Origin of the sequence: Pseudomonas sp. 18175 (assembly GCF_050432925.1) — a bacterium.
In the GTDB taxonomy this organism is placed as follows: Bacteria; Pseudomonadota; Gammaproteobacteria; order Pseudomonadales; family Pseudomonadaceae; genus Aquipseudomonas.
Map to the genome: position 1 here is coordinate 1 of NZ_JBKFTO010000038.1, position 46,715 is coordinate 46,715.

At 61.7% G+C, this 46,715-nt stretch carries 43 protein-coding genes and 1 riboswitch; of the genes, 15 read left to right on the forward strand and 28 right to left on the reverse strand.

The window, feature by feature from the left end; genetic code table 11:
* Positions 1-103: 103 nt before the first annotated feature.
* The 8 genes from ACLD1Y_RS30385 to ACLD1Y_RS30420 all read right to left on the reverse strand — a co-directional run bounded on the left by ACLD1Y_RS30385 (position 104) and on the right by ACLD1Y_RS30420 (position 7,630).
* Positions 104-1,348 (reverse strand): OprD family porin, encoded by a 1,245-nt coding sequence (locus ACLD1Y_RS30385; RefSeq protein ID WP_429481342.1) that lies wholly within the window; start codon positions 1,346-1,348, stop codon positions 104-106.
* 80 nt (positions 1,349-1,428) lie between these two features.
* Entirely contained in the window at positions 1,429-2,814 is a 1,386-nt protein-coding gene (locus ACLD1Y_RS30390) for a tripartite tricarboxylate transporter permease (RefSeq protein ID WP_185710719.1), read from the reverse strand.
* Positions 2,814-3,299 (reverse strand): hypothetical protein, encoded by a 486-nt coding sequence (locus ACLD1Y_RS30395; protein WP_429481343.1) that lies wholly within the window; start codon positions 3,297-3,299, stop codon positions 2,814-2,816. The genes ACLD1Y_RS30390 and ACLD1Y_RS30395 overlap by 1 nt, the downstream gene beginning before the upstream one ends.
* A 51-nt stretch (positions 3,300-3,350) precedes the next feature.
* Positions 3,351-3,746 (reverse strand): hypothetical protein, encoded by a 396-nt coding sequence (locus ACLD1Y_RS30400; RefSeq protein WP_429481344.1) that lies wholly within the window; start codon positions 3,744-3,746, stop codon positions 3,351-3,353.
* Positions 3,747-3,748: 2 nt separating this feature from the next.
* Entirely contained in the window at positions 3,749-4,204 is a 456-nt protein-coding gene (locus ACLD1Y_RS30405) for an FAS1-like dehydratase domain-containing protein (RefSeq protein ID WP_429481345.1), read from the reverse strand.
* A complete protein-coding gene (locus ACLD1Y_RS30410; RefSeq protein WP_429481346.1) occupies positions 4,201-5,427 on the reverse strand; it encodes a CaiB/BaiF CoA transferase family protein in 1,227 nt (408 codons plus the stop codon). The genes ACLD1Y_RS30405 and ACLD1Y_RS30410 overlap by 4 nt, the downstream gene beginning before the upstream one ends.
* 17 nt (positions 5,428-5,444) lie before the next feature.
* A complete protein-coding gene (locus ACLD1Y_RS30415) occupies positions 5,445-6,341 on the reverse strand; it encodes a hydroxymethylglutaryl-CoA lyase (RefSeq protein ID WP_429481347.1) in 897 nt (298 codons plus the stop codon).
* Between the two features lie 2 nt (positions 6,342-6,343).
* Complete coding sequence (locus tag ACLD1Y_RS30420; RefSeq protein WP_429481348.1) at positions 6,344-7,630, reverse strand: hydroxymethylglutaryl-CoA reductase, degradative; 1,287 nt, start codon at positions 7,628-7,630, stop codon at positions 6,344-6,346.
* A gap of 134 nt (positions 7,631-7,764) precedes the next feature.
* Here ACLD1Y_RS30420 and ACLD1Y_RS30425 point away from each other — a divergent pair, with 134 nt between their 5' ends.
* Positions 7,765-9,141 (forward strand): PLP-dependent aminotransferase family protein, encoded by a 1,377-nt coding sequence (locus ACLD1Y_RS30425; RefSeq protein ID WP_429481349.1) that lies wholly within the window; start codon positions 7,765-7,767, stop codon positions 9,139-9,141.
* 39 nt (positions 9,142-9,180) lie between these two features.
* Positions 9,181-9,352: riboswitch (yybP-ykoY riboswitch) on the forward strand.
* Positions 9,353-9,362: 10 nt separating this feature from the next.
* Positions 9,363-9,926, forward strand: coding sequence for a manganese efflux pump MntP (gene mntP / locus ACLD1Y_RS30430; protein WP_429481350.1), 564 nt, complete (start codon positions 9,363-9,365; stop codon positions 9,924-9,926).
* A gap of 147 nt (positions 9,927-10,073) precedes the next feature.
* Here the strand turns inward: mntP and ACLD1Y_RS30435 are convergent, their stop codons facing one another.
* Positions 10,074-11,141 carry an NAD(P)-dependent alcohol dehydrogenase gene (locus ACLD1Y_RS30435; RefSeq protein WP_429481351.1) on the reverse strand — a complete coding sequence of 356 codons (1,068 nt, stop codon included), beginning with the start codon at positions 11,139-11,141 and terminating at the stop codon, positions 10,074-10,076.
* 148 nt (positions 11,142-11,289) lie between these two features.
* On the opposite strand from ACLD1Y_RS30435, the gene ACLD1Y_RS30440 reads away from it, so the two are divergent.
* Positions 11,290-12,108 carry an alpha/beta fold hydrolase gene (locus tag ACLD1Y_RS30440; protein ID WP_429481352.1) on the forward strand — a complete coding sequence of 273 codons (819 nt, stop codon included), beginning with the start codon at positions 11,290-11,292 and terminating at the stop codon, positions 12,106-12,108.
* Between the two features lie 184 nt (positions 12,109-12,292).
* Here the strand turns inward: ACLD1Y_RS30440 and ACLD1Y_RS30445 are convergent, their stop codons facing one another.
* Both ACLD1Y_RS30445 and ACLD1Y_RS30450 read right to left on the reverse strand, forming a co-directional pair.
* A complete protein-coding gene (locus tag ACLD1Y_RS30445) occupies positions 12,293-12,673 on the reverse strand; it encodes a DoxX family protein (protein ID WP_429481353.1) in 381 nt (126 codons plus the stop codon).
* 82 nt (positions 12,674-12,755) lie between these two features.
* On the reverse strand, positions 12,756-13,631 hold the full coding sequence (locus ACLD1Y_RS30450) for a LysR family transcriptional regulator (RefSeq protein ID WP_429481354.1): 876 nt from the start codon (positions 13,629-13,631) through the stop codon (positions 12,756-12,758).
* A gap of 112 nt (positions 13,632-13,743) precedes the next feature.
* Here ACLD1Y_RS30450 and ACLD1Y_RS30455 point away from each other — a divergent pair, with 112 nt between their 5' ends.
* Together ACLD1Y_RS30455 and ACLD1Y_RS30460 are read left to right on the forward strand one after the other, a co-directional pair.
* Positions 13,744-14,976 carry a YbfB/YjiJ family MFS transporter gene (locus ACLD1Y_RS30455; RefSeq protein ID WP_429481355.1) on the forward strand — a complete coding sequence of 411 codons (1,233 nt, stop codon included), beginning with the start codon at positions 13,744-13,746 and terminating at the stop codon, positions 14,974-14,976.
* Positions 14,973-15,959 carry an NAD(P)H-quinone oxidoreductase gene (locus ACLD1Y_RS30460; protein ID WP_429481356.1) on the forward strand — a complete coding sequence of 329 codons (987 nt, stop codon included), beginning with the start codon at positions 14,973-14,975 and terminating at the stop codon, positions 15,957-15,959. The genes ACLD1Y_RS30455 and ACLD1Y_RS30460 overlap by 4 nt, the downstream gene beginning before the upstream one ends.
* A 749-nt stretch (positions 15,960-16,708) precedes the next feature.
* On the opposite strand, the gene ACLD1Y_RS30465 is transcribed toward ACLD1Y_RS30460, so the two are convergent.
* The 4 genes from ACLD1Y_RS30465 to ACLD1Y_RS30480 form a co-directional block, all read right to left on the reverse strand.
* Positions 16,709-18,391: a ShlB/FhaC/HecB family hemolysin secretion/activation protein gene (locus ACLD1Y_RS30465; protein WP_429481357.1), complete on the reverse strand. Its 1,683-nt coding sequence runs from the start codon at positions 18,389-18,391 to the stop codon at positions 16,709-16,711.
* Positions 18,392-18,576: 185 nt separating this feature from the next.
* Positions 18,577-20,064, reverse strand: a complete 1,488-nt coding sequence (locus tag ACLD1Y_RS30470; protein ID WP_429481358.1) for a collagen-like triple helix repeat-containing protein — start codon at positions 20,062-20,064, stop codon at positions 18,577-18,579.
* A gap of 302 nt (positions 20,065-20,366) precedes the next feature.
* Complete coding sequence (locus tag ACLD1Y_RS30475) at positions 20,367-21,215, reverse strand: MaoC family dehydratase (protein ID WP_429481359.1); 849 nt, start codon at positions 21,213-21,215, stop codon at positions 20,367-20,369.
* Between the two features lie 2 nt (positions 21,216-21,217).
* The gene (locus tag ACLD1Y_RS30480) at positions 21,218-22,561 is read right to left on the reverse strand and encodes a 3-oxoacyl-ACP reductase (protein WP_429481360.1); all 1,344 of its coding nucleotides are present in this window, start codon (positions 22,559-22,561) and stop codon (positions 21,218-21,220) included.
* A gap of 113 nt (positions 22,562-22,674) precedes the next feature.
* Between ACLD1Y_RS30480 and ACLD1Y_RS30485 the strand changes: the two genes are divergently transcribed.
* On the forward strand, positions 22,675-23,952 hold the full coding sequence (locus tag ACLD1Y_RS30485) for an acetyl-CoA C-acetyltransferase (protein WP_429481361.1): 1,278 nt from the start codon (positions 22,675-22,677) through the stop codon (positions 23,950-23,952).
* Positions 23,953-24,076: 124 nt separating this feature from the next.
* Entirely contained in the window at positions 24,077-24,976 is a 900-nt protein-coding gene (locus ACLD1Y_RS30490) for a PA4780 family RIO1-like protein kinase (RefSeq protein WP_017735277.1), read from the forward strand.
* Positions 24,977-25,205: 229 nt separating this feature from the next.
* Here the strand turns inward: ACLD1Y_RS30490 and cueR are convergent, their stop codons facing one another.
* The 3 genes from cueR to ACLD1Y_RS30505 form a co-directional block, all read right to left on the reverse strand.
* Positions 25,206-25,607 carry a Cu(I)-responsive transcriptional regulator gene (cueR, locus tag ACLD1Y_RS30495; protein WP_429481362.1) on the reverse strand — a complete coding sequence of 134 codons (402 nt, stop codon included), beginning with the start codon at positions 25,605-25,607 and terminating at the stop codon, positions 25,206-25,208.
* A complete protein-coding gene (locus ACLD1Y_RS30500; RefSeq protein ID WP_429481363.1) occupies positions 25,604-27,805 on the reverse strand; it encodes a heavy metal translocating P-type ATPase in 2,202 nt (733 codons plus the stop codon). Before ACLD1Y_RS30500 ends, cueR begins: the two co-directional genes overlap by 4 nt.
* 66 nt (positions 27,806-27,871) lie before the next feature.
* On the reverse strand, positions 27,872-28,252 hold the full coding sequence (locus ACLD1Y_RS30505; RefSeq protein WP_429481364.1) for a hypothetical protein: 381 nt from the start codon (positions 28,250-28,252) through the stop codon (positions 27,872-27,874).
* 147 nt (positions 28,253-28,399) lie between these two features.
* Here ACLD1Y_RS30505 and ACLD1Y_RS30510 point away from each other — a divergent pair, with 147 nt between their 5' ends.
* Positions 28,400-28,591: a heavy-metal-associated domain-containing protein gene (locus ACLD1Y_RS30510; RefSeq protein WP_429481365.1), complete on the forward strand. Its 192-nt coding sequence runs from the start codon at positions 28,400-28,402 to the stop codon at positions 28,589-28,591.
* Positions 28,592-28,676: 85 nt separating this feature from the next.
* A complete protein-coding gene (locus ACLD1Y_RS30515) occupies positions 28,677-29,870 on the forward strand; it encodes a multidrug effflux MFS transporter (RefSeq protein ID WP_429481366.1) in 1,194 nt (397 codons plus the stop codon).
* Between the two features lie 9 nt (positions 29,871-29,879).
* Here ACLD1Y_RS30515 and ACLD1Y_RS30520 read toward each other — a convergent pair whose 3' ends face one another.
* The 3 genes from ACLD1Y_RS30520 to ACLD1Y_RS30530 all read right to left on the reverse strand — a co-directional run bounded on the left by ACLD1Y_RS30520 (position 29,880) and on the right by ACLD1Y_RS30530 (position 31,531).
* Positions 29,880-30,053, reverse strand: coding sequence for a hypothetical protein (locus ACLD1Y_RS30520; protein WP_429481367.1), 174 nt, complete (start codon positions 30,051-30,053; stop codon positions 29,880-29,882).
* A 145-nt stretch (positions 30,054-30,198) separates the two neighbouring features.
* On the reverse strand, positions 30,199-31,212 hold the full coding sequence (locus ACLD1Y_RS30525) for a zinc-binding alcohol dehydrogenase family protein (protein ID WP_429481368.1): 1,014 nt from the start codon (positions 31,210-31,212) through the stop codon (positions 30,199-30,201).
* Positions 31,213-31,237: 25 nt separating this feature from the next.
* Positions 31,238-31,531 (reverse strand): putative quinol monooxygenase, encoded by a 294-nt coding sequence (locus tag ACLD1Y_RS30530; protein ID WP_429481369.1) that lies wholly within the window; start codon positions 31,529-31,531, stop codon positions 31,238-31,240.
* Between the two features lie 118 nt (positions 31,532-31,649).
* On the opposite strand from ACLD1Y_RS30530, the gene ACLD1Y_RS30535 reads away from it, so the two are divergent.
* From ACLD1Y_RS30535 to ACLD1Y_RS30545, 3 genes are all read left to right on the forward strand, one after another.
* A complete protein-coding gene (locus ACLD1Y_RS30535; RefSeq protein ID WP_429481370.1) occupies positions 31,650-32,576 on the forward strand; it encodes a LysR family transcriptional regulator in 927 nt (308 codons plus the stop codon).
* A gap of 137 nt (positions 32,577-32,713) precedes the next feature.
* Positions 32,714-33,409 carry an ArsR/SmtB family transcription factor gene (locus ACLD1Y_RS30540; RefSeq protein ID WP_429481371.1) on the forward strand — a complete coding sequence of 232 codons (696 nt, stop codon included), beginning with the start codon at positions 32,714-32,716 and terminating at the stop codon, positions 33,407-33,409.
* 105 nt (positions 33,410-33,514) lie between these two features.
* The gene (locus tag ACLD1Y_RS30545; protein WP_429481372.1) at positions 33,515-34,897 is read left to right on the forward strand and encodes an MFS transporter; all 1,383 of its coding nucleotides are present in this window, start codon (positions 33,515-33,517) and stop codon (positions 34,895-34,897) included.
* Between the two features lie 140 nt (positions 34,898-35,037).
* Here ACLD1Y_RS30545 and ACLD1Y_RS30550 read toward each other — a convergent pair whose 3' ends face one another.
* Complete coding sequence (locus ACLD1Y_RS30550; RefSeq protein WP_021493192.1) at positions 35,038-35,991, reverse strand: adenosine deaminase; 954 nt, start codon at positions 35,989-35,991, stop codon at positions 35,038-35,040.
* Positions 35,992-36,187: 196 nt separating this feature from the next.
* Between ACLD1Y_RS30550 and ACLD1Y_RS30555 the strand changes: the two genes are divergently transcribed.
* Positions 36,188-37,279: a calcium:proton antiporter gene (locus ACLD1Y_RS30555; RefSeq protein ID WP_429481373.1), complete on the forward strand. Its 1,092-nt coding sequence runs from the start codon at positions 36,188-36,190 to the stop codon at positions 37,277-37,279.
* Between the two features lie 137 nt (positions 37,280-37,416).
* On the opposite strand, the gene ACLD1Y_RS30560 is transcribed toward ACLD1Y_RS30555, so the two are convergent.
* The 6 genes from ACLD1Y_RS30560 to ACLD1Y_RS30585 all read right to left on the reverse strand — a co-directional run bounded on the left by ACLD1Y_RS30560 (position 37,417) and on the right by ACLD1Y_RS30585 (position 43,520).
* On the reverse strand, positions 37,417-38,907 hold the full coding sequence (locus ACLD1Y_RS30560) for an 8-oxoguanine deaminase (RefSeq protein WP_429481374.1): 1,491 nt from the start codon (positions 38,905-38,907) through the stop codon (positions 37,417-37,419).
* A gap of 156 nt (positions 38,908-39,063) precedes the next feature.
* Entirely contained in the window at positions 39,064-39,750 is a 687-nt protein-coding gene (locus ACLD1Y_RS30565; protein WP_429481375.1) for an SDR family oxidoreductase, read from the reverse strand.
* Positions 39,751-39,784: 34 nt separating this feature from the next.
* Entirely contained in the window at positions 39,785-40,366 is a 582-nt protein-coding gene (locus ACLD1Y_RS30570) for an IMPACT family protein (protein WP_429481376.1), read from the reverse strand.
* Between the two features lie 12 nt (positions 40,367-40,378).
* On the reverse strand, positions 40,379-41,038 hold the full coding sequence (locus tag ACLD1Y_RS30575) for a TetR/AcrR family transcriptional regulator (RefSeq protein ID WP_429481377.1): 660 nt from the start codon (positions 41,036-41,038) through the stop codon (positions 40,379-40,381).
* 87 nt (positions 41,039-41,125) lie between these two features.
* Complete coding sequence (locus tag ACLD1Y_RS30580; RefSeq protein WP_429481380.1) at positions 41,126-42,520, reverse strand: uracil-xanthine permease family protein; 1,395 nt, start codon at positions 42,518-42,520, stop codon at positions 41,126-41,128.
* 79 nt (positions 42,521-42,599) lie between these two features.
* The gene (locus ACLD1Y_RS30585; protein WP_429481378.1) at positions 42,600-43,520 is read right to left on the reverse strand and encodes a LysR family transcriptional regulator; all 921 of its coding nucleotides are present in this window, start codon (positions 43,518-43,520) and stop codon (positions 42,600-42,602) included.
* Positions 43,521-43,645: 125 nt separating this feature from the next.
* On the opposite strand from ACLD1Y_RS30585, the gene ACLD1Y_RS30590 reads away from it, so the two are divergent.
* Positions 43,646-44,995, forward strand: coding sequence for an aspartate aminotransferase family protein (locus tag ACLD1Y_RS30590; RefSeq protein WP_016977052.1), 1,350 nt, complete (start codon positions 43,646-43,648; stop codon positions 44,993-44,995).
* A 39-nt stretch (positions 44,996-45,034) separates the two neighbouring features.
* Positions 45,035-46,528, forward strand: a complete 1,494-nt coding sequence (locus ACLD1Y_RS30595) for a CoA-acylating methylmalonate-semialdehyde dehydrogenase (protein ID WP_429481379.1) — start codon at positions 45,035-45,037, stop codon at positions 46,526-46,528.
* The last annotated feature ends 187 nt before the right edge of the window (positions 46,529-46,715 follow it).

The following is a 46,715-nucleotide window of genomic DNA, read 5'->3' on the forward strand; positions in this document are numbered from 1 at the left end:
TCAGTCAGCTTATATGCGACTGACACACCGCATTCGCGAGCAAGCCCGCTCCCACATTTTGCACAGTGTTCGACACAAAAAAGAGGCAGCCCCAAGGCTGCGGTTACAGCAGCGACAACGGGTAGCTGATGATCAACCGGTTCTCATCAAACTCGTTGGTGCTGAAGTCGCGGCGTAACGTGGAGTTGCGCCAGCGCACGTTGAAGTTCTTGGCCGGCCCGCTCTGTATCACGTAGGCCAACTCCGACTCGCGGCCCCATTCCTCGCCATCGGTGATCGCCCCGACATGGGCATTGCTGCCGCGGATATAGCGGGTCATCAGCGTTAAACCCGGCAGGCCCTGGGCGGCAAAGTCGTAGTCGTAGCGCAGTTGCCACGAGCGCTCCCTGGCCGCGTCGTAGCTGGAGTTGTAGCTGTCGTTGGCCAGGCTGGTGCCGGCGGTGCCGTTGACGCGCATCCAGCCGTTGGCGCCGGACAGGCGTTGTAGCCCCACATAGAAGGTGTGCGCGCCGGTCCTGGCCGAGAGCATGGCCGACAGCGCCCGGTTTTCCAGGCTGCCGGCGCGGGCGCTGCCGTTTTCTTCGCCGGAAAAGTAGCCGAGGTTGGCGCCCAATACCCAACTGCCCAGTGGCTGGCTGTGGGTCAGGTTGAAATAGCGTTGCTGGTAGATGTCCGCCAGCACCGAATACCAGGCGCCGACTTGGGTTTTTTTGTCGTTGAACTGGTACTCAGCGCCGCCGAAGTTGAAGCGGTCGGAGGTGGCATCCGGGCGGCCGCCCATGAACATGTCCTCCATGCTCGCGTCGTTGCGCGGGCTGTTGGCGCGGAACTGGCCGCCGTACAGGGTCAGGCCGCTGATTTCCTTCGAGGTGACTTGGGCGCCGCGAAAGGTCTGGGTCAACGAACGGCCGTCGTCCGAGCGCAGTACCGGCAACGCCGGCGCCCACTCCCCGGCCTTGAGTTCGGTGTTCGACAGCTTGGCTTTGAGCGCAACGCCCAGGCGGCCAAAATCGTCCGCTGGGCGGCCGTCGTCGTGCACCGGCAACAGTTGGGTGTTGGCGGTGCCCTTGCCTCCGTCGAGTTTGACCGAATACAGCCCCAGCACGTCCACGCCAAAGCCCACCAGGCCCTCGGTGTAACCCGTGCGGGCATCGAGGATAAAACTCTGGGTCCACTCCTCGGCCTTGGCCTGGGGGTAGTTGCCATTGACGAAGTTGCGGTTCAGGTAAAAGTTGCGCAGGTTCAGCGAGGCCTTGCTGTCGTCCAAAAAGCCCTCGGCCTGGCTGCTGCCGGCGGTGAGGGCCAGGCACGTGAGTACCACTGGGTTGGAGCGCAAAAGGATCTTCATTTTTATTATTCCTTTTTGGGAGGCGAACGCCTCCCGTCGCAGATAACGGGTATCTGCTGGCGGGTGGAGGGTTAAGGGGTTTAGTTGCCGGTCAACGCAATGATCGCGGGCACCGTGAGGACCGCCGTGTAATAGCCCATGAACTGCACGCCGATGTTGAAGCCCAGGAAGCGCGCCAGGAACCCGCCGAGCAAGCCTATGGTGACAATCACCATCAACCCCAGCAGCCCGCCTTCCCAGATGCCGATCACCAGCACCAGGCCGATAAAAGTCGCGATCACGGCTTCATGGCTGATCTTGCGCACCACGAAGGCCGCTGCGCCGTGGGCGAAGTTCATGGTGAACGGGTACGCCACCAGGATCGCCACAATCACCGCGAGCATGCCGTAGCCGAGGAACTCCCAGGTGTTGAGCAGGTTGTGCAGGTTGTTGATCTCACCCGTGGCGTTATCGACGAAAAACCGTGGCGGTGCGTTGAACAACGGCGCAGCCGGGCCGGCAGCCACCGGGCTCAACGGCAAACCAAAGGCCATCAGCGGGATCAGGGTTTCAGCGATATAGGTGGATTCGGTCACGCCGTTACGGGCTGTGATCACCGTGGTCAGGCGGTCGTAGGCATGCTTGATCCGCGAGCCGATCACCTCGCCCATGATCACCGTCATCGCCACCGGGCTGAACACGAATGTTGCGCTGGAGACGCTGGCGGCCATGGCCGTGACGCGCACCTGGCGTGGGTTGATGACCTTGAACGGGTTGGGGAAATAACCGCTCCAGCCTTTCACATCCGGTGCCAGGGAAAACACCCGGTATTGGTCACGGCGCATGCGCTGGCGCTCGCCGGGGGCCAACAGGGAAAACAGCGAGGCAATCAGCGGCGCCACGGCGATGCCGAGGAAGTAACTCACCGACAACTTGACCCCGTATTGCCCGGTCAACGCCTGCAACGCCACGATCACCACCACGAACGGCACCAGGGCCAGCACCGCCGCCCAACGCCCTGCAGAGAAGTAGGCGATGGTGAACGCGGCGCACAGAAATACCCACGGCGCGAACTGCTTGATCACCGCGCCGAACGGCGCCAGCAACACCGCGAACAGCACCGACAACGGCACCGCGATCAACGCCGCCACCGCACCACCGGAGATCATCTTGCGCAAGGCAATATGCGGTACGCCGAGCTTGCGCAGGTAGTTGGCATCCGCCAGCAGCGCCGTGGCCGATGTATCACCGGGAATCCCCAGCAAGGCCGTGGGCACCGCATGGGTCATGTGCTTGGCCACCGCGCCCGCCAGGAAGAACGTCAACACCCCCGCAGGTGGCGCACCCAACAGCACCACCAACATGGTGAGCGGCGCCAGGGTGGTGGTTTCGTCAGTACCGGACACCAGGCCGATGGCGGCAAACACCACCGCGCCCAGCAACCCAAGGGCAAAGGCCATCATGATTTCGTGCAATAACACTTCCATCACCCGCGCCCTCCACTGAGGCTGGCGGTGAGTGGGGTTGCCGGCGTTTCGCGCAGCACTTGCTCACGTGCCTGGGCCTCGCGAAACAGCTCGTACAGCTCCAGTTCGCGCAGTTCGGCAATCACCTCAGGGGCCAAGTCTTCCAGGCGCCCGAGGCTGCCGTACTCCTTGAGCAGGTCGGCCACCACTTGTTCGCGAAAGCCCTGGTCGGCGAGGTTCTCTTGCACGTCGCGCTTGGGCGGGAACAGTTTGGCGCTGATCGCACCGCCTGCCAGGCAGCCGAGGATGCCGATCAACATCGCATAGGCGCGGGCCATCTGCGTCGATTCCACCACATAGTGCAGCAGGTGCTGCGCGGCAAAATAGGCGCCCAGGCTGACCACGGCGCCGATGCCGATGGACATCGCCAGGTGGCGGCCATCGATGGTGTCGCCCCACACCTCATACAGGTGTTGCTTGTCCGGCGGTAAAAGAGGTTGTTGCATGGTGCCCTCCGGCCCTTTCGGGCTTGTTGTTTTTATAGGGGGGTGAAGCCTTCAGGCACGGCGGACAGTGGCCCGTCCCACCGTGGTCGCCTGGCCGTGCTGGTTGACGATGCGCAAGGTGAAAGTGATATCCGCGTGCTCAACCGCCTCGACCTCAGCGCACGCGGTGAGTACATCCCCGAGGTAGGCCGCACGCCGGTTGCTGTACTCGAACGCCAGCAATTGATCGTCGGCGCCCATCCAGTCATAGAGCAGTTGGGTCAACCAATCACCCTGCAACGGCCCGTCCACCAGCAGCCCCGGATGCCCCTCGCCGTCCTGGGCGTAAAGCAGGTCGTAGTGGATGCGGTGGGCGTTCCAGATCGCGGCGTTGTACAGGAACAACTGCACGGTGCCCGGGGTGTATTGGCGCTCAGGCAGGGCCTGGCCGACTTCAGGAGTGGCCATGTTTACCTCGCTATCCGGGTCAGGTGTTCGATCACCAGCGGTTCGCCCGCTTCGTTCTCGAAACGGTTTTCGAACACCAGGAAAATCAATGGGCCTTCCGCGCCCTGTTTTTCGTGGATGTCCACCAGGCTTTGGCGGCACATCAGCACGTCGCCGGGATAGATACGCCCGTGCACCTGGTAGCGGCTACCGCCGGCCAGGATGCGCTTGAGCGGCAGTTCCGGCAGCAGCGGGTTGTCGGGGCAATGGCCGTCTTCGCGCAGTTGGTCCAGGGGCAGCACCGGCATCAGCACGCTGAACAGGAACATCAACGGTGCTTCATCACCGGCCAGAAACCGCGCCTGGCGTTGGCCGGTGGCCACGGCGTATTTGCGAATGTCGTTGCGGCTGACCTCAAAACGCACCGGCGGCAAGGCCAGGCCGATGCAGCCTTTGATCTGTTCGGTGAGCAGGCTCAAATCACACCTCGAGCGACCAGTTCGTCGTATTGGGATTGATCCAGGCCCAGCCACTCGCGGTAAACCTGCTGGTTGTGCTGGCCGACACCAGGCGCACTGGCGCCCTTCTCCAGGGTGCCGCCGGAGAGCTTGACCGGGTTGCCGAACACCTCGAAATGCGCGCCCTGGCATTCGACGCTGACCACCATGTCGCGCTCGCGCACGTGAGGGTCTGCGACCACTTCGTCCATGCTTTTGATCGGCGACAACGGGAAGCGGTCGCCGGTCAGGGCTTCCAGCTCAGCCTTGGTGTAAGCCGCACACCAGCCTTCGACGATGGGCTTGACCCGGCGCAGGTAGGTCGCCTGGTTGAAACGCTTGGCCATGGTGTCCAGTTCCGGGTCGCTGGCCAATTCAGGCGTACCGAACGCCTGGCAGGCCTCGCGCCAGAACTTGTCGGTGTAGGCGCCGAAAAACACAAAACCGTCCTTGCATGCATAACGGCCGTAAGGTTTGACGAAGGGATGACCGTTGCCGGTGGGGCCCACCACGTCGCCGGTTTCGGTATAGGTGACCAGGGCATTTTCGGTCAGGGAAATAATCGAGTCCTGCTGGGACACGTCCACCAGTTGCCCCTGGCCGCTGCGCTCGGCCTCACGCAGGGCGCCGAGGGTGCCAATGGCCGCATACAAAGCCGCCGACAAGTCGCCCAAAACCGTGCCGACGCGCATCGGCTCCTCCACGGTGCCATTCATCGACCATAGCCCGCCGGATGCCTGGGCACTGCTGTCGAACGCCGGTCGCGACGAGTTGGGCCCGTGCTGGCCAAAGCCACTGATGGCGGTGAACACCAGCGCCGGGTTGACGGCCTTGAGCACCTTGTAGCCCAGCCCGAGCTTGTCCATGGTGCCGGGGCGGAAGTTTTCGATAACGATGTCGGCCTTGGCCACCATCTGCAGGAACGTGGCCTTGCCGTCCGGGTGTTTGAGGTCCAGGCACACCGCCTGTTTGTTGCGGTTGAACTGGGCGAAGAAGCCACTGACTGGCGTGTCGCTGCTGCGGCTCATGGGCGGGAATTCACGGGTCAGGTCCGGGTCGTTGGGGTGCTCGATCTTGATCACGTGGGCGCCCATGTCCGCCAGCAGCATGGCGCAATAGGGGCCTGCGACGACGCGGGTCAGGTCAAGGATGGTCACGCCCTTGAGCGGGCCGAAACCGGCCAGGGTGGTTGCAAGAGGGTTCATGGGGGCTCCACTTATTGTTATTGGATGCGTGCGCGCAATGCCTTGGCGACCCGCGATTCACCGCTGCGTTGCAGCTGGCTATCAATAAAGACGCCTACCTCGATCAATTTTGCAAGGTCGACCCCGGTGGCGACGCCCTGCCCTTCAAACAGATACACCAGTTCCTCGGTGGCCACGTTGCCGGTGGCCCCCGGTGAATACGGGCAACCGCCCAAGCCCGACACCGAGCTGTCGAACACCCGCACCCCGGCCTGCCAGGCGGCCTGCACGTTGGCCACGGCCATGCCGTAGGTGTCATGGAAATGCCCGGCCAGGGCGCTGAGGGGAACCGCGTCGGCGCAGGCCTCGATCAACTGCCGCGTCGCCCCCGGCGTGCCGGTGCCAATGGTGTCGCCCAAACTGATTTCGTAGCAGCCCATGGCATACAGCGCCTGGGTGACCGCCACCACCTGAGCGACGGGGACCGCGCCGGTAAACGGGCAGCCGAGCACGCAGGACACATAGCCACGCACCGCAACGCCCGCCTCCCGGGCCTTGGCCAACACCGGCTCGAAGCGCTCCAGGCTCTGGGCAATCGAGCAATTGATGTTCTTTTGCGAGAACGCCTCGGACGCCGCCGCGAACACCGCCACCTCTCGGCAACCGGCGGCCAGGGCCATGTCCAGGCCTTGCAGGTTGGGCACCAGCGCGGTGTAGGTCACGCCCGGGCGCGGCGCCAATCGGCGCAGCACGTCGTCGGAACCGGCCATCTGCGGCACCCAGCGCGGCGACACGAATGCACCGGCTTCAATCGTGCGCAAACCGCAATCGGCCAAGCGTTGCACCAAGGCAACTCGGGTATCGACGGGCAGGCAACGGGCTTCGTTCTGCAACCCGTCCCGCGCGCCCACTTCCACCAGCCTGACGGCGTCCATGTTCACTGGCCGCGCTTATCAAGCAACAATGCGCGCGCACTGTCGGCCCGCACGTCATGGGTCGCGACCATGCGTTCCACCAGCCACTGCACTTCATCTCCACGGGCACCGGCCGACAGCGCCACATTGCGCGCATGCAAGGCCATATGCCCACGCTGGATGCCTTCGGTGGCCAGGGCACGCAACGCACCGAGGTTCTGCGCCAGGCCCACGGCCACGGCGATTTCACCCAGCTCCTGGGCGCTCTTGACCCCCAGGATGCGCAACGACAATTGCGCCAGCGGATGGGTCTTGGTGGCACCGCCGACCAGCCCCAGCGGCATCGGCATTTCCAGGGTGCCGACCAAGTGGCCCTCGCGGTCTTTTTCCCACGTGGTCAGCGAGCCGTAGTGGCCGCTGCGGCAGGCGTAGGCATGGGCACCGGCTTCCACGGCGCGCCAGTCGTTGCCGGTGGCGACCACCAGCGGGTCGATGCCGTTCATGATGCCTTTGTTGTGGGTGGCGGCACGGTACGGGTCGATGGCGGCGAAGGTGTAGGCGTCGATCACCCCTTCGATCACCTCTTCGCCGCTGTACTCGGCGGTGGCCAGGTGTTCCGGGGCAATGCGCAATTGGGCGCGGCACAGGCGCAAGTCCGCCAGGTTGGACAGGATGCGCAGGCGCACCTTACCACCGGTGAGACGCTCCATCAGCGGTGCCACGGCTTCGGCCATGGTGTTGACGGTGTTGGCACCCATGGCGTCGCGCACGTCGACGATCAGGTGCGCCACCAGCATCGGCCCGCGTGGGCTGTCAGCGAAAGTGTGCACCTCGATGTCACGGCAACCGCCGCCAAGGGTGTTCAACAACTGATCCTTGCTATTGGCCAGGGCGATGATTTCGTCCTTGTTGCGCAGCAGGCTCAAGCGCGCATTGAACGGGTCGCTGATGCCGATGATCTGCACCTGGGCGCGCATCAGCGGTGCGCTGCTGGAGGTCTGGAAGCCACCGGCCGGGCGGGTCAGCTTGGCCATGAACGATGCCGCGGCGACCACCGACGGTTCTTCCACCACCAACGGGATCACCACGTCGCGACCGTTGATGCGGAAGTTGCTGGCCACGGCGTAAGGCAGTTCGAATTTGCCGATGACGTTTTCGATCATGCCGTCGGCGATTTCCAGCGGCAACGCACCGGCGTCACGCAGCAGCGCCAGGTCTTCGTCACTCAAGCCAAGCAAGGGTTGCAGGTGTTCAAGACGCTGGCGGGGGGACAGGCTGCGGAAGTTGGGCAAGCGGGAATCAATCGACATTCAGGGGCTCCTCAAGGAGTCATTTGTTATTGGATGCCGTCAAATTGCCCCATCTGTAGCCTTGAAAGAAGGTACAGTTTTGCCGGACAGTTCGCCGACTGTACCCATAACAAGAACCCACGAGGAATTGCAGCATGTCGCGCCCTACCCTCGCGCAACAGGTGGCCAGCGCCATCGCCCAGCAGATTACCGATGGCGCGCTCAAGGCAGGCGAGAAGCTGCCGTCGCTGCGCGAATACATGCGCCTGCATGGCCATTCGAAGAACACGGTGATCACTGCCTACGAGCACTTGGCCGCCGATGGGCTGGTGGAGGCACGCCATGGCCAAGGCTTTTTTGTGATCAAGCGCGTGGCCCACACCAGCGAAGAGGAAGACAGCCTGCCGTACAACCGTGCCCTGGACACCATCTGGATGATGCGCCAGCAGTTTGTACGCGACCCGGGCCATTCGCACCTTGGCGAAGGCTTCCCGCCGGTGGAATGGCTGATGGACATGCGCCTGGACAAGTTCCACCGCCAAGTGGTGCGCGCCGGGGTCACCACACTGTTTCGCTATGGCACGCGCTTGGGCAACGCCGGGTTACGCGCACGGCTGGTGCAGAAGCTCGCCGGTTACGCGCTGCCGGTGTCACCTCGGCAATTGGTGACGACCCTGGGCGCCAACCACGCCATGGACCTGATCATCCGCCGCTACCTCAACCCCGGCGACCCGGTGCTGGTGGAAGACCCCGGTTATTATCCGCTGTTCGGCAAACTGCAACTGCAGGGCGCACGCATGTTCGGCGTGCCTCGCGAGCCCGACGGCCCGGATTTGCATGCACTGGAACAGCTGATCAAAGCCCATCGCCCGCGCCTGTTCTTTTTGCAGTCCATCGGCCACAACCCTACCGGCTCCGACCTGTCCCCGGCCAAGGCTCACCAACTGCTGCGCATCGCTGAAACCTATGACCTGCTGCTGGTGGAGAACGATGCAATGGCCGACTTCAAGCCCAGTTCGGCGATCAAGTTGTCAGCATTGGACCAGCTTAACCGCACCTTGTACGTGGGCAGCTTTGCCAAATCGGTCTCGGCCGCGCTGCGCGTGGGCTTTATCGCCGGCAGCAAGCAGCGGGTCGAAGAACTGGCGGATATCAAGATGATCCTGCACAACAGCGGCGCCGAGTACAGCGAGCGCACCATTGATGTGATCCTGGGTGAAGGGCAGTTCCTGCGGCACCTGTCGCGCCTGCAAGACCGCTTGCGCCACGCCACCGCGCGCGGCCTGGACCTGCTCGACGAACTCGGCGCCGAGGTGTTCTGCCGCCCGGAACAAAGCCTGTACCTGTGGGCGCGCTTCCCGCACATCGAGGACGCCAACGCCCTCACCCGCCACTGCCTGGCCCAAGGGGTGATGTTGGCGCCGGGTTCGATCTTTTCGACCCAGCCGAAAAACACCTCGCCTTGGACCCGATTGAACGTGGCCTACCTGGACGACCCGGTGTTCTGCCGGATCATCCGCGAATTGCGATAGCAGATTTAACGAAATTTTCATGTTTGCCCGCCTATGATCGCCCACCTCGTTGGGGAGTAACCGGCTTCTGACCCTGTTGGAAGCGTTCGTATCAACATATTCGGCAACCTGCCGTGGTACGAACACCGTTTTGCGGTTGGTGAGACCAGCGACATTTCCATGCCTAAAGTCGGGCGCGTGGGGGTGTCGTTGCGTCCCATAGCCCGACTGGAAGCCTGACCGTGAACCCCATTTCCCTGATCCTCCTGGCCCTGGCCATGTCTACCGACGCCTTCGCGGCGGCCATCGGCAAAGGCTCCAGCCTGCACAGACCCCGCCTCACCCAAGCCCTGCGCGCCGGCCTGATCTTTGGTGTGATCGAAGCCATTACGCCGATGATCGGCTGGGCCATCGGCCATGCCGCCACCCGCTGGGTGGAAGACTGGGACCACTGGATCGCCTTTACCCTGCTCGTCGCGTTGGGCCTGCACATGATCTACAACGGGCTCAAGACCGAGGATGAAGAAGCCGAGAAACCGGCCCAGCATTCCTTCATGATTCTTGCCGTGACGGCCTTCGCCACCAGCATTGATGCACTGGCGGTGGGCGTGGGGCTGGCATTTGTCGATGTAAACATCCTGGTGGCCGCAGCGGCGATTGGCCTGGCGACCATGACCATGGTGACCATCGGCATGATGCTCGGGCGCGTGCTGGGGACCCTCGTGGGCAAGCGTGCCGAGATCATCGGTGGGGTGGTGTTGATGCTGGTGGGCGCGACTATTCTGTATGAGCACCTGTCTGCTTAAACCGAACACATAACCCGCGTGGGAGCGGGCTTGTGTGGGAGCGGGCTTGCTCGCGAAAGCGGTGTATCAGTCACAGATGTGGCAGCTGACACACCGCTTTCGCGAGCAAGCCCGCTCCCACAAAAAAGCAGTGCCCACTTACTCAGATCAAGCGGCGCTGCTTTCTTTTTTCAAGCTCTGCATATCAATCACAAACCGATACTTCACATCCCCCTTGAGCATTCGCTCATACGCCTCGTTGATGCCCTGGATATCAATCATCTCGATGTCAGAGACAATCTTGTGCTTGGCGCAAAAGTCCAGCATGTCCTGGGTCTCCTGGATCCCCCCAATCAACGACCCCGCGATGCTGCGGCGCTTGAAGATCAGGTTGAACACCGCAGGCGACGGGTGCGGGCTGTCGGGGGCGCCGACCAGGGTCATGGTGCCGTCACGCTTGAGCAGGCTGATAAAGGCATCAAGGTTGTGCGGCGCAGCCACGGTGTTGAGGATGAAGTCCAGGCTGTTGGCAACCTTGGCCATCTCGTCGGCATTTTTCGACACCACCACTTGGTCAGCGCCCAGGCGCAAACCGTCTTCGCGTTTGTTGGGTGAGGTGGTGAACAACGTCACGTGGGCGCCCATGGCATGGGCGATCTTCACGGCCATGTGCCCCAGCCCACCGAGGCCCACCACGCCGACCTTCTTGCCAGGGCCGACCTTCCAGTGATGCAGCGGCGAGTAAGTGGTGATGCCGGCACAGAGCAACGGCGCAACGGCCGCCAGGTTGGCGTCGCCATGGGAGATGCGCAGCACGAACTTCTCCTTGACCACGATGCTGTCCGAATACCCGCCGTAGGTGTTCTCGCCGCCGAACATCGGCCCGTTGTAGGTGCCGGTAAAGCCGTTCTCGCAGTATTGCTCCTCGCCCTCGGCACAGGAGGCGCAGTGCTGGCAGCTGTCGACCATGCAGCCAACCCCGGCCAGGTCGCCGACCTTGAAGTTGCGCACATTGGCGCCCACCGCCGTGACGCGGCCGACGATCTCGTGGCCAGGCACCGAGGGGTACAGGGTGTTCTGCCATTCATTACGCACGGTGTGCAGGTCGGAGTGGCAGACCCCACAGAACAGAATGTCGATCTGTACGTCATCGGCCCCCGGCGTGCGGCGCTCGAAGGTAAAGGGCTTGAGCGAATCCTTGGCGTTCTGGGCGGCGTAGCTGTAAGTCTTGGCCATTTCGTTCACCTGTGTGATCTGACGGGTTGAAGTCAGTGGACCAGCATAGACGCTGAACCGTTCAACCGAGCACACCCGTACAAGCCCTTCGTCCGGTTTGTCGTAATAGTGAGCTAACGTTCTCTGTCCACTCACGCAGGAGATTTCCATGAGCACATTCGTTGCCAAAGACGGTACCCAGATCTACTTCAAGGACTGGGGCAGCGGTAAACCCGTGCTGTTCAGCCACGGCTGGCCGCTGGATGCGGACATGTGGGAATACCAGATGGAATACCTGAGCAGCCGTGGCTTTCGCACCATAGCGTTCGACCGTCGTGGCTTCGGGCGCTCGGACCAACCGTGGACCGGCAACGACTACAACACCTTCGCCGACGACATCGCCCAACTGATCGAACACCTGGACCTCAAGGACGTGACCCTGGTGGGCTTCTCCATGGGCGGCGGCGACGTATCGCGCTACATCGCGCGCCATGGCAGCGCCCGTGTGGCCGGCCTGGTGTTGTTGGGTGCGGTGACGCCGATTTTCGGCCAGACCGCCGACTATCCTGAAGGCGTACCTGCTGAAGTGTTCGAAGGCATCAAGGCCGGGCTGCTGAAAGACCGTGCGCAGTTCATCTCCGACTTCAACACCCCATTCTTCGGCATCAACAAGGGCCAGGTCGTCTCCGAAGGCGTGCTGACCCAGACCCTGCAAATCGCCCTGCAAGCCTCGCTCAAGTCGACGGTGGATTGCGTCACCGCCTTCGCCGACACCGACTTCCGCCCGGACATGGCCAAGATCGACGTGCCGACCCTGGTCATCCACGGTGATGGCGACCAGATCGTACCGTTCGAGACCACCGGTAAAGTCGCCGCCCAGCTGATCAAGGGCGCTGAACTGAAAGTCTACAAGGACGCGCCACACGGCTTCGCGGCCACTCACACCCAGGCGTTGAACGAAGACCTGCTGGCGTTCCTGAACCGCTGATTGACCCTCTCCTTATTTTGGCCGGGCTTGCCCGGCCTTTTTTTGGGTTGTGGTGAGCGGGCTTGTCCCGCGCTGGGGTGCGAAGCAGCCCTAATCCAACCGCCACGTTCTTTCAGGCAGAGCTCAGTTGTCTGGTTTTGGGGCGGCTTCGCCACCCAGCGCGGGGCAAGCCCGCTCACTACAATTAAGGGCGGCTCAGCGTCAGGCGCCCCGGCCCGCTGATCAACAGCGTGGTGAAAATGATCAGCAGCAACCAGCCAAACTGCGCTTCAAACAGCGTCCATTCCGGGTGCACCACCAGCAGTGCAATCAGCAGCACGCTCAAGATCGGCAGGCACGCCAGGCGCACCAGCACCCCGGCGATGATCAGCAGCGGGCACAGCACCTCAGCGAAAATCGCCAGCAGCAGAGTAATATTCGCCCCGAGGTGAAACGGGTCTTCGATCAGCTTCAATTGCTCGCTGTAGTTAAGCAATTTGGGCAAGCCATGCACCCACAACAGGAACAGCGCCCCGCTGACCCGCAGGAACAGCAGCCCAAGGTCCGGATATTTCGATTCGTTCATACGCACTCCCAGTGAATTGACCTGCTACCGGGGCCCATTCTGGCGTTGCGAGCCAGCGCACGCTTGCAACCCTGTGCTGACCTCACTCCCCCGTGCCGGCAAACGCCGCGACGATCTCGTCGATCACCACGCGTACGCGGGCGGTGTGGCGCAGGTCGGCGTGGGTCACCAGCCACACGTCGTAGGGCGTGGGGCGGTCGCGTTCCGGCCATAGCCGTACCAACCCATCACGCTCGCCGGTGTACACCGGGATTTCACCGATGCCGATACCGGCGGCAATCGAGCGACGTACCAACAGGCTGGAGCTCAGGGCCGCGACTATACGGCCTCGGACGATGGGTTCTGACACCAAGGTCATGTCCTTCTGGCTTTGCAGATAGGGTTGGTAGACCACCAGGTCGTGGCCTTCGAACAGGCTGCCGGGCTCAGGCATGCCATGGCGGTCGATATAGGACTGCGCGGCAAACAACCCCACCGGCCAACGTGCGATACGCCGGGCGATCAGGTCGGGGTTGTCCGGGCGCTGGTTGCGCACGGCGATATCGGCTTCGCGCTTGGCCAGGCTGAGGATCTGCGTAGAGGCGTCCAGTTGCACGCGCACGTCGGGGTGCTTGTCGTGCAATTGCGCGATGGCTGGGATCAGGAAGTCGATAGCCAGGGAGTCGGTGGTGCTGACCCGCACAGTGCCGGTCAGGCGGTCATCCAGGCCCTGGATCTGACGTTGCAGGTCGAGGGCCGAGCGCTCCATTTTCTCCACCGACAGCAACGCAGCCTCGCCCACAGCAGTGAGCGCGTAGCCCTCGGAGGTGCGCAGGAACAAGGTTGCGCTGAGGTTTTTTTCCAGGGCGTTGATACGCCGGCCCACGGTGGCCTGGTCCACGCCCAAGACCCGTGCGGCACCGCGTAATGTGGATTCGCGGCACACCGCGAGAAATACCCGTGCGTCGTCCCAGTTCATCGTCTGCTCCAGTGCTGCGTATATGCATCAGCGTGACGCCAATTCGCAGCATTATTGCATCACAAAACCTGGATATGCTGGCCGCCAGAGAAAAATACCCAGGACAGCCATCATGCAAGGCACTCACGTTTCACCGCGCAGCCCGATCTGGCTGCCCATTTTCGCCGGCCTGTGCGCCAGCCTGGTCAGCATTGGCCTGGCGCGGTTCGCCTATACGCCCTTGATCCCAAGCTTGATCCAGGCCCAGTGGTTTTCCGCCAATGATGTGGTGTACCTCGGCGCCGCCAACCTGGTGGGTTACCTGATCGGCGCGCTGATCGGGCGTCCCATTGCCCAACGCACCTCCAATACCACCGCCCTGCGCCTGATGATGGTGGCGGTAACCCTCGCGTTCTTCGCCTGTGGCTTCCCTCTGTCAGTGGTCTGGTTCTTTGCCTGGCGCTTGCTGTCGGGCATTGCCGGTGGCGCAATCATGGTGCTGGTCGCCGCGACCGTGCTGCCCCATGTACCGGCTGAGCGCCGGGGCCTGGCCAGTGGTGCGATCTTCTTGGGCATCGGCCTGGGCATCGCCGGTTCCGGCACCCTCGTGCCGCCACTGCTGAGCCTGGGCTTGCAGCAGACCTGGTTCGGCCTCGGGCTGCTGGCGCTGGTGTTGACCGCCGCGAGCTGGTTCGCCTGGCCGGCCGGCACGCAGCATGAAGCACCGGCCCCAACGGCTGCGGCAACACCCACACCCAACGGCGTGTACCTGCTGTTTGCGCAGTACGCCTTTATGGCGGCGGGCCTGGTACCGGCCATGGTGTTCCTGGTGGACTACGTGGCCCGTGGCTTGGGTGACGGGGCGCATGTCGGCGCGATGATCTGGGTGATGTACGGGCTGGGGTCGATTGTCGGCCCGGTCACCTACGGCTTCCTGGCGGACAAACTCGGTGCCCGCATGAGCATTCGCGTGGTGCTAGTGGTACAGGCGATTGCGGTCGGCCTGTTGCCGTTTGCCAGCTCGTTCACAGCACTCGCGATACTCGCCGTGATCCTCGGTTCCTTCCCGCCAGGCATCGTGCCGCTGGCACTGGCGCGGGTGCATGAATTGTTGCCCAACCACCACCAGCAACAAGTGGCCTGGAGCCGCGCCACGGTGTCTTTCGCTTCGTTCCAAGCGCTGTCGGGCTTTGCCTACTCGGCATTGTTCAACAGCAGCGGCGGGCAACATGGGCTGTTGTTCATGATTGCCGCCGGCGCGATTGTGGTCGCACTACTGCTGGAACTGGGCATGTTTGTGCTGAACCGCCGACCGTCCGATACAGTCCCACTCCATACGTTCACCGTTACAGGAATTGCAAAATGACCCTGCCAACCGAAATGACCCTGATTGAAATCACCACGCCCGGCGGTCCCGAAGTGCTCAAGCCACGCCAGGTACCCGTGCCTTCCCCGGCGGCTGGCGAGATCCTGATCCGCGTGCACGCCGCCGGGGTCAACCGCCCCGACGCCCTGCAACGGGCCGGTAAATACCCGATGAAACCCGGCATGAGCCCCTACCCTGGCCTGGAAGTGGCCGGTGAAGTGGTGGCGCTGGGCGAAGGCGTCAGTGAATACGCCGTCGGCGACAAGGTGTGTGCCCTGACCAATGGCGGTGGCTACGCCCAATATTGCGCGGTGCCTGCTGGCCAGGCGCTGCCGGTGCCCGAGGGGATGGAGTGGATTCAAGCAGCAGCCATCCCGGAAACCTTCTTCACCGTGTGGGCCAACCTGTTCGGCATCGGCGGCGCCCACAAAGGCCAGCGCGTGCTGATCCACGGCGGCACCAGCGGTATCGGCACCACCGCGTTGATGCTGTGCCGCGAGTTCGGCATCCAGGCATTCGCCACCGCTGGCAGCGACGATAAATGCGCGGCCATCCGCGCACTGGGCGCCGAGGCGATCAATTATCGCGAGCAGGATTTCGTCGACGTCATCGGCAGCCAGGGCGTGAATGTGATCCTCGACATCATGGGTGGCTCCTACCTCAACAACAACCTCAAGGCCCTGGCCATGGACGGCCGCCTGGTGATGCTGGGCTTCCTCGGCGGCGCCAAGGCCAATGAGGTGGACTTGCTGACCATCCTCGGCAAACGCGCCATCGTCACCGGCTCGCTGTTGCGCGCCCGGACCAAGGATGAAAAGGCAGACATCGCCGCGCAGCTGCGCGAGCACGTGTGGCCGGTGCTGTCCGCCGGGCGCTGCCTGCCGATGATCGACCAGGTGTTTGACTACACCGAAGCAGACAAGGCCCATGCACGCATGGAGGGTGGGGAGCATATCGGCAAGATTGTGTTGCGGGTCAGCTGATCTGCACCCACCCCACATTAACTGTGGGAGGGGCTTGCCCTACCACTTAAGCCCAGCATGGCCTCTGTGGCGAGCGGGCTTGTCCCGCGCTGGGCTGCGAAGCGGCCCTAATTCGGCAGACGCATTCTTCCAGGAAGAACCGAGTTGCCTGGTTTTGGGGCCGCTTCGCAGCCCAGCGCGGGACAAGCCCGCTCACCACAACAGTGTGGCCGCCTTTCTTCCCTTAAGTGGCTGGCACCTGACCAACCCCGAAGCTCTGGCTCTGGCTCTGGTTCTAGCTCTGGCTCTGGCTCTAGCTTTTGATTTGGCTTTTGATCTTAGGCGCCCCGTTAAACCACGCTGGCCGAACGCAGGCTTGAATCCGTGGGTAACCCGGCAGGACGCCGGGTTAGCCGCCCCGCGCCATGGATGGCGCGTGGCGGCGGCCCACGGATTCAAGCCGGAGTGAGGGCACACCGAGCCTAGGCGAGGTGCCGAGTGGTGGGGCGAAGCGTTTTTGGTTACTTTTGGCGCTCTTCCAAAAGTGACCCGCCGTAAGGGCGGAACCCATAGCCGCCGTTACCCAAATAACGGATATGTACTCTGAAAAAGGCCATCGCAGGCAAGCCACACCTGAGAGCGATGTACACCCAATAAAACTCAGTCGCCTGACAGGCCGCCTTCGCGAGCAAGCCCGCTCCCACATTTGAACCGCAGACACCCGATAGATTTTTGGTGGCCGAGTTCACATTCGGCCAGTGTTGCCCGCTCTACAGCTGGTAGCTGAAACTCAGCGAATACCGCGGCCGCCGATCGAAGTTATCCAACGCCACATCCGACATCGGCTTGGCCGCCTCAAGCGCGATGTTGTAGTACTTCGCGTCGCCAAAGCGCAGGCCCACCGCCGCCGAGGACATGTTGTTGCCTTTGATGGGGGCGTCGTTGTACCAGGTTTTGGCACGGTCTAAGACCACGTACGGCTGCAGGACTCTCACCCAGTCGCCAGCGCGGTTGTAGCTGTAGTTGACCTCGTAAGCCACGCCCCAGCCCTTGTCGCCGGTGCCTTGGTCGTCGGGGTAGCCACGGCCGAAGTTCTGCCCGCCGAAGGTGGCGTGCTCGCTGTCGGGCAAGTTGTCATTGCTCCAGTACAACGCGCCGGACAGCACGCCTTGCCAGTTGTCGAACAGCTTGTTGCTTTGCACGCCGGAGAGGCGCACCCGGAAGAAGTCCAGGTCGGGCTTGGCCCCGCCAAAATCGTTGTGAGTCTTGGCGCCCAGGCCATTGATGCCTTGGTAAATCCCTGCGCTGAGAATGCGCAGTTGGGTCGTATCGGCCTTGCGCCAGTCGCTTTCGACCGCGAGGGCGCGCAGGTTGGTTTCCAGTTCTAAGCGTTGCGGGAGGCCTTCGAGTTTGTAGCGGTTGGTCTGGTCGACGGCGTAGAGGCGCGAACCCAGGGTCAACGACTCGTTGGGCGAGGCGATGATGGGGTGGGTGACGCCGACGGAATATCGGTCGATGGATTGATGTTGCTTGAGCTCCAAACCATCGCCCAGTTGCAGGCTGGCGCTGGGGTCGGCGCGGTAGCGTTCGCCCGAAAGCACCAACTGCGTGCCCTCGGTATTGATGAATTGGCTGTAGGCCGCGCGGTAGTAATGCTCTTTGTCATCCCCCGGCGGGAACAGGCCGCTGACGCTCAATTGCTCGCCCATGGAGGTCTGTGAATTGCTGGTGGCGGTGAGCAGCGCCTGGGTGCTGCCTCGGCTGGATTCGGTCAGGCTCATGCTGGTGGTGAACGGCTTGCGGCTGGCGGTGATCTGCATGTGGGTGCCACCATCGGTGGTGCCGGGTGGCGGCACTTGGGCTTGCAGGGTTACGCCGGGAATTGCGCTCATCAAGGTGGTGTAGCGCTCGAAGGTCTTGCGGGTGAGCGGGCGTTCGGCCTTGAGTTTTTCCGCCAGTTTATCGACGTAGGACGAGACCGAGCCGATGTCGCCTTGCAGTTGGTAGTCGCGGATATAACCCTCCACCAGCACCACGTGCACCAGGCCGCCTTCGAACGTTTGTTCCGGCAGGAAGGCATAGGACAGCAGGTAGCCGTCCTCTTGGTAGCGCCGCGTGATGCTGCGGGTGGCTTCGATCAATTGCGCCAGGTTGGTTTCATGACCAATCAACGGTTCGAAGGCCTTGGCCATTTCCTTGAGCGGGTAGATCGTGCCGCCGTCGATTTGCAGTTTGCGGATGGTGACCTTGGTGTCCATCAGCAAGGGTTGGGCCTCGGTGGCCGCAGGTGTTGGCAGTTGGGTTTGCGGGGCGACCGGGCGATAGGCATCGGCGGGCAGGTTGGGCACCGGCAAGGTGCGGATGGTGTCGTTGCTATTGAGGAAGCTGGGTAGGGTGTCGGCGTAAACGTAGGTACTGAGGGTGAGTAATAACAACGGCGTCAAAGCGCGCATAGGACACTCCATGGTCAAAACTGCAGCAGCGTTTCGCAGATGCCCGCCGGGCTCTGGGGGCGCGGTTCGGGGGTTTTGCTGGGCGTTTCATTCGCCCATAAAAAAGACGAGAGGCTTATTAGGTCTCTCGTCTCAACCAAGCGTAGGCGCTGTAGGTGAGGCCGTCTAATCGGCCAGGTGCAATTCTATTTTTTCAGGCCGCCGAGCAGACCGCCCAGCAGGCCCCCGTTGGCAGTGGCGCCAGCACCGGCGGAGGCAGATGCGCTACCTCCCAGGCTCAGGCCACCACCGAGCAAACCGCCACCGGTGCTGGTGCCGCCGGTGACCAGGCCACCGATGGACGCTACGGTACCGCCGACTGCGCTCACGGTGCCGCCCAAAGCGTTGGTGACTGGGTTGGCATTGGTGCCGCTGATGGCACCGCCGAGGTTGCTCACAGCGCCGCCTACTTTAGTCACTAGGCCGTTGACCGGGGCGCCCAGGCCGGTGGTGTTACCGACGTTTTGGGTCAGGCTGGCGACGCCGCTGGTTACAGGGTTAAGGGCGTTGCCGAGGACGCTGGTCACTTGGCCGACGGGTGCACCCGCTGCCGTGTTGGGTGTACCGCTACCACCCAGCAGGGTGCCGAGGGAGGCCACGGTGTTGCCCGCGTTAGCGCCAGTGACGCCAGTGGCGCTGACCACACCGTTGGTGCTGCCGGCATCCAGGCCGTTGCTGGCACCGGCGATCACACCGCCGATCAGTTCAGCCAGGCCCAGTTGATTGGTGTTTCCGCCCGAACCGCTGCCGCTGCCGCCATTGCCGCCACTGCCGTCTGCCGATGGGTCGACATAACCGCTGGCCTTGCCAACGACGGTGCCTACACCGTTGAGCACGCCACCCACGGCGCCGGTCACAGGGTTGTTGGCGCCACCTGCGCTGGCGACTTTGTCACCCAGGCCGTCAACGGTAGTGCCGACTTTTTCCAGCAGGCCACCGACCGGGCTGTCCAGGCCGGTTGCAGTGCCGACTTTACCGGTGGTGTTCTCGACCAGGGATACAACCGGCACCAACACTTTCGCGCCAACGGTGTTGGTGACCGAACCCAACGGGCCGGTGGTGCTGGCGGTGCTGAGGGTGTCGCCGAGCATGGTCACCACGTTGCCGACTTTGCCTACCACTTGGCCTACGGCGGGTGCTGCGGTGCCGACAACAGGTACTTTGCCGAGCAGGGTGGCCACGTTCGAGCCGGTGACGGTCACACCATCACCCAGGTCGGAAACACCATTGGCCACGCCCGCAACGGTTTTGCCCAAGGCATTGCTGTCGGTACCCAGCGTGCCCAAGCCCTCCGACAGGCCGGTGCCGATACTGCCCACTGCGTTGCCGGTCGCGGTCACCAGGCCGCCAGCGGTGGCGCCAACAATGGGCAGGCTGCCGAGCGTGGTGCCCAGGCTGCGCACGGTGGTGCTGAGGGTGCTCACGGTGTCGCCAGCCGTGTCGACCACGGCGGCAGTGACGAGAGGGGTGCTGGTGGTGCCAGGGTCGGTACCGCCGTCGGTAGTACCGCTGCCAGAAGAAGACGAACCACCACTGTGATGCCCGCCGCCGCCGCTGCTGCAGCCGCCGAGGGTCAATGCTACTGCGAGGGCCAATGCGCTACTTGCTTTCCAAAACACGAATTGAGTTTTCATGATGTGAATTCCTTGCACCTGTACAACCTGAGTTGTCTTCAAACACTCACTGCTTCTGGGGGCAGCGATGTGTTTGTCCGTGAGGTCATAAGAATCCCGGGTGCTGTTAATCACCATTCTCAACTTGGTATTAACGATTTATATATTGGCGGTGCAGGTGGGCTTTACGACTAATACCAAGGGTGTAAGGGAAGGATGTATCAAGATATATATTATTTTAAATTCAATAGCTTGCATAAAAAAGCGGACGTTAAAACGTCCGCTATTACTTAGGGTGTATATATACAATTAACCAGTTTATTTCAGGCGATTGGCTGCCACTTGCCTACCATATGTTCAATATCGCCGCTGCCTTTGAGGGCTAACTCGCCACTGGAGCCGGCCGCGCTGGCCAATAACCTGACTTCACTGGGCAGGCGCACGGGCTTGCGAAACTCAACCGCTATTTCGATATTGGCGGCGGGCAGGTGTTCGCCCAGGGCGGCAAGGGTATGGGCCTTGTTCCACAACCCATGGGCGATGGCCTGGGGGAAGCCGAACAGCTTGGCGGTGAGGGCGCTGAGGTGGATGGGGTTGTAGTCGCCAGAAACCCGGGCGTACCGGCGGCCGATATCGGCAGGGGCTGGCCAGCGGGTCAGTTCGTTGACGTGGATGGGGGTTGGCTGCGCGTCATCCGTGGGCTCACCTTCGAGCTTCACGCCACGGCAGAGCATGCGGCTCTCGGCTTCCCACAGCAGGCCGAGGGCATCTTCGGCGGTGGTTACCAGGTCGAAGGTCGCGCCTTTGGGGTGGGGCTTGAGGTTTTGTGTGTGCACGCCGAGGGTCAGCTCGCTCACACCACCCAGTGGGCGATGAATACGGATGCAGTTACTCAGGTGGATCAACCCCAGCAAGGGGAAGGGGAAGCGTTTGTCGGTGAGCAGCTGCATCTGCAAACCGAACGCCAAGATGTGGGGATAAGTCGCGGGCAGGATCGGGCTGTCGGCAAACCCACAGACCTTGCGATACGCCGCCACGTTTGCAGGGTTGATGGGGACCCGGCAGCGCAAACCGTGATCGGGCAAGGTAGCGCCGGTGATCTTGCGCTTGAGGGCCGCACGCCAATACAGCGGCGGCAACGACGGCGTGCTGCTTAACGTTTGCCAATCCATGCTTACGCTCCCAAAAGACTTTGCCCACACACCCGCAGCGCTTGCCCGCTGACCGCGCCGCTGCCCGGCTGGCCGAGCCAGGCCACGGCTTCGGCGACGTCTTGCGGCAAGCCGCCCTGGCCCAGGGAACTCATGCGGCGCCCGGCCTCACGCAAGGCAAAGGGAATATGCGCGGTCATCTGGGTCTCGATAAACCCAGGCGCCACGGCGTTGATGGTGATGCCACGCTCTTTGAGCACGGGCGCCCAGGCTTGCGCGAGGCCAATCAAGCCGGCCTTGCTTGCGGCGTAGTTGGTTTGCCCACGGTTGCCGGCGATACCGCTGATGGACGCCAGCAACACCACGCGAGCGTTGTCGTGCAGGGTGGCGCTGTCGAGCAACGCTTTGGTCAGCACCTGCGGGGCATTCAGGTTTACCGCCAGTACCGCGTCCCAGTATTCCGGGGTCAGGTTGGCCAGGGTTTTGTCGCGGGTGATACCGGCGTTGTGCACCAGGATGTCCAGGCCATCGGGCAGGTGTTCGATCAATTGGCGGGCGGCGTCTTCGGCGCAGATATCCAGCGCCACGGTGCGCGCGCCCAGGCGGGCGGCGAGGGCTTCGAGGTCGGCCTTGGCTTGGGGCACATCCAGCAGGATCACCTCGGCGCCGTCGCGGGCCAGGGTTTCGGCGATGGACGCGCCAATGCCGCGTGCGGCGCCAGTGACCAGGGCCTTGCGCCCGGACAGCGGGCGGGTCCAGTCCTCTACCGGGGTGGCACAGGCTTCGAGGCGAATCACCTGGCCCGAGATGTAGGCACTTTTGGGCGAAAGGAAGAACCGCAGCGCGCCTTCCAGCTGGTCTTCGGCGCCATCGCCGACATACAGCAATTGCAGCACGCCACCGTTGCGCAGCTCTTTGGCCAGTGAGCGGCTGAAACCTTCCAGGGCGCGCTGGGCGCTGGCGGCGAAGGGATCACTGAGACTTTCCGGTGCACGCCCGAGGATCACCAGGTGCGCGCTGTTATCGAGGTTTTTCAGCAGTGGCTGGAAGAACTCGCGCAGTTGCTTGAGTTGGTCCGTGTGCGGCAGCTCGCTGGCGTCGAACACCACTGCCTTGAGTTTGGGCCCGTGGCCGGGAATCCACGTGGATGTTTCACCGCCGTAGGTGTAGGTCGCGTCTGTCAGCTTGTGGGCGAACGCTTGCACCTTGGCGGCCAGCGCACCACCGCCCAGCAGCAACGCGCCTTCTACCGGGCGTAGTCGCCCGGCTTGCCAGCGTTCCAGGCGTACCGGTGACGGCAGGCCAATGGCGGCGACCAAGCGATGGCCGAGGCTTGAGTTGGCGAAGTCGATATAACGGTCAGACATGGAACGCTCTCCGAAGGCTGGGGTTCAAAGGGTTGACCACCCCGGGGCGGTAGTCGTTCGATCAGCCTAGGCTAGGCTCAGCTATCTAGCCCACAACCGACAGGGAGCTTTCCATGACTCAATTGCGCCGCGTAGCGATCATCGGCGGTAACCGCATTCCGTTCGCCCGTTCCAATGGCCCCTACGCCACGGCGAGCAACCAGGCGATGCTGACAGCGGCGCTGGAAGGCTTGATTGAACGCTACAACCTGCATGGCCTGCGCATCGGTGAGGTGGCTGCGGGTGCGGTGCTCAAGCATTCGCGCGATTTCAACCTGACCCGTGAATGCGTGCTGGGCTCGCGCCTGTCGCCGCAAACCCCGGCCTACGACATTCAACAGGCGTGTGGCACCGGGCTGGAAGCGGCGTTGCTGGTGGCCAACAAGATCGCCTTGGGCCAGATTGAATGCGGAATTGCGGGTGGGGTCGACACCACCTCCGATGCGCCGATCGGCGTGAATGAAGGGCTGCGCAAGATCCTGCTGCAAGCCAACCGCAGCAAATCGATGGCGGATAAGTTGAAGGTCTTGTTACAACTTCGTCCCCATCATCTCAAGCCGGAACTGCCGCGCAACGGTGAGCCACGTACTGGGTTGTCCATGGGCCAGCATTGCGAGTTGATGGCGCAAACCTGGCACATCCCTCGCGCCGAGCAGGACCAGTTGGCCCTGGAGAGCCACCAAAAAATGGCCGCTGCCTACGCCGAAGGCTGGCACAACGATTTGCTCACACCGTTCCTGGGTCTGACCCGTGACAACAACCTGCGCCCGGACCTGACCCTGGAAAAACTTGCCGCCCTCAAACCCGCCTTTGAACGCAGCGAAAAGGGCACGCTGACCGCCGGCAACTCCACGCCGCTCACCGATGGTGCATCGCTGGTATTGCTGGGCAGTGAAGAATGGGCCAAGGCGCGTGGCCTGCCGATCCTTGCTTACCTGCGTGACGGTGAAGCGGCAGCGGTGGATTTCGTCAACGGCGCCGAAGGCCTGTTGATGGCGCCGGTGTATGCGGTGCCACGTTTGCTGGCCAGGAATGGTCTGACGCTGCAAGACTTTGATTACTACGAGATCCACGAAGCCTTCGCTGCCCAAGTGCTGTGCACGCTCAAGGCCTGGGAGGACGCAGACTACTGCAAGACCCGCCTCGGCCTGGATGCGCCGTTGGGTGCCATCGACCGCAGCCGCTTGAATGTGAAGGGCAGCTCCCTGGCCGCCGGGCATCCGTTCGCGGCCACCGGCGGGCGTATCGTCGCCAACCTGGCCAAATTGCTGGATGCGGCAGGCAAGGGGCGCGGGTTGATTTCCATCTGCGCAGCCGGTGGGCAGGGGGTGACGGCGATCATTGAACGCTGAAACTGGCATATTGGATGCATTCTTAAGTGATCAACGGTCGGTAGCCCCTCCCACCGGCGAGCCGATTGCCGTATAACGAGTGCCATACGCGTATTTGGTAATAAAGGACCCACAATAAAAGCTGATGAAGACTCCTAAACGCATTGAACCCCTGATCGAAGACGGTCTGGTCGACGAAGTGCTGCGCCCACTCATGAGTGGTAAAGAAGCAGCTGTTTATGTGGTGCGCTGCGGCAATGAATTGCGTTGCGCCAAGGTTTACAAGGAGGCGAATAAACGAAGTTTTCGTCAGGCGTCCGAATACCAGGAAGGCCGGAAGGTGCGTAACAGCCGTCAGGCCCGGGCCATGGCCAAGGGTTCCAAGTTCGGCAAGAAAGAAACCGAAGATGCCTGGCAGAACGCCGAAGTGGCGGCGTTGTTCCGCCTGGCCGGTGCGGGCGTTCGCGTGCCACAGCCGTTCGACTTCCTGGAAGGCGTGTTGCTGATGGAACTGGTGGCCGACGAGTACGGCGATGCGGCGCCGCGTCTTAACGACGTTGTGTTGGAGCCGGACCAGGCGCGCGAATACCACGCCTTCCTGATTTCCCAGATCGTGCTGATGCTGTGTACCGGTCTGGTGCACGGTGACTTGTCCGAGTTCAACGTACTGCTCACGCCAACCGGGCCTGTGATCATCGACCTGCCCCAGGCGGTGGATGCGGCGGGTAACAACCACGCGTTCAGCATGCTGGAGCGGGATGTGGGCAACATGGCTTCCTACTTCGGGCGCTTTGCCCCGGAGTTGAAGAAGACCAAGTACGCCAAGGAAATGTGGGCACTGTACGAAGCCGGCACCTTGCACCCAGCCAGCGTATTGACCGGCGAGTTCGATGAGCCGGAAGAACTGGCGGACGTGGGCGGCGTGATTCGCGAGATCGAAGCGGCGCGGTTGGATGAAGAGCGTCGCCAGGCGATTCGGGCGGCGGATGATGCACCGCAGAGCAAAGTGCCGGATGAGCCACCGCCGCCGCCGTGGATGCAGTGATCTTTGGTAGATGAAGATCAAAAAATGTGGGAGCGGGGGGGGGGGGGGGGGGGGGGGGGGGGGGGGGGGGGGGGGGGGGGGGGGGGGGGGGGGGGGGGGGGGGGGGGGGGGGGGGGGGGGGGGGGGGGGGGGNACGGTAGATCACTCAGTACATGTATCGACTGACACTCCGCCTTCGCGAGCAAGCCCGCTCCCACATTTGGTTTTGCATGTATTCAGATAGATTCCATCAGGCGCAGCAACCGCCCGACGCCAACTCCTTGAGAATCGGACAATCCGGCCGATGATCACCCTGGCAGTGTTCCACCAGGTCCTGCAACGTATCGCGCAATTGCCCCAGTTCCAGGATCTTCTGGTTCAACTCATCGATATGCTGGCGCGCCAAGGCTTTTACATCAGCGCTGGCCCGTTGCCGGTCTTGCCATAGGGTCAGCAGCTTGCCGACCTCTTCCAACGAAAACCCCAAATCCCGCGAACGCTTGATAAACGCCAGGGTGTGCAAATCCTCCGCGCCGTAGACCCGATAGCCGCTGTCGGTGCGGTGGGCGGCCTTGAGCAGGCCGATGGATTCGTAGTAGCGAATCATCTTGGCGCTCAGCCCGCTCTGGCGGGCGGCTTGGCCGATGTTCATGGGCGTTGATCCTCCAAGTCCTTGGGTTTCCAGGTTTTCAACAACAAGGCATTGCTCACCACGCTGACGCTGGACAACGCCATCGCCGCGCCCGCCAACACCGGGTTGAGCAAGCCGAATGCGGCCAGGGGAATACCGATCAGGTTATACACAAAGGCCCAGAACAGGTTCTGGCGGATCTTTGCGTAGGTCTTGCGGCTGATCTCCAGCGCGGCGGGCACCAGGCGCGGGTCGCCGCGCATCAGGGTAATACCGGCAGCATGCATGGCCACGTCGGTGCCACCACCCATGGCGATGCCGATATCGGCAGCCGCCAGCGCCGGGGCGTCGTTGATGCCGTCGCCGACCATGGCCACCACACCGGTTTTTTTCAATTCGACAACGGTTGCAGCTTTGTCGGCCGGCAGCACTTCGGCGTGCACATCGTCGATGCCCAACGCCCGGGCCACCACGCGGGCGCTGCCGCGATTGTCGCCGGTGAGCAGGTGGCTGCTGATGTGCTGGGCCTTGAGTTGCGCAACCGCCTCCAGCGCGCCGGGCTTGAGGGTGTCGCCAAAGGCGAACAAGCCCAACACCTGCGGTTGCGCGCCTTGTTCGATCAACCAGGACAAGGTGCGGCCTTCGGCTTCCCAGGCTTTGGCGGATGCGACCAACTCGCCAGCATTCAAACCGCTTTCTTCCAGCAGACGGCGGTTGCCCAGGGCCAGTGTCCGGCCGTCGAGGGTGCCTGCGATGCCGCGTCCAGTCAGGGATTGGCTGGCGCTCACATCGGCCACGTCCAGCCCTTGTTCGCGGCATGCATCCAGCACCGCCTTGGCCAGCGGGTGTTCACTGCCGCGTTGCAGCGCACCGGCCTGTTGCAGCAGCCAGGCTTCGTTGCCATCTACAGCGACCAAGTGGGCGATCTTCGGCGTGCCGGAGGTGAGGGTGCCGGTCTTGTCGAATACTACGGCGCTCACTTCATGGGCGCGCTCCAGGGCTTCGGCGTCCTTGATCAGGATGCCATGGCGTGCGGCGACGCCGGTGCCGGCCATGATCGCCGTCGGTGTGGCCAGGCCCAAGGCGCAAGGGCAGGCGATGACCAGTACGGCGACGGCGTTGATGATTGCGGTCTCAAGCGTTGCGCCGTACAGCCACCACCCCACCAGCGTGATCAGCGCCAAGACCAGCACGGCCGGGACGAACACCTGGCTGACTTTATCCACCAGTTTCTGGATCGGGGCCTTGGCGGCCTGGGCGTCTTCCACCAGGCGGATGATCCGCGCCAATACGCTTTCGGCGCCTAGCGCGGTGGTGCGCACCAACAGGCGGCCTTCGCCGTTGATGGCGCCGCCAGTGACCTTGTCCCCTGGCTGTTTGGGGACGGGCAGGCTTTCACCGCTGATCAAGGCTTCGTCGGCATGGCTTTGCCCTTCGATCACTTCGCCGTCCACCGGGAAGCGCTCGCCGGGCTTGACCATGACCACATCGCCCAGCTTTAGCGCGTTGATGGCGACCTCTTCTTCGCGGCCTTCAACGAGCCGAATCGCCTGTTCCGGGCGCAGGGCTTCGAGGGCGCGAATAGCGCTGGCGGTTTGGCGTTTGGCGCGGCTTTCCAGGTACTTGCCCAGCAACACCAGGGCGATCACCACCGCAGAGGCTTCGAAATACAAATGGGGCGCCATGCCGGGGTGGGCCGTCAGCCATTCATAAATACTCAGGCCGTAACCGGCGCTGGTGCCGATGGCCACCAGCAGGTCCATATTGCCGGCTCCAGCGCGCACGGCTTTCCAGGCCGCTATATAGAAGCGTGCCCCCAGGATGAATTGCACCGGTGTGGCCAGGGCGAACTGCACCCAGGCCGGTAGCATCCAGTGCAGGCCGAAGGGCTCCACCAGCATCGGCAGCACCAGCGGCAAGGCCAGCACAATGGCCAGCAACAGTGCCCAGCGCTCGCGGTGCAGGCGCTGGGCCTGGTCGGCATCGGTGGCGGTTTCGCTTTGGGGCAGGCTGGCGGTGTAGCCGGCCTTGTCGACGGCGGCGATCAGCACGCTGGGGTCCATCTGGCCCAGTACTTCGACATGGGCGCGTTCGTTGGCCAGGTTGACGCTGACGCTGTGCACCCCCGGCACCTTGCCCAGCGCGCGCTCGACGCGGCCGGCACAGCTGGCGCAGGTCATGCCGCTGATGGGCAGGTCAAAGGTGGTCGATCCATTCATGGGGCAGTCCTCCTGAAGACGTTGCCCCTAGGATCAACCTTGACCTGTGGGGAAGGTCAAGCCTGTTCAGTATTCCAGCGAAGCCGCTTTGAGGTACATGCCGTCCGGGCCTTGGGCGATGCGCAACTTGCGCACATCACCGGCCTTGAGTGTGATGTTTTGCGCCGGTGGCGCCAGCAAGCCCGGCAGGCAGCCAGGGGCTTGGCCCGGTAGCAGCTTCAAGCGCAATGACAGGTTGCCCGATGGCAAGTTGAACGAGGTGGCTTGCTCCTGGAACAGCCGACCCGCCAACTGGTCATTGAGGTACAAGCCGATCTCGCAGTTGGTCGGCACTTCCAGGCGTTCGCGGGAAATGATCAGCACCGCGTAGTCCTCTGCGGCATAGGCCAGGGGCGCAGCGGCAGACAAGCTCAGCAGGCCCGCAAGGGCAAAAAACGACCAGCGCATGGCGAATGCTCCATGGTTTATATCCAAGATCGGTCAAGCTTGGCCGACGACGCCCTCGAATACCAGCCCGGCCGAAGATTACAGAACTTGACCTTGCCATCGTGGCAAGGTCGACATTACACCCAACCCCATCAAAGGAGTCATGTCATGCAAGTATTCAGCGTTGAAGGAATGACCTGCGGCCATTGCGTCCGGGCGGTAACCCAGGCGGTACAGAGCCAGGACCCGGCGGCCGAAGTGAAGGTGGACCTCGCCGCCAAGCAGGTCAGTGTGCAAAGCCAACTGAGCCCCGAGGTGATCGCCAGCCTGATCCGCGAAGAAGGCTACACCGTCGTCTGATTTTTAATAGTTAGCGAGCTATCGTAATGTTCAAGGCACCCAAGCGCGGCTAGACTGTCGGGCTGCTGTCCTACTTGGGTGCCTGATGAACCTGCGCATAATTCTGATTTTGGGTGCCTTGAGCGCCTTCGCGCCATTGGCGATTGATTTTTACCTGCCGGGCTTTCCGGCGATGGCCACTGCGTTTGCCACCGATGAAAAACATATCCAGTTGACCTTGGCGGTGTATTTTGCGGGCCTGGCCATCGGCCAATTGATCTACGGCCCGTTGGCAGACCGCTTTGGTCGGCGCGGCCCGCTGCTCAGTGGCGTGACCTTATTTACCTTGGCGTCCTTTGCCTGCGCTTTTGCACCGTCTTTGGAGTGGCTGATCGGTGCGCGTTTCGTGCAGGCCCTGGGCGGCTGCGCGGGCATGGTGATTTCCCGCGCGGTGGTCAGCGACAAATGTGATGCGGTGGGTTCGGCCAAGGTGTTTTCCCAACTGATGCTGGTAACTGGCCTGGCGCCGATCCTGGCGCCGCTGGCCGGTGGGTTGATGGTTGGAATCTGGGGCTGGCAGTCGATCTTTCTGGCGCTGTCGATGTTCAGCGTGATGGCAGCGATTGCCGTGGCGGTCGGCTTGCCGGAAACGTTCCCCGCCCATCAGCCGCGTCAGCCGTTGTCTGGTTCGCTGCGTCGCTACGCGGCGCTGTTGTCGGACCGGGTCTACCTCGGTTATGCCCTCACCGGCGGTATTTCGATTGCCGGGATGTTTGCCTATATCGCCGGTTCCCCGTTCGTGTTTATCCAACTCTATGGCGTGCCCGCCGAGCATTACGGCTGGCTGTTTGGCTCTAACGCCGCAGGTTTTATCCTCGTGGCGCAGGTGAATGCGCGGTTGCTCTCCAAACGTGGCCCGGCGTTTTTACTATCGCGCAGCGTGTGGGTGTACCTGTTGGCGGCGGTGACGTTGCTCGGCATCGCGGCATTGCGCACCGACGCGTTGTGGCCGTTGCTGGTGCCGTTGTTTATCTGCATCGCCAGCCTGGGCTGCATCTTGCCGAACACTTCTGCTTGCGCCATGAGCGGGCAGGGCGCACGGGCCGGTAGCGCTTCGGCATTGCTCGGCTGCATTCAGTTCGGCGTGGCGGCAGGGGCTGCGTCTTTGGTGGGGGTGTTGCACGACGGCACCGCAATGCCGATGGCCATGGTGATCAGCCTATGCGGTGTATTGGCGGTGACGATTGCGGTGTCGACCCAACGCCTGCAACGGGCGAGGGCCGCGCAGGCGCAGGTCTGAAACACCTGGTTAGCCAGCAGCGCTGCGTTGCTGGCTGTCGGGAAAACGGTGGGGGGCCTGAATACGGGCTTGCAGGGTGTCGACAAAGGCACGTGCCTCGGCCTCGGTGTGGAAGGTAATAGCCTTTTGGTCCAACCGGACTTCCCACTGGGATTTTGCTAACGCTTTTATCAGGATCTTCATTGCTGACCTCCTTACGTAAAAGAAACGCGGCAAAGGCGGCCAATATAAACCTGAATCCCCGCGTAAAGATGACAAAGGTCAACTCTCGGACTAATGGTGTCGTCCGTTACTCACAGCAATAACCGACGACACCGACAGACCTTTTTCAGAACCCTTCCAGCACGATCTTGCCCTTGGCCTTGCCGCTTTCCAGCAGCGCATGGGCCCGACGCAGGTTGGCCGCATTGATCACACCGAAATGCTCGCCCACTGTGGTTTTCAAGATGCCGGCGTCGATCAGCTCGGCCACGCGATTAAGCAGGTTGTGCTGCTCAATCATGTCTGGCGTCTCGAACATCGAGCGGGTGTACATGAACTCCCAATGCAACGACAGGCTCTTGCGCTTAAGCTTGCTGACATCCAGCGCCTTGGGATCATCGATCAGCGCCAGCTTGCCTTGGGGCAGCAGAGCTTCCACCAGTTGGTCCAGGTGATGATCGGTCTGGGTCAGGCTGGCGACGTGGGTGACCTGCGGGTGACCCGCCGTTTTCAGCGCTTCACTCAACGGCTGGCTGTGGTCGATTACCAGGTCGGCGCCCAACGCTTTGGCCCATTCCTGGGTTTCCGGACGCGAGGCAGTGCCGATCACTTTCAATGCGGTGAGCTGGCTGGCCAGTTGGGTCAGGATCGAACCCACGCCACCCGCGGCACCGACGATCATCAGGCTTTGGCCTTCATCCTGTTTACCTTCACGCACTTGCAGGCGTTCGAACAGCAACTCCCACGCGGTGATGGCGGTCAGCGGCAGTGCAGCGGCTTCGGCAAAGCCCAGGCTTTTGGGCATATGGCCGACGATGCGTTCGTCCACGGTGTGCAGTTCGCTGTTGCCACCCGGTCGTACCAGGGAACCGGCGTAGTACACCTTGTCGCCGACCTTGAACAAGCTCACTTCGCTGCCGACCGCCTTGACCACGCCGGCCACGTCCCAGCCCAGCACCTTGGCGGCGCCGTTCTCCGGGGCGACGTTCTGGCGCACCTTGGTGTCCACCGGGTTGACGGAGATGGCTTTGACTTCCACCAGCAGGTCGCGGGGGCCGGCAACCGGCGCTGGCAGCTCGATGTCTTGCAGGGCGTTTGGATCGTTGATCGGCAGCGATGCGTAGTAGGCAATGGCTTTCATGGGGGCTCCGGAAAAAGGGCGGTGATCAGGCAAGAAATTTCAGGCGCTTGAGTTCGAAGTGTTCGATCACATCGGCGGCCTTGGCACGGAAACTTTGGATATGCGCGCTCTGGTCGTGGTCGGCCAGCGCGGCGTCGTCGCTCCAGCGTTCGAGCATGTAAAAGGTCTCGGGGTGTTGCAGGTCCTGGTGCAGGTCGTACTGCTGGCAGCCGGGTTCGAGGCGGGTAGGTTCCAGCAGGTCGCGCAGCAGGGTTTCCAGGGTGGCCTGTTGGCCGGGTTTGGCGATCAGCGTGGCGATGACGTTAAAGGCAGTGGGCATATTCAACTCCAGACACGTGATGAACGGGATGGGCAGATGATTGGCTATTTCCCGCGAAGATAAAAGCCGCTAAAACAGAGGTCTGTTTCAACCAAATTTTGATAATGAGCGGGAATGCATGCTGCGTTTTGATGATTTGCAGTTGTTTGTGCGCGCTGCCGACCTGGGCAGCCTGTCGGCGGCGGCGCGGGTGATGGACTTGTCGCCCGCCGTGGCCAGCGCGGCGTTGAAGCGTATCGAACAACAACTGGGCGCACGCTTGTTGGCACGGTCCACCCGCAGCCTGCGCCTGACTGCCGAGGGTGAAGGCTTTTTGGAATACGCTCGCGCCGCGCTCAGTTCACTGGATGAGGGGCGGCGCCTGCTGGCCAGCGGCCAGGACCATGTCAGCGGCGTGCTGCAGCTGTCAGCCCCTTCGGACTTTGGCCGCAACCAACTGCTGCCGTGGCTGGATGAGTTCCAGCGCGAATACCCGCAACTCTCCGTGCGCCTGTTGCTGGGCGACCGCATTGCCGACTTGTTTCGCCAGCCGGTGGACATCGCCCTGCGCTACGGCGAGCCCGAGGACTCCAGCCTGATCGCGCTGCCTGTCGCCCCGCACAACGTGCGCGTACTGTGCGCCGCCCCCAGTTACCTTGTGCGTCACGGTGAGCCTCGGCATTTGGAGCAATTGGCCCAACACAATTGCTTGCTGTATATGCTCGGCAGCCGCGTGCACGACCACTGGAGCTTTCATGATGGCAAGCGCGAAGTCAGCCTGACGGTCAGCGGCGACCGTTTCAGCGACGACGCCGACGTGGTACGCCGCTGGGCAGTGGCGGGCGTGGGCATTGCCTACAAATCCTGGCTGGATGTGAGCACCGACGTGCTGGCTGGCCGCTTGCAGTTGATCCTGCCGGAGCTGCGCGGCGAGCGTACGCCGCTCAACTTGCTGTGCGCCCACCGCGCCCAGTTGAGCAAACCCATCAACCTGTTGCGGGAAATGCTCGTGGCCCGCTGTGCGATGTTGACTGCACAGTTGCCGGAGCGAATGCACGCTGGCTAATAGCCGCCCGTAGAACCAGAAGTTTCACTCAAACGCTGTCCCTATCTGTGCTGTAGGACCACGCGGAACCGGTGCTTTGCGCTCCTATACTTGGTCGCCTAACAACGTAGACATGTGATTCAACAGGGAGTGGATAGATGGACGAAGCACCTTGCATCAGTCAGATCGCCAGCCTACTGGCTGATCCCAAACGCACCGCCATGCTATGGGCCTTGATGGACGGCTCGGCCAAATCGCCGGAGGAGCTGGCCAGGTTCGCCGGGCTGACACCGGCATCGGCCAATGCTCATCTGGCTCGTTTGACTGGCAGCGGCTTGCTGCGTATCGAAGGCCGGCGTGGCCGGCGGCTGTATCGCGTGGCAGCCCCAGATGTCGGCGCGGCCATCGACGCCTTGGCCAGTACGACAGTGGCCAGTGCAATACGGCGTGCGCCGGATGTTGTGCTGACGCCCCTGGCGGCGCCATCGTCATTGCGACGTGCCCGTTTGTGTCATGGGCACCTGGGTGGGGAGCTGGCGGCGGGGCTGTATGAGCGGATGCTGGCGAGCGGGTGGATCGAACGCCATGAACATCGCACCGAAGTCACCTTCAAAGGTGCGCAACAGTTGGCCGGGCTGGGTATTTTCACGCAGGCGCTGGCCACACCGCTGGTGTGTGACTGTTTCGACTGGAGCCAGCAGTACCCGCACTTGGGCGGAGCGTTGGGCGCGGGCTTGTTGCAGCTGTTTATGCAGTCGAACTGGATCTCGGTAGCCAACGATTCGCGGGCCCTGGTCGTCAGCGACATCGGGCAGGTGGAAATCTCGCAATTGGCCGCGCCCGCGCAACCCTAGTGGTGGTGGCGTCGTTCAGAGTTTCAATCAGGTCGCATCCAGCAATAACGCGGGAAAACGATGCCGCACACTCGCTGAGGGGATTTTTCACACAGGGGATGCGGCATGGGTATGCAAGGCTATAGCGCAGCGGAACGGCTGGAACGGTTGCCCATCAGCGGGTACCACCGCGTGATTTTTATCATCATCGCCCTGGCGTTTTTCTTCGACTCCATGGACCTGGCGATGATGACCTTCTTGCTGGGCTCGATCAAAACCGAGTTCGGGTTGAGTACGGCCCAGGCCGGGCTGCTGGCCAGTTCGAGTTTTTTCGGCATGGTGGTGGGCGCGTCGCTGTCCGGGATGCTCGCCGATCGCTTCGGCCGCAAGCCAGTATTCCAGTGGAGCATTGTGTTGTGGGGCATCGCCAGTTACCTGTGCTCTACGGCGCAGACCGTGGAGACGCTGACGCTGTTTCGGATCTTGCTGGGCATTGGCATGGGCATGGAGTTTCCGATTGCGCAGTCGATGCTCTCGGAGCTGATTCCGGCCAAGAGGCGTGGGCGCTACATCGCCCTGATGGACGGCTTCTGGCCGTTGGGTTTTGTGGCAGCAGGGGTGCTTTCTTACTTCCTGTTGCCGGTGATCGGCTGGCGCGACATCTTCCTGGTGTTAGCCGTGCCGGCGGTGTTTGTACTGGCTATCCGCTTTTTTATCCCAGAGTCACCACGCTGGTTGGAACAGGCCGGGCGGCATGATGCGGCCGATAAGGTCTTGCAGGGTATCGAGCAAAAAGTGCGTGACTCCCTGGGCTGCACTGACCTGCCGGAGCCTATCGGCCTGCCACGGGTAGAGAGCACGCCGGGGACGTTCTTTTCGGCATTCCAGCAGCTGTGGTCGGCGCAGTATCGCCAGCGCACGATGATGATTTGGAGCGTGTGGTTCTTTGCCTTGCTCGGCTTCTACGGGCTGACCTCGTGGTTGAGCGCGTTATTGCAGCAGTCGGGTTTTGCCGTGACGCAGTCGGTGTATTACACGGTGATCATTTCCCTGGGCGGCATCCCCGGCTTCCTGATGGCGGCCTGGTTGGTGGAGCGTTGGGGGCGTAAGCCGGTGTGTGTGGTGACGCTGCTGGGCGGCGGGGTGATGGCGTTTCTGTATGGGCAAAGCGCGGTGTTTGGCGGCAACGTGGGGTTGCTGATCACGTCGGGGTTGTTGATGCAGTTCTTTTTGTTTGGCATGTGGGCGGTGCTTTATACCTACACGCCCGAGTTGTATCCCACGTCGGCGCGGGCGACGGGGTCCGGTTTTGCTTCCGCGATCGGTCGGGTCGGTTCATTGCTTGGGCCGTTGGTGACCGGGTTGGTGTTTCCGATTACTGGGCAGGGTGGGGTGTTTGCCCTCGGCGCGCTGTGTTTTGCGGTCGCGGCTGTGGTGGTGTGGGTGTTTGGGATGGAGACGAAGGGCAAGACTCTGGAGGAGTTGACCGAAATTAAATCGGCAATGTAGATCCAATGTGGGAGGGGCGGTGCGACGATTCGACTTGCTCCCGATAGCAGTGGGCCAGCTACCGATAAGCTGACTGACCCACCGCCATCGGGAGCAAGCCCCCTCCCACATTTAGCCTGCACTCATCCAGTGACAGCGGCTTATGGTTTTACCAACCGCGCATCCAGGCTGTTCTGCGCCAGGCGTTTGGCCTGGTCCTGGGTCATGCCCAGTGCAGTGTGCAGCGCGTGGAAATTCTCGGTGACATAACCGCCGAAGTAGGCCGGGTCATCGGAGTTCACCGTGACTTTCACGCCACGCTCCAGCATGTCGAGGATGTTGTGCTGGGCCATGTCGTCGAACACGCACAGCTTGGTGTTGGACAGTGGGCAAACAGTCAGCGGGATCTGCTCGTCGATGATGCGCTGCATCAAGCGCTCGTCTTCGATGGCGCGCACGCCATGGTCGATACGCTGGATTTTCAGCAGGTCGATGGCTTCCCAGATGTACTCGGGCGGGCCTTCTTCGCCAGCGTGGGCCACGGTAAGGAAGCCTTCATGACGGGCACGGTCGAATACGCGCTGGAACTTGCTCGGCGGGTGGCCCATTTCCGAACTGTCCAGGCCCACGGCCACGAACGCATCACGGAACGGCAGCGCCTGGTCGAGGGTTTTCTCGGCTTCGGCTTCGCTCAAGTGGCGCAGGAAGCTGAGGATCAAGCCGCTGGTGATGCCCAGTTGCTGTTCGCCATCTTTAAGTGCCGCTGCAATGCCGTTGAGCACCACTTCGAACGGGATGCCACGATCGGTGTGGGTCTGCGGGTCGAAGAACGGCTCGGTGTGGATCACGTTCTGTTCTTTGCAGCGCAGCAGGTAGGCCCAGGTCAGGTCGTAGAAATCCTGGGAAGTGCGCAGCACATCGGCGCCCTTGTAGTACAGGTCGAGAAACTCTTGCAGGTTGTTGAAGGCGTAGGCCTTGCGCAGGGTTTCGACATCGTTCCATGGCAGCGCAATCTTGTTGCGCTCGGCCAGGGCGAACAGCAGCTCAGGCTCCAGCGAGCCTTCCAGGTGCAGGTGCAGTTCAGCCTTGGGCAGGGCGTTGAGCCAATCGTACATTTTCTAAATTCTCATCAGGTGCAATGGCGGCATTCTACAGGCCATGGCTGAAATAATTGGCAAAACCTGACCAGCAGGATCGTTTTTGTTGCATTCGCGCAAGGGCCGCGTGAACTAAGGTGTAACGAAACGTTAGCAGCGTGCCGTAGTCTGTACCCCATCAATGACTGATTTGTTGTACGAAAAAAGGCCCGGAATGCTCACATCCCTCAAGCAAGAAAAATTCATGCTGCTGGCGCTGATTGCCGCCATCGCGGCCTACCCGCTGGAGCATTGGATGCTCAACAGCGGCCAAGGCGTGGCGCTGCTCGGCGGCGTGGTACTGATCGCGTTTATCGTAGTGGCGTCGATGCGCGTAGCCCACCACGCCGAGCAACTGGCAGAAAAGGTCGGCGATCCCTACGGCACCATGATCCTCACCCTGGCCGCCGTGCTGGTGGAGGTGGTGATCCTGGCGATCATGATGAGCAACGAACCATCGCCCACCTTGGTGCGGGACACGATTTATTCGGCGGTCATGCTCGATATCAACGGCATTCTCGGCCTCGCCGCGCTGATGGGCGGGATCAAGCATGGCGAACAGTCCTACAACGACGATTCGGCCCGCAGCTACGGCGTGATGATCCTTACGGCCATGGGCGTGTCGATGGTAGTGCCGGAATTTATCCCCGAGGCCGATTGGAAAATTTACTCGGCCTTCACCATTGGCGCGATGGTGGTGCTCTACACCCTGTTTTTGCGTATGCAGGTGGGGCCTCACAGTTATTTTTTCAGCTACAGCTACCCGGAGAAGCGTCGTAAAAAGACGGCTGAGGAAGAGCAGTCGCCGCCGATAAACCTGGCGTTCTCCATCGGCACCCTGGTGTTTGGCGTGATTGTGATTGGCGCGTTGGCCGAGGTGATGTCCAAGACTTTGGATCTGGGCCTTGAGGGCACAGGCGCACCGCCGGTGATTACGGCAATTGTGGTGGCGGCTATTTCAGCTGCGCCGGAGATTCTGACCGCGTTGCGCGCGGCGCTGGCCAACCGCATGCAGTCGGTGGTGAATATTGCGCTGGGTGCGTCGTTGTCGACGGTGATCCTGACGGTGCCGGTGATGGAGGCGATGGCGCTCTATACCGGGCAACCGTTCCAGATGGCGATGACGCCGGTGCAGACGGTGATGATCTTTATCACGTTGATTGTGAGCGCGATCAACCTCAATGATGGCGAGACCAATGCCATTGAAGGGATGACGCATTTTGTGTTGTTTGCGACCTTCATTATGTTGTCGCTGTTGGGGCTGTAACCGGATTTGCTGAACTCAGCAGGGCCCAATGTGGGAGCGGGCTTGCTCGCGAATGCGTTGTGTCAGTCAGCACATTAGTTGACTGATTCACCGCCTTCGCGAGCAAGCCCGCTCCCACATTTCGAGCAGTGTCAGGCTCAAGTTCCAGCGATCAAGGCTCTAGCCGCCTGGGTGTGATCGGCGATCAAACCTTTCAAGTCCAAACCTTCGACCTGGCCATCAATCACTCGCCATTTACCCGCCACCATCACCCGGTCCGCCCGATCCGCACCGCACAACAACAGTGCCGAGANAGCCGCCTGGGTGTGATCGGCGATCAAACCTTTCAAGTCCAAACCTTCGACCTGGCCATCAATCACTCGCCATTTACCCGCCACCATCACCCGGTCCGCCCGATCCGCACCGCACAACAACAGTGCCGAGATCGGGTCATGGCTGCCGGAGAACCGCAGTTCGTCGAGTTTGAACAACGCCAAGTCTGCCTGTTTTCCTACGGCCAGCTCACCAATATCCGTACGCCCCAGCAACTGCGCCGAACCTTTTGTCGCCCAGCCCAGCACGCCTTGCGGGGTGATCTTTTCCGCGCCGTAACGCAGACGCTGGATATACAGGGCCTGGCGCGCTTCAAGGATCATGTTCGACGCATCGTTGGAGGCGGAGCCGTCCACACCCAGCCCGATAGGCGCGCCGGCGGCGAGCAAGTCGAGGGTGGGGCAGATACCGGACGCCAGGCGCATGTTCGAGCTTGGGCAATGGCAGATGCCGGTGCCGGCCGCGCCGAGGCGTTCGATTTCGTCCGGGTTGAAGTGAATGCCATGGGCCAGCCAGGTGCGTGGGCCGAGCCAGCCGACGCTGTCGAGGTAGTCCACGGTGCGCAGGCCAAAACGTTGCAGGCAGAAGTCTTCCTCGTCGAGGGTTTCCGCCAGGTGCGTGTGAAGGCGTACGTCGAGGCTGTCAGCCAATTCGGCGCTGGCGCGCATGATTTCTGGCGTGACCGAGAATGGCGAGCACGGCGCCAAGGCAATCTGGATCTGTGCGCCATCGCCGCGCTGGTGGTATTCGTGGATCAGGCGTTGGCTGTCGTCCAGGATGACTTGGCCTTGCTGCACGGTTTGTTGCGGGGGCAAACCGCCATCGGCTTCGCCCAGGCTCATGGAACCCCGGGTGAGCATGGCGCGCATGCCCAATTCGCGCACGCTTTGCACTTGAACGTCGATGGCGTTTTCCAGGCCGTCAGGGAACAGGTAGTGATGGTCGGCGGCGGTGGTGCAGCCTGAGAGCAATAGTTCGGCCAGTGCCACTTTAGTGGCCAGGGCGAGTTTTTCCGGGGTGAGGCGTGCCCAGACCGGGTACAGGGTTTTCAGCCAGGGAAATAGCGGCTGGTTGACCACCGGCGCCCAGGCGCGGGTCAGGGTTTGGTAGAAATGGTGGTGGGTGTTGATCAGGCCGGGGAGGATGACATGCTCGCGGGCGTCGAAGATTTGGCCGCACGGCACGCTGGGTTCGCGGCCCCAGCCCAGCACTTCGGTGATCACACCATCTTGCAGCACCAGGCCACCACGGGCGTCGAGGCCATTGGCAGTGAAAATCGCGAGGGGGTTTTTTAACCAGATACGGGTCGCAGGCATTGGCCGGCTCCTCTGAATGATGGGTTCAGGTTTGCCAGCTCAGTGTTGCCCTGTCTGCTGATCCAGGGTCGCCGGTGAAGGCGAGGAAGTAGATTACGTGTAGTTCGAGATCTCGTCCATCTGTAGGCAGATAGACGAGATTGGTGTGGGAGGAAGTTACCAGGCGATGGTGTCGCCTTTGTAGTCCACAAAGTGATGGCCGCCCTTGCCGGTGTAGGCATTTACCTGGTCTACCAGGCCACGCACGCTGGTGTCGACATCGATGTGGGCGTTTTCGCCGCCCATGTCGGTCTTCACCCAGCCCGGGTGCAGCGACAATACGGTGAGTTTTTGGTCGCCCAGCTGGGTGATGAAACTGTTGGTCATGGAGTTGAGTGCGGCCTTGCTGGCCTTGTACAGCGCCAGATCCGAACCGTCGGGGATGGTCACGCTGCCCAGCACCGAACTCATGAAGGCCAGTACGCCGCTGTCTTTGCGGATCTGCCCGACAAAACGCTGGGCCAGGTTGATCGGCGCCACGGCGTTGGTGAAGAAGAGTTGACCGACCTCCGCCAGGGTGGCATGGCCAGGTTCCTGGTTGGCAGGGCCCTTGACGCCGGCGTTGACGAACAGCAGGTCAAAGGTGCGTTCCTTGAGGCGCTGGCTCAGGGCGATCACGGCTTGCTGATCGTCCATGTCGAGTTTCTCGACCTGTACCGGGCCGACGGCTTTCAGCGCATCGGCCTTGCTTGGGTCACGCACGGTGGCGGTTACGTCCCAGCCGTCATGGAGCAATTGCTTGACCAAGCCAAGGCCCAGCCCACGGGAGGCGCCGATGATCAGTGCGGTTTTTGGCGTAGACATGAAAAGCTTCCTTTGGCGTCGCGGTTCAGGGAGTTCAGCGTTGCAGCAGGATACGCCCACGGCTGAGGTCGGCGAGTTGAATTTGCAGGGTGTCGATATGCGCTTCGCCTACGGCGAGTTGTAGCTCGACGCCGTTGGCGGTGAAGGATTCTTCCACCACCAGCCCGCCCAACTCGGCAACGCGCAGTTTCACCAGGTTCAATTCGGCGAAACCGCAGGCGCAACTCAGCGGCACGCGGCTGATCAGTTCGATACGTTCGGCGGTTTGCAGGCACTTGTTCGCGCCACCGCCGTAAGCACGGGCGAGGCCGCCGGTGCCCAGTTGGATTCCGCCGTACCAGCGAATCACCAACACCGCGACTTGATCAAACCCTTGCGCCTCAATGGCCGCCAGGATCGGTCGCCCGGCCGTTCCGCCGGGTTCGCCATCGTCATTGCTGCGGTATTGATCGGCCAACTTCCAGGCCCAGCAGTTGTGTGTGGCGTTCAAGTCGCTGTGCTGCTCGAAAAACGCCTGGGCGTCTTGCGGGCTGGCGATCGGTGCGGCGAGGGTGATGAAGCGGCTTTTGCGTATTTCTTCACGAAATTCACAAAGGCCGGTAAGCGTGAAAGACATAAATCGCTTCGTTTATAGGGCGGGCTTGACGCCACAGCCTTTGAGAATGATGTGGATCAGGTTGGTGCCGGCGTCTTCCATGTCCTGCTTGGTCAGCTTGGTGCGGCCGGTGACGCGGCAGATTTGGGTGGCGAAGTCGGCATAGTGCTGGGTGCTGCCCCACAGCAGGAAGATCAGGTGCACGGGATCGACAGGGTCCATCTTGCCGGCATCCATCCAGGCTTGGAACACGGCGGCACGGCCGCTGAACCATGCGCGATAGTCCTGGTTGAAATATTCGGTAAGGCATTCGCCACCGCTGATGATCTCCATGGCGAAAATTCGCGATGCCTGGGGGTGGCGCCGCGAGAATTCCATCTTGGTGCGGATATAGCGGGTGAGGGCGACGGCGGGGTCATCCTCGGCGGTCAGCGCGTTGAAGGTGCTGTCCCACAATTCGAGGATATTGCTGAGCACGGCGATATACAGGCCCAGCTTGTTGGTGAAGTAGTAGTGCAAGTTGGCTTTGGGCAGCCCGGCACTGGCAGCGATGGTGTTCATGCTAGTGCCTTTGTAGCCATGGCGCGCGAATTCGTCTTCAGCAGCCTGGAGAATCGCTTGTTCGTTCTTTTGCCGAATGCGACTGGCGGGTTTTCCGGTGGGGTTGCTGTGGGCAGGAACTTCGAGGCTCATGGAGGTTTCCGTGCAGATCGATAGAGACGACGTGTGCACAGATAACCCACCAACAAGCCCCAGACAAGTCCCGATGCAATAAAACCGTCAAAGCGGTTCGAGTGTGTCGCTTTCCGATGTGTGGTTTGCGGCAACGCTGCTGGCCTTGGCCTCCGGTAGTAACAGGCACAAGACGATGGCTGTCAGGCCGCCGCTGGTGATGGCCGAGTCGAACAGATTCTGCACCAGGGTCGGCATCAAGTGCAGCAGGTTGGGTTGGGCGGCAATGCCCAGGCCTACGCCAAACGAGGTGGCGATGATCAGCATGCTGCGCCGGTCCAACGGCGCCTGGGCGAGGATGCGCACGCCGGCGGCCGCCACACTGCCGAACATCACCAAAGTCGCTCCGCCCAGCACGGGCTTGGGGATTTGTTGCAGCACCGCGCCAATCAACGGAAACAAACCGAGGCAAAACAGCACCACGCCGATATATAAGCCGACGTAACGGCTGGCCACCCCGGTAAGTTGGATCACGCCGTTGTTCTGCGCAAAGGTGGTGTTGGGGAAGGCACTGAACGTGGCGGCGATCATGCAACTGACGCCATCACCGAGTACCCCGCCCTTGAGCCGGCTTATATAGGAGGGGCCGCTGATAGGCTGGCGGGCGATCATGCAGTTGGCGGTGAGGTCGCCGACGGTTTCGATGCTGCTGATCAGGTAAATCAGCGCGATCGGTAGGAAAGCGCTCCAGTCGAAGTTGAAGCCGAAGCGAAAGGGAATCGGCAGGCTGACCAAGGGCAAGTCAGGCAGGGCTTGGGGCACGAGTTTGCCACTGAACCAGGCGGCCAGGCTGCCAAAGGCCAGGCCGATGATGATGGCCGAGAGGCGTACCCATGGTGTGTTGGAGCGGTTGAGCAGGATGATCGTCAACACCACGAACACGCCCAGCGCCAGGTTGGTTGGGGCACCGAAATCTGGGGCGTTGAAACCACCGCCCAAGTCGGTGATGCCCACCTTGATCAAGCTGATGCCGATCAGGGTGATGACAATTCCGGTCACTAACGGTGTGATCACTCGGCGCAGCTGGCCAATAAAGCGGCTGAGCACGATCTGCACCACCGCGCCGAAAAAGCACACGCCGAAGATCATTGCCATGATGTCTTCCGGGCTGCCGCCGCGTTGCTTCACCAAAAAGCCCGCCGACAACACCGCGCCGAGAAAGGCAAAACTGGTGCCTTGCAGGCAGATCATCCCGGCGCCGATGCCAAATGGCCTACGTGCCTGGATGAAGGTACCGACACCGGAAACCATCAACGCCATGCTGATCAGGTAGGGCAAATGTGCGGTCAGGCCCAGGGTGGAGCCGATGATCAGCGGCGGGGTGATGATGCCGACGAACGCGGCCAATACGTGTTGCAGTGCCGCCAACAACGCGGGGGCGGGTTTTGGACGGTCGTTCAGGCCGTAGATCAGATCGCTGTTGTTGGAAGATTCTGGTGGCATGGCGGGCAAGCTCAAGGTCTATGTCCTTGTGTTCTTGCAAAAAGCTGTCCAACTGCTCAGCTTTTGCGCCGAGGCTGAATTAGCGGGTGGCTGCGAGACTTTCCAGGAAGCTTTCCAGCACCAAATGGGGGCGACGGCCTTTGCGCGTGACCGATGCGAGGCTTAAATCGTAAAAACGTGTAGTAGGTTTCAGCGCACGCAGTCGGCCTTGTTGCACCCACAGGCTGGCGTAATGGTCTGGCAAGTAGCCGATGTAGCGGCCGGTGAGGATCAGGAACGCCATGCCTTCGCGGTCGGAGGCGCTGGCGGTGCAGTTGAGGGCCTGGTAATGGGCCTGGATCTCGGCGGGCAGGCGGAAGGTGGGGGCGATGGCGTCCTGGCTGTCGATGCGTTCGTCGCCCAGTTGCTTGTCGTCGGCATAAAACAGCGGGTGGCCGACAGCGCAATAGAGCAATGAACGTTCACTGTATAGCGGCTGGTATTCCAGCCCAGAGAGCGCGCTGGCCTGGGGGACCACGCCGACATGCAGGCGGCCGTCGAGCACACCTTGCTCGACTTCGTTGGGGGCGATCATGCGGATCTGGATCTGAACGTCGGGGCCGCGCTCCTTCAACTGCGCCAAGGCATGGGTGATACGCATGTGGGGCAGGGTGACGAGGTTGTCGGTGAGGCCGATGATCAGCTCGCCGCGCAGATGCTGGTGGAGGCCGTTGACCTCGGTGCGGAAACTTTCCAAGGCACTTAATAGCTGCAAGGCGGACTGATACACCTCGCGGCCTTCTTCGGTCAGGGAAAAACCGGCACGGCCGCGTTGGCAGAGCCTTAAACCCAGGCGTTGCTCAAGATCGCTCATTTGCTGGCTGATGGCCGAGCGGCCGATGCCGAGGACGGTTTCTGCTGCCGAGAAGCCACCGCATTCCACGACGCTGCGAAAGATACGCAACAGGCGGATATCGAAGTCACTGACTTGGGCCAGGGGGTCGGGTCGGCGGCTGCTCATAGTTTAGTGAAGGCCTGACTGAAGGTTAGAAAAGTTGAATTTCACCGACTTTATCCCCGTGGCAATTTAGCTGCAACAACGCTTTTCAATCCCGACGCTGCCTTTTGCCCTGCGAGGTTTTGCTGATGAACATGCCCGAAAACGCCCCATCGTCCCTGGCCAGCCAACTGAAGTTGGATGCGCACTGGATGCCTTACACCGCCAACCGTAACTTCCAGCGTGACCCGCGCCTGATCGTGGCCGCCGAAGGCAGCTGGTTGACGGATGACAAGGGGCGCAAGGTGTACGACTCGTTGTCGGGTCTGTGGACGTGCGGCGCCGGGCATACCCGCAAGGAAATCCAGGAGGCGGTGGCCAAGCAGTTGGGCACACTGGACTACTCGCCGGGCTTCCAATACGGTCATCCATTGTCCTTCCAACTGGCGGAAAAGATTACCGACCTGACCCCGGGCAACCTGAACCACGTGTTCTTCACCGACTCCGGCTCCGAGTGCGCCGATACTGCTGTGAAGATGGTGCGAGCCTACTGGCGACTCAAAGGCCAGGCCACCAAGACCAAGATGATCGGCCGCGCCCGTGGCTATCACGGTGTGAACATTGCCGGCACCAGCTTGGGGGGGGTGAACGGTAACCGTAAGATTTTTGGTCAGGCGATGATGGATGTTGACCATCTGCCCCACACCTTGCTGGCGAGCAATGCGTTCTCTCGGGGTATGCCGGAGCAAGGTGGCATCGCGTTGGCGGATGAGTTGCTCAAGCTGATCGAACTGCACGATGCGTCGAACATTGCTGCCGTGTTTGTCGAGCCCATGGCCGGTTCCGCTGGCGTGCTGGTGCCACCGCAGGGTTACCTCAAGCGTCTGCGCGAGATTTGTGACCAGCACAACATCCTGCTGGTATTTGACGAAGTGATTACCGGTTTCGGCCGAACTGGCTCGATGTTCGGTGCCGACAGCTTCGGCGTGACCCCGGACCTGATGTGCATCGCCAAGCAAGTCACCAACGGCGCGATCCCGATGGGCGCGGTGATTGCCAGCAGCGAGATCTACCAGACCTTTATGAACCAGGCGACGCCTGAGTACGCGGTGGAATTCCCACACGGCTACACCTATTCGGCCCACCCGGTTGCGTGCGCAGCGGGCTTGGCGGCATTGGACCTGCTGCAGAAGGAAAACCTGGTGCAGAGCGTAGCCGAAGTCGCACCGCACTTTGAGAATGCGCTGCATGGTTTGAAGGGCAGCAAGAACGTGATCGACATCCGCAACTACGGCCTGGCTGGCGCGATCCAGATTGCCCCGCGTGACGGTGATGCCATCGTGCGTCCATTCGAGGCCGGCATGGCCTTGTGGAAAGCCGGTTTCTACGTGCGCTTTGGTGGTGACACCCTGCAGTTCGGGCCAACCTTCAACAGCAAGCCGCAGGACCTGGATCGCCTGTTCGATGCGGTCGGCGAAGTGCTGAATAAGATCGACTGATTTCTCCTTCTATATAGAACAACTTTTCAGGAGCCCTGCATGAGCCTTATCCAGCATTTGATCAACGGTGAGTTGGTCAATGACAGCGGTCGTAGTGCCGACGTGTACAACCCATCTACCGGCCAGGTGATCCACCAAGTGCCGTTGGCCAGCCGCGAAACTATTCAACAGGCAATCGACTCGGCCAAGGCGGCTTTCCCGGCCTGGCGCAACACACCACCGGCCAAGCGCGCCCAGGTGATGTTTCGTTTCAAGCAATTGCTGGAGCAGAACGAAACGCGTATCTCGCAGCTGATCAGCGAGGAGCACGGCAAGACGTTGGAAGACGCTGCTGGCGAATTGAAGCGTGGGATCGAGAACGTCGAGTATGCGTGCTCGGCACCGGAGATTCTGAAGGGCGAGTACAGCCGTAACGTAGGACCGAATATAGATGCCTGGTCGGATTTCCAGCCACTGGGTGTGGTCGCGGGCATTACCCCGTTCAACTTCCCGGCGATGGTACCGTTGTGGATGTATCCGCTGGCGATTGTTTGCGGCAACTGTTTCATCTTGAAACCATCGGAGCGTGATCCAAGCTCGACGCTGTTGATCGCGCAGTTGCTGCAAGAGGCTGGTTTGCCTAAAGGCGTGCTTAGTGTTGTGCACGGTGACAAGGGCGCGGTGGATGCATTGATCGAAGCGCCGGAAGTCAAAGCCCTGAGCTTTGTGGGCTCGACGCCGATTGCCGAGTACATCTATTCCGAAGCGACCAAGCGCGGCAAACGTGTGCAGGCGCTGGGCGGCGCGAAGAACCATGCGGTGCTGATGCCAGATGCGGATTTGGATAACGCAGTCAGTGCCTTGATGGGCGCGGCCTATGGCTCTTGCGGTGAGCGTTGCATGGCGATCTCGGTGGCCGTGTGCGTGGGAGACCAGGTGGCGGATGCGTTGATTGCCAAGTTGGTGCCGCAGGTCAAGGCGCTGAAAATTGGCGCTGGGACCTCTTGTGGCTTGGACATGGGGCCGTTGGTGACTGGTCAGGCGCGGGACAAGGTCAGTGGCTATATCGAAGACGGTGTGGCGGCGGGGGCTGAGTTGGTGGTTGATGGGCGTGGCTTGAGTATTGCCGGGCACGAGGAAGGGTTCTTCCTGGGGGGAAGCCTGTTTGATCGGGTGACGCCTGAGATGCGTATCTATAAGGAGGAGATCTTTGGGCCGGTGCTTTGCGTGGTTCGGGTGAACAGCCTGGAAGCGGCGATGCAACTGATCAACGACCATGAGTACGGCAACGGTACTTGCATCTTTACCCGTGATGGTGAAGCGGCGCGTCTGTTCTGTGACGAAATTGAAGTCGGTATGGTGGGTGTGAACGTTCCGCTGCCAGTACCGGTGGCGTATCACAGCTTTGGCGGTTGGAAGCGTTCGCTGTTTGGCGATTTGCACGCTTACGGTCCGGATGGGGTGCGGTTCTACACTCGTCGCAAGGCGATTACCCAGCGCTGGCCGCAGCGGGCCAGTCATGAGGCGTCGCAATTCGCGTTTCCTAGCTTGTAACTTGAGCTGAAAGCCGGCCCCTGGGGCCGGCTTTCGCGTTTCTGGGGCTTTTTTGACCTGTATGACAGAAATGTGAAGAAACAGGTTGACGGCAGATTCTGGATGTCTATAATTCGCCCCACTTCCGGCGCAGTCGAAACGGAAAACTCCTTGGTAAACAATGAGTTATGTAGGTTTCGGTAGCAGG

What these genes read in the sequence shown, in the direction of transcription:
- ACLD1Y_RS30385 (WP_429481342.1), bottom strand. Translation starts at nt 1,348, where the DNA reads ATGAAGATCCTTTTGCGCTCCAACCCAGTGGTACTCACGTGCCTGGCC.
- ACLD1Y_RS30390 (WP_185710719.1), bottom strand. Translation starts at nt 2,814, where the DNA reads ATGGAAGTGTTATTGCACGAAATCATGATGGCCTTTGCCCTTGGGTTG.
- ACLD1Y_RS30395 (WP_429481343.1), bottom strand. Translation starts at nt 3,299, where the DNA reads ATGCAACAACCTCTTTTACCGCCGGACAAGCAACACCTGTATGAGGTG.
- ACLD1Y_RS30400 (WP_429481344.1), bottom strand. Translation starts at nt 3,746, where the DNA reads ATGGCCACTCCTGAAGTCGGCCAGGCCCTGCCTGAGCGCCAATACACC.
- ACLD1Y_RS30410 (WP_429481346.1), bottom strand. Translation starts at nt 5,427, where the DNA reads ATGAACCCTCTTGCAACCACCCTGGCCGGTTTCGGCCCGCTCAAGGGC.
- ACLD1Y_RS30415 (WP_429481347.1), bottom strand. Translation starts at nt 6,341, where the DNA reads ATGGACGCCGTCAGGCTGGTGGAAGTGGGCGCGCGGGACGGGTTGCAG.
- ACLD1Y_RS30420 (WP_429481348.1), bottom strand. Translation starts at nt 7,630, where the DNA reads ATGTCGATTGATTCCCGCTTGCCCAACTTCCGCAGCCTGTCCCCCCGC.
- ACLD1Y_RS30425 (WP_429481349.1), top strand. Translation starts at nt 7,765, where the DNA reads ATGTCGCGCCCTACCCTCGCGCAACAGGTGGCCAGCGCCATCGCCCAG.
- ACLD1Y_RS30435 (WP_429481351.1), bottom strand. Translation starts at nt 11,141, where the DNA reads ATGGCCAAGACTTACAGCTACGCCGCCCAGAACGCCAAGGATTCGCTC.
- ACLD1Y_RS30440 (WP_429481352.1), top strand. Translation starts at nt 11,290, where the DNA reads ATGAGCACATTCGTTGCCAAAGACGGTACCCAGATCTACTTCAAGGAC.
- ACLD1Y_RS30445 (WP_429481353.1), bottom strand. Translation starts at nt 12,673, where the DNA reads ATGAACGAATCGAAATATCCGGACCTTGGGCTGCTGTTCCTGCGGGTC.
- ACLD1Y_RS30450 (WP_429481354.1), bottom strand. Translation starts at nt 13,631, where the DNA reads ATGAACTGGGACGACGCACGGGTATTTCTCGCGGTGTGCCGCGAATCC.
- ACLD1Y_RS30455 (WP_429481355.1), top strand. Translation starts at nt 13,744, where the DNA reads ATGCAAGGCACTCACGTTTCACCGCGCAGCCCGATCTGGCTGCCCATT.
- ACLD1Y_RS30460 (WP_429481356.1), top strand. Translation starts at nt 14,973, where the DNA reads ATGACCCTGCCAACCGAAATGACCCTGATTGAAATCACCACGCCCGGC.
- ACLD1Y_RS30465 (WP_429481357.1), bottom strand. Translation starts at nt 18,391, where the DNA reads ATGCGCGCTTTGACGCCGTTGTTATTACTCACCCTCAGTACCTACGTT.
- ACLD1Y_RS30470 (WP_429481358.1), bottom strand. Translation starts at nt 20,064, where the DNA reads ATGAAAACTCAATTCGTGTTTTGGAAAGCAAGTAGCGCATTGGCCCTC.
- ACLD1Y_RS30475 (WP_429481359.1), bottom strand. Translation starts at nt 21,215, where the DNA reads ATGGATTGGCAAACGTTAAGCAGCACGCCGTCGTTGCCGCCGCTGTAT.
- ACLD1Y_RS30480 (WP_429481360.1), bottom strand. Translation starts at nt 22,561, where the DNA reads ATGTCTGACCGTTATATCGACTTCGCCAACTCAAGCCTCGGCCATCGC.
- ACLD1Y_RS30485 (WP_429481361.1), top strand. Translation starts at nt 22,675, where the DNA reads ATGACTCAATTGCGCCGCGTAGCGATCATCGGCGGTAACCGCATTCCG.
- ACLD1Y_RS30490 (WP_017735277.1), top strand. Translation starts at nt 24,077, where the DNA reads ATGAAGACTCCTAAACGCATTGAACCCCTGATCGAAGACGGTCTGGTC.
- cueR (WP_429481362.1), bottom strand. Translation starts at nt 25,607, where the DNA reads ATGAACATCGGCCAAGCCGCCCGCCAGAGCGGGCTGAGCGCCAAGATG.
- ACLD1Y_RS30500 (WP_429481363.1), bottom strand. Translation starts at nt 27,805, where the DNA reads ATGAATGGATCGACCACCTTTGACCTGCCCATCAGCGGCATGACCTGC.
- ACLD1Y_RS30505 (WP_429481364.1), bottom strand. Translation starts at nt 28,252, where the DNA reads ATGCGCTGGTCGTTTTTTGCCCTTGCGGGCCTGCTGAGCTTGTCTGCC.
- ACLD1Y_RS30510 (WP_429481365.1), top strand. Translation starts at nt 28,400, where the DNA reads ATGCAAGTATTCAGCGTTGAAGGAATGACCTGCGGCCATTGCGTCCGG.
- ACLD1Y_RS30515 (WP_429481366.1), top strand. Translation starts at nt 28,677, where the DNA reads ATGAACCTGCGCATAATTCTGATTTTGGGTGCCTTGAGCGCCTTCGCG.
- ACLD1Y_RS30520 (WP_429481367.1), bottom strand. Translation starts at nt 30,053, where the DNA reads ATGAAGATCCTGATAAAAGCGTTAGCAAAATCCCAGTGGGAAGTCCGG.
- ACLD1Y_RS30525 (WP_429481368.1), bottom strand. Translation starts at nt 31,212, where the DNA reads ATGAAAGCCATTGCCTACTACGCATCGCTGCCGATCAACGATCCAAAC.
- ACLD1Y_RS30530 (WP_429481369.1), bottom strand. Translation starts at nt 31,531, where the DNA reads ATGCCCACTGCCTTTAACGTCATCGCCACGCTGATCGCCAAACCCGGC.
- ACLD1Y_RS30535 (WP_429481370.1), top strand. Translation starts at nt 31,650, where the DNA reads ATGCTGCGTTTTGATGATTTGCAGTTGTTTGTGCGCGCTGCCGACCTG.
- ACLD1Y_RS30540 (WP_429481371.1), top strand. Translation starts at nt 32,714, where the DNA reads ATGGACGAAGCACCTTGCATCAGTCAGATCGCCAGCCTACTGGCTGAT.
- ACLD1Y_RS30545 (WP_429481372.1), top strand. Translation starts at nt 33,515, where the DNA reads ATGGGTATGCAAGGCTATAGCGCAGCGGAACGGCTGGAACGGTTGCCC.
- ACLD1Y_RS30550 (WP_021493192.1), bottom strand. Translation starts at nt 35,991, where the DNA reads ATGTACGATTGGCTCAACGCCCTGCCCAAGGCTGAACTGCACCTGCAC.
- ACLD1Y_RS30555 (WP_429481373.1), top strand. Translation starts at nt 36,188, where the DNA reads ATGCTCACATCCCTCAAGCAAGAAAAATTCATGCTGCTGGCGCTGATT.
- ACLD1Y_RS30565 (WP_429481375.1), bottom strand. Translation starts at nt 39,750, where the DNA reads ATGTCTACGCCAAAAACCGCACTGATCATCGGCGCCTCCCGTGGGCTG.
- ACLD1Y_RS30570 (WP_429481376.1), bottom strand. Translation starts at nt 40,366, where the DNA reads ATGTCTTTCACGCTTACCGGCCTTTGTGAATTTCGTGAAGAAATACGC.
- ACLD1Y_RS30575 (WP_429481377.1), bottom strand. Translation starts at nt 41,038, where the DNA reads ATGAGCCTCGAAGTTCCTGCCCACAGCAACCCCACCGGAAAACCCGCC.
- ACLD1Y_RS30580 (WP_429481380.1), bottom strand. Translation starts at nt 42,520, where the DNA reads ATGCCACCAGAATCTTCCAACAACAGCGATCTGATCTACGGCCTGAAC.
- ACLD1Y_RS30585 (WP_429481378.1), bottom strand. Translation starts at nt 43,520, where the DNA reads ATGAGCAGCCGCCGACCCGACCCCCTGGCCCAAGTCAGTGACTTCGAT.
- ACLD1Y_RS30590 (WP_016977052.1), top strand. Translation starts at nt 43,646, where the DNA reads ATGAACATGCCCGAAAACGCCCCATCGTCCCTGGCCAGCCAACTGAAG.
- ACLD1Y_RS30595 (WP_429481379.1), top strand. Translation starts at nt 45,035, where the DNA reads ATGAGCCTTATCCAGCATTTGATCAACGGTGAGTTGGTCAATGACAGC.